The 57,671-nt window shown below is 70.4% G+C and carries 49 protein-coding genes, 2 tRNA genes and 1 other RNA gene (2 of these 52 only partly in view); 20 read left to right on the forward strand and 32 right to left on the reverse strand.

Going from position 1 to position 57,671, the window contains the following annotated elements:
* The 4 genes in view from HDC37_RS12020 to HDC37_RS12035 are tightly spaced (at most 59 nt apart) and all read right to left on the reverse strand, a layout consistent with a single transcriptional unit that may run on beyond the window.
* On the reverse strand, window positions 1-121 hold the 5' portion of the coding sequence (locus HDC37_RS12020; RefSeq protein ID WP_179560646.1) for a TadE family type IV pilus minor pilin. The gene continues 221 nt to the left of window position 1, outside the view; only the first 121 of its 342 coding nucleotides appear in the window; it begins with the start codon at window positions 119-121; its stop codon lies beyond the left edge, outside the window.
* Entirely contained in the window at window positions 118-336 is a 219-nt protein-coding gene (locus HDC37_RS12025; protein ID WP_179560647.1) for a DUF4244 domain-containing protein, read from the reverse strand. Before HDC37_RS12025 ends, HDC37_RS12020 begins: the two co-directional genes overlap by 4 nt.
* A 59-nt stretch (window positions 337-395) precedes the next feature.
* On the reverse strand, window positions 396-1,310 hold the full coding sequence (locus tag HDC37_RS12030) for a type II secretion system F family protein (protein WP_179560648.1): 915 nt from the start codon (window positions 1,308-1,310) through the stop codon (window positions 396-398).
* Window positions 1,307-2,332, reverse strand: coding sequence for a TadA family conjugal transfer-associated ATPase (locus tag HDC37_RS12035; RefSeq protein WP_179560649.1), 1,026 nt, complete (start codon window positions 2,330-2,332; stop codon window positions 1,307-1,309). Before HDC37_RS12035 ends, HDC37_RS12030 begins: the two co-directional genes overlap by 4 nt.
* A 440-nt stretch (window positions 2,333-2,772) precedes the next feature.
* On the opposite strand from HDC37_RS12035, the gene acs reads away from it, so the two are divergent.
* Complete coding sequence (gene acs / locus HDC37_RS12040; RefSeq protein ID WP_179560908.1) at window positions 2,773-4,746, forward strand: acetate--CoA ligase; 1,974 nt, start codon at window positions 2,773-2,775, stop codon at window positions 4,744-4,746.
* A gap of 181 nt (window positions 4,747-4,927) precedes the next feature.
* Here acs and HDC37_RS12045 read toward each other — a convergent pair whose 3' ends face one another.
* Both HDC37_RS12045 and HDC37_RS12050 read right to left on the reverse strand, forming a co-directional pair.
* Window positions 4,928-5,395: a RidA family protein gene (locus tag HDC37_RS12045; RefSeq protein ID WP_179560650.1), complete on the reverse strand. Its 468-nt coding sequence runs from the start codon at window positions 5,393-5,395 to the stop codon at window positions 4,928-4,930.
* Complete coding sequence (locus HDC37_RS12050) at window positions 5,392-5,610, reverse strand: hypothetical protein (protein WP_124293847.1); 219 nt, start codon at window positions 5,608-5,610, stop codon at window positions 5,392-5,394. The genes HDC37_RS12045 and HDC37_RS12050 overlap by 4 nt, the downstream gene beginning before the upstream one ends.
* A 107-nt stretch (window positions 5,611-5,717) precedes the next feature.
* Here HDC37_RS12050 and HDC37_RS12055 point away from each other — a divergent pair, with 107 nt between their 5' ends.
* From HDC37_RS12055 to HDC37_RS12075, 5 genes are all read left to right on the forward strand, one after another.
* Window positions 5,718-8,459: a transglycosylase domain-containing protein gene (locus HDC37_RS12055; protein ID WP_179560651.1), complete on the forward strand. Its 2,742-nt coding sequence runs from the start codon at window positions 5,718-5,720 to the stop codon at window positions 8,457-8,459.
* Window positions 8,459-9,391, forward strand: coding sequence for a metallophosphoesterase (locus HDC37_RS12060; RefSeq protein WP_179560652.1), 933 nt, complete (start codon window positions 8,459-8,461; stop codon window positions 9,389-9,391). The genes HDC37_RS12055 and HDC37_RS12060 overlap by 1 nt, the downstream gene beginning before the upstream one ends.
* Window positions 9,392-9,523: 132 nt before the next feature.
* Entirely contained in the window at window positions 9,524-11,353 is a 1,830-nt protein-coding gene (locus HDC37_RS12065) for a hypothetical protein (RefSeq protein WP_179560653.1), read from the forward strand.
* 16 nt (window positions 11,354-11,369) lie between these two features.
* Window positions 11,370-11,443: transfer RNA gene (locus HDC37_RS12070), tRNA-Pro, on the forward strand.
* Between the two features lie 60 nt (window positions 11,444-11,503).
* A complete protein-coding gene (locus HDC37_RS12075) occupies window positions 11,504-12,289 on the forward strand; it encodes an HAD-IIB family hydrolase (RefSeq protein WP_179560654.1) in 786 nt (261 codons plus the stop codon).
* A 7-nt stretch (window positions 12,290-12,296) separates the two neighbouring features.
* Here the strand turns inward: HDC37_RS12075 and HDC37_RS12080 are convergent, their stop codons facing one another.
* From HDC37_RS12080 to HDC37_RS12110, 7 genes are all read right to left on the reverse strand, one after another.
* Window positions 12,297-13,568 (reverse strand): alpha-hydroxy acid oxidase, encoded by a 1,272-nt coding sequence (locus tag HDC37_RS12080; protein ID WP_179560655.1) that lies wholly within the window; start codon window positions 13,566-13,568, stop codon window positions 12,297-12,299.
* Window positions 13,565-14,320 (reverse strand): FadR/GntR family transcriptional regulator, encoded by a 756-nt coding sequence (locus HDC37_RS12085; protein WP_179560656.1) that lies wholly within the window; start codon window positions 14,318-14,320, stop codon window positions 13,565-13,567. The genes HDC37_RS12080 and HDC37_RS12085 overlap by 4 nt, the downstream gene beginning before the upstream one ends.
* A 74-nt stretch (window positions 14,321-14,394) precedes the next feature.
* A complete protein-coding gene (locus tag HDC37_RS12090) occupies window positions 14,395-15,048 on the reverse strand; it encodes a thymidine kinase (protein WP_179560657.1) in 654 nt (217 codons plus the stop codon).
* 29 nt (window positions 15,049-15,077) lie between these two features.
* Window positions 15,078-17,069 carry a DUF2207 domain-containing protein gene (locus HDC37_RS12095; protein WP_179560658.1) on the reverse strand — a complete coding sequence of 664 codons (1,992 nt, stop codon included), beginning with the start codon at window positions 17,067-17,069 and terminating at the stop codon, window positions 15,078-15,080.
* A 25-nt stretch (window positions 17,070-17,094) separates the two neighbouring features.
* Window positions 17,095-18,606, reverse strand: coding sequence for a malate:quinone oxidoreductase (locus HDC37_RS12100; protein ID WP_179560659.1), 1,512 nt, complete (start codon window positions 18,604-18,606; stop codon window positions 17,095-17,097).
* Between the two features lie 100 nt (window positions 18,607-18,706).
* Window positions 18,707-19,783, reverse strand: coding sequence for an aspartate-semialdehyde dehydrogenase (locus tag HDC37_RS12105; protein WP_179560660.1), 1,077 nt, complete (start codon window positions 19,781-19,783; stop codon window positions 18,707-18,709).
* Between the two features lie 76 nt (window positions 19,784-19,859).
* Window positions 19,860-20,441, reverse strand: a complete 582-nt coding sequence (locus HDC37_RS12110) for a dihydrofolate reductase family protein (RefSeq protein WP_179560661.1) — start codon at window positions 20,439-20,441, stop codon at window positions 19,860-19,862.
* Between the two features lie 70 nt (window positions 20,442-20,511).
* On the opposite strand from HDC37_RS12110, the gene HDC37_RS12115 reads away from it, so the two are divergent.
* Window positions 20,512-21,114, forward strand: a complete 603-nt coding sequence (locus tag HDC37_RS12115; protein WP_179560662.1) for a TetR/AcrR family transcriptional regulator — start codon at window positions 20,512-20,514, stop codon at window positions 21,112-21,114.
* Here HDC37_RS12115 and HDC37_RS12120 read toward each other — a convergent pair.
* Complete coding sequence (locus tag HDC37_RS12120) at window positions 21,093-22,379, reverse strand: aspartate kinase (RefSeq protein WP_179560663.1); 1,287 nt, start codon at window positions 22,377-22,379, stop codon at window positions 21,093-21,095. The two genes, HDC37_RS12115 and HDC37_RS12120, sit on opposite strands and share 22 nt — an antisense overlap.
* A gap of 122 nt (window positions 22,380-22,501) precedes the next feature.
* Between HDC37_RS12120 and HDC37_RS12125 the strand changes: the two genes are divergently transcribed.
* Complete coding sequence (locus tag HDC37_RS12125; protein WP_179560664.1) at window positions 22,502-22,999, forward strand: hypothetical protein; 498 nt, start codon at window positions 22,502-22,504, stop codon at window positions 22,997-22,999.
* Here HDC37_RS12125 and HDC37_RS17555 read toward each other — a convergent pair whose 3' ends face one another.
* From HDC37_RS17555 to ffs, 8 genes are all read right to left on the reverse strand, one after another.
* Window positions 23,000-23,953, reverse strand: a complete 954-nt coding sequence (locus tag HDC37_RS17555; RefSeq protein ID WP_308472197.1) for a DMT family transporter — start codon at window positions 23,951-23,953, stop codon at window positions 23,000-23,002.
* The gene (recR, locus tag HDC37_RS12135; RefSeq protein ID WP_179560665.1) at window positions 23,950-24,543 is read right to left on the reverse strand and encodes a recombination mediator RecR; all 594 of its coding nucleotides are present in this window, start codon (window positions 24,541-24,543) and stop codon (window positions 23,950-23,952) included. Before recR ends, HDC37_RS17555 begins: the two co-directional genes overlap by 4 nt.
* Window positions 24,543-26,771: a DNA polymerase III subunit gamma and tau gene (locus HDC37_RS12140; RefSeq protein WP_179560666.1), complete on the reverse strand. Its 2,229-nt coding sequence runs from the start codon at window positions 26,769-26,771 to the stop codon at window positions 24,543-24,545. The genes recR and HDC37_RS12140 overlap by 1 nt, the downstream gene beginning before the upstream one ends.
* Window positions 26,772-26,838: 67 nt before the next feature.
* Window positions 26,839-29,370 carry a glycoside hydrolase family 65 protein gene (locus tag HDC37_RS12145; protein ID WP_179560667.1) on the reverse strand — a complete coding sequence of 844 codons (2,532 nt, stop codon included), beginning with the start codon at window positions 29,368-29,370 and terminating at the stop codon, window positions 26,839-26,841.
* Window positions 29,367-30,113, reverse strand: a complete 747-nt coding sequence (locus HDC37_RS12150; RefSeq protein ID WP_179560668.1) for an HAD family phosphatase — start codon at window positions 30,111-30,113, stop codon at window positions 29,367-29,369. Before HDC37_RS12150 ends, HDC37_RS12145 begins: the two co-directional genes overlap by 4 nt.
* Window positions 30,114-30,231: 118 nt before the next feature.
* The gene (locus tag HDC37_RS12155; RefSeq protein WP_179560669.1) at window positions 30,232-31,473 is read right to left on the reverse strand and encodes an acetate/propionate family kinase; all 1,242 of its coding nucleotides are present in this window, start codon (window positions 31,471-31,473) and stop codon (window positions 30,232-30,234) included.
* On the reverse strand, window positions 31,470-33,626 hold the full coding sequence (gene pta, locus HDC37_RS12160) for a phosphate acetyltransferase (protein ID WP_179560670.1): 2,157 nt from the start codon (window positions 33,624-33,626) through the stop codon (window positions 31,470-31,472). Before pta ends, HDC37_RS12155 begins: the two co-directional genes overlap by 4 nt.
* A gap of 46 nt (window positions 33,627-33,672) precedes the next feature.
* Window positions 33,673-33,769: signal recognition particle sRNA small type (ffs, locus tag HDC37_RS12165), an RNA gene on the reverse strand.
* Window positions 33,770-33,881: 112 nt separating this feature from the next.
* Here ffs and HDC37_RS12170 point away from each other — a divergent pair.
* The 3 genes from HDC37_RS12170 to HDC37_RS12180 are packed head-to-tail and all read left to right on the forward strand — an operon-like array spanning window position 33,882 to window position 38,464.
* Window positions 33,882-34,913, forward strand: a complete 1,032-nt coding sequence (locus HDC37_RS12170) for a MoxR family ATPase (RefSeq protein WP_179560671.1) — start codon at window positions 33,882-33,884, stop codon at window positions 34,911-34,913.
* Between the two features lie 4 nt (window positions 34,914-34,917).
* Window positions 34,918-36,168 (forward strand): DUF58 domain-containing protein, encoded by a 1,251-nt coding sequence (locus HDC37_RS12175; protein WP_179560672.1) that lies wholly within the window; start codon window positions 34,918-34,920, stop codon window positions 36,166-36,168.
* Window positions 36,155-38,464 carry a transglutaminaseTgpA domain-containing protein gene (locus HDC37_RS12180; protein ID WP_308472198.1) on the forward strand — a complete coding sequence of 770 codons (2,310 nt, stop codon included), beginning with the start codon at window positions 36,155-36,157 and terminating at the stop codon, window positions 38,462-38,464. Before HDC37_RS12175 ends, HDC37_RS12180 begins: the two co-directional genes overlap by 14 nt.
* Before the next feature lie 135 nt (window positions 38,465-38,599).
* Here the strand turns inward: HDC37_RS12180 and HDC37_RS12185 are convergent, their stop codons facing one another.
* The 3 genes from HDC37_RS12185 to HDC37_RS12195 form a co-directional block, all read right to left on the reverse strand.
* Window positions 38,600-40,117 carry a dicarboxylate/amino acid:cation symporter gene (locus HDC37_RS12185; RefSeq protein WP_179560673.1) on the reverse strand — a complete coding sequence of 506 codons (1,518 nt, stop codon included), beginning with the start codon at window positions 40,115-40,117 and terminating at the stop codon, window positions 38,600-38,602.
* 298 nt (window positions 40,118-40,415) lie between these two features.
* Window positions 40,416-40,504: transfer RNA gene (locus HDC37_RS12190), tRNA-Ser, on the reverse strand.
* A 42-nt stretch (window positions 40,505-40,546) separates the two neighbouring features.
* A complete protein-coding gene (locus HDC37_RS12195; RefSeq protein ID WP_179560674.1) occupies window positions 40,547-41,044 on the reverse strand; it encodes a DUF427 domain-containing protein in 498 nt (165 codons plus the stop codon).
* Window positions 41,045-41,148: 104 nt separating this feature from the next.
* Here HDC37_RS12195 and HDC37_RS12200 point away from each other — a divergent pair, with 104 nt between their 5' ends.
* The 5 genes from HDC37_RS12200 to HDC37_RS12225 all read left to right on the forward strand — a co-directional run bounded on the left by HDC37_RS12200 (window position 41,149) and on the right by HDC37_RS12225 (window position 47,739).
* Window positions 41,149-41,784 (forward strand): LON peptidase substrate-binding domain-containing protein, encoded by a 636-nt coding sequence (locus HDC37_RS12200; RefSeq protein ID WP_308472199.1) that lies wholly within the window; start codon window positions 41,149-41,151, stop codon window positions 41,782-41,784.
* A 26-nt stretch (window positions 41,785-41,810) separates the two neighbouring features.
* Window positions 41,811-42,854, forward strand: a complete 1,044-nt coding sequence (locus HDC37_RS12205) for an LLM class flavin-dependent oxidoreductase (RefSeq protein WP_179560912.1) — start codon at window positions 41,811-41,813, stop codon at window positions 42,852-42,854.
* Window positions 42,855-43,912: 1,058 nt separating this feature from the next.
* The gene (locus HDC37_RS12215) at window positions 43,913-44,113 is read left to right on the forward strand and encodes a hypothetical protein (RefSeq protein ID WP_179560675.1); all 201 of its coding nucleotides are present in this window, start codon (window positions 43,913-43,915) and stop codon (window positions 44,111-44,113) included.
* Between the two features lie 91 nt (window positions 44,114-44,204).
* On the forward strand, window positions 44,205-47,159 hold the full coding sequence (locus HDC37_RS12220; protein ID WP_179560676.1) for a LuxR family transcriptional regulator: 2,955 nt from the start codon (window positions 44,205-44,207) through the stop codon (window positions 47,157-47,159).
* Window positions 47,160-47,238: 79 nt separating this feature from the next.
* Window positions 47,239-47,739: a hypothetical protein gene (locus tag HDC37_RS12225; protein ID WP_179560677.1), complete on the forward strand. Its 501-nt coding sequence runs from the start codon at window positions 47,239-47,241 to the stop codon at window positions 47,737-47,739.
* On the opposite strand, the gene HDC37_RS12230 is transcribed toward HDC37_RS12225, so the two are convergent.
* A complete protein-coding gene (locus HDC37_RS12230) occupies window positions 47,711-48,463 on the reverse strand; it encodes an NUDIX hydrolase (RefSeq protein ID WP_374939181.1) in 753 nt (250 codons plus the stop codon). The genes HDC37_RS12225 and HDC37_RS12230 overlap by 29 nt on opposite strands.
* Before the next feature lie 200 nt (window positions 48,464-48,663).
* Here HDC37_RS12230 and HDC37_RS12235 point away from each other — a divergent pair, with 200 nt between their 5' ends.
* Window positions 48,664-49,668, forward strand: a complete 1,005-nt coding sequence (locus tag HDC37_RS12235; protein ID WP_179560678.1) for a lytic transglycosylase domain-containing protein — start codon at window positions 48,664-48,666, stop codon at window positions 49,666-49,668.
* Window positions 49,669-49,687: 19 nt separating this feature from the next.
* Here the strand turns inward: HDC37_RS12235 and HDC37_RS12240 are convergent, their stop codons facing one another.
* Both HDC37_RS12240 and HDC37_RS12245 read right to left on the reverse strand, forming a co-directional pair.
* The gene (locus HDC37_RS12240) at window positions 49,688-49,996 is read right to left on the reverse strand and encodes a hypothetical protein (protein WP_179560679.1); all 309 of its coding nucleotides are present in this window, start codon (window positions 49,994-49,996) and stop codon (window positions 49,688-49,690) included.
* Between the two features lie 83 nt (window positions 49,997-50,079).
* Entirely contained in the window at window positions 50,080-50,892 is an 813-nt protein-coding gene (locus tag HDC37_RS12245; RefSeq protein ID WP_179560680.1) for a cation-transporting ATPase, read from the reverse strand.
* A 222-nt stretch (window positions 50,893-51,114) separates the two neighbouring features.
* On the opposite strand from HDC37_RS12245, the gene HDC37_RS12250 reads away from it, so the two are divergent.
* The 3 genes from HDC37_RS12250 to HDC37_RS12260 are packed head-to-tail and all read left to right on the forward strand — an operon-like array spanning window position 51,115 to window position 53,824.
* Window positions 51,115-52,908, forward strand: coding sequence for a TIGR03767 family metallophosphoesterase (locus tag HDC37_RS12250; protein WP_179560681.1), 1,794 nt, complete (start codon window positions 51,115-51,117; stop codon window positions 52,906-52,908).
* Entirely contained in the window at window positions 52,905-53,258 is a 354-nt protein-coding gene (locus tag HDC37_RS12255; protein WP_179560682.1) for a hypothetical protein, read from the forward strand. Before HDC37_RS12250 ends, HDC37_RS12255 begins: the two co-directional genes overlap by 4 nt.
* Window positions 53,255-53,824 carry a hypothetical protein gene (locus HDC37_RS12260; RefSeq protein WP_179560683.1) on the forward strand — a complete coding sequence of 190 codons (570 nt, stop codon included), beginning with the start codon at window positions 53,255-53,257 and terminating at the stop codon, window positions 53,822-53,824. Before HDC37_RS12255 ends, HDC37_RS12260 begins: the two co-directional genes overlap by 4 nt.
* A 3-nt stretch (window positions 53,825-53,827) precedes the next feature.
* Here the strand turns inward: HDC37_RS12260 and HDC37_RS12265 are convergent, their stop codons facing one another.
* From HDC37_RS12265 to HDC37_RS12280, 4 genes are all read right to left on the reverse strand, one after another.
* Window positions 53,828-55,534: an AarF/ABC1/UbiB kinase family protein gene (locus tag HDC37_RS12265; RefSeq protein ID WP_179560684.1), complete on the reverse strand. Its 1,707-nt coding sequence runs from the start codon at window positions 55,532-55,534 to the stop codon at window positions 53,828-53,830.
* Between the two features lie 37 nt (window positions 55,535-55,571).
* The gene (locus tag HDC37_RS12270; RefSeq protein WP_179560685.1) at window positions 55,572-56,159 is read right to left on the reverse strand and encodes a PadR family transcriptional regulator; all 588 of its coding nucleotides are present in this window, start codon (window positions 56,157-56,159) and stop codon (window positions 55,572-55,574) included.
* Between the two features lie 122 nt (window positions 56,160-56,281).
* Entirely contained in the window at window positions 56,282-57,397 is a 1,116-nt protein-coding gene (locus tag HDC37_RS12275) for an NADH:flavin oxidoreductase/NADH oxidase (RefSeq protein ID WP_179560686.1), read from the reverse strand.
* A 72-nt stretch (window positions 57,398-57,469) separates the two neighbouring features.
* A protein-coding gene (locus tag HDC37_RS12280; protein ID WP_179560687.1) for a glycine cleavage system protein R crosses the window boundary here: on the reverse strand, window positions 57,470-57,671 show its 3' portion. Its footprint extends 314 nt past the window's final position; 202 of the gene's 516 nt are visible here — the last part of the coding sequence; the start codon falls outside the window, past its right edge; it ends in the stop codon at window positions 57,470-57,472.

Consider the following 57,671-nt stretch of genomic DNA (forward strand, 5'->3'; position numbering starts at 1 on the left):
GCTGCGCCGAGGCGGTCAGCGCGGCGACCGAGAAGAGGACCACGACGATGACGGCGGGGAGGGCCACCGCGAACTCGGCGGCCACCGACCCACGGTCACCGCCGAGTCCACGGATGCTCATGCGACCGTCAGGGCGCGGCGGACGAGCTCGGTGAGGATGCCCCGCACCTCGTCGCTGCGCATGATGAGGACGAGAAGTCCGGCGAAGGCCACCGCGGCCATGGTCGCGATGGCGTACTCGGCAGTGGCCGCGCCGGAGTCGTCGATGAAGAGCGTCGCCGCGCGACGACGGGTGAGGCGGAGTGAGCGCGCGGTGACAGGACGGTGGAGGGTCATGGTGGGTTCCTTCTTTCTGGGAGGGGGTGAACGGCGGGCACGATCGGATGCGGTCCGCGTCAGAGACGAAGGGCCGATGAGGACAGCACGCTGAGGAACATCGGTCCGACCCCGAGCAGCAGGAAGGCGGGGAGGGTGCAGACCCCGAGCGGAACGAGGAGCCGCGTGGCGAGCTTCGCCGCCCTCAGTCGCGCGTCGACGCGGGCCTGGTGGCGCGCGAGCGCGGCGGCAGCGCGCAGCAACTCGACAGCTGGAACCCCCGCTCGCCCGGAGAGCTCCAAAAGGGCGACGGTGGCAGGCGCCGGCGTCTCCCCGCACGCGGCGCCGACGAGGGTCGCCGCCCGTTCGATCGACACGCCTCCGCTGAGGGCGATGGCCAGCAGTTCGCCGTCGAGACCGGGAATCCCGCCCGGCGGCCTGGCCCGGCGGGCGAGAGAGGCGGTCCACCGACGAGCGATCAGCACCAGCACCCCACCGCCGATGAGGCACGCGATGCCCAGGGGGTGCGTCGTGAGGATGCCGATGGTGTCGAAGCCCAGGAGAAGACCGAGCACGACGCCGAGGAGAGGCAGCCAGCCGATGAGACGGGCGGTTCCCGTCGGTTCCGCCAGGGCCACCCTCACTTCGTCCGCCGCTTCCTGGGCGTCGCGGAGGGCTACGGCGAGGCCCCGCAGACTCGGCGCGAGCGGTGCGCCGACGACCGTGGCCACTTCCCACGCCGCCGCGACATCACGCCACGCGCCCGCCTCGGTCTGGGTCTGGCTGATCGCCGCCGCGAGGGCGGTCCCGTCACGCCGCCGGTCGCGGATACTCCGGGCAGCGGCGTCACCGGTCTCTGCGAGGTGCTCCCAGGCGCGATCAGGGGTCACGCCGGCCTGGAGGAGCACCGCGAGTTTGAGGACCGTGTCAGCGACCGGCGGTGCGGGCGGTGCCGCAGGTTTCCTGCCCGGACGCAGCGAGAGGATCGCGCTCATCCGCCGGCCACCTCGTCCAGACCGACCGGGGCGATCTCGAGGCGACCGGCCGGGGTGAGCCGCGGGCGGCCCGCGCCGGCGAGTCGCCGCGCGCCGCCTCGGCGCTCGACGTGCAGCACGACGTCGATGGCGCTCGTCACCTGGCGTGCGAGCGCGTGGTCGCCGAGCCCGGCGAGCGCGCCGAGCGCCTCGAGCCGTGTCGCGACGTCGTCGAGCCCGTTGGCGTGTACGGTTCCGGCGCCGCCGTCGTGACCGGTGTTGAGCGCAGAGAGGAGCTCACGCACCTCCGCCCCGCGGCACTCCCCCACCACGAGCCGGTCCGGACGCATCCGCAGCGCCTCTCGGACCAGTCGCGCCAGGGCGATCTCGCCGGCGCCCTCGAGATTGGCCTGGCGCGCCTCGAGACGAGCATGGTGCGGATGCGAGAGGCGCAGCTCCGCGACATCCTCGATCGTGACGATCCTCTCCGCGGCGGGAGCCGCCGACAGCAGCGCCGCCAGCAGCGTGGTCTTCCCGGCCCCGGCCGCGCCGCTGACGAGCAGGTTCGCCCGTCGGGCGACCAGCCACTCGAGCCCCTGCTGCGCCGATCGGTCGAACATCCCGGTGGCGGCGAGGTCGTCGAGCGTCGGGGTGCCGAGGCGCGGAATGCGCAGCGAGATGAGTGTCCCCTCGGGCGAGATGGGCGGAAGGACGGCATGGACGCGGATCCCCCCGTCCAGTCGCACGTCGACGCACGGCGTCGCGTCGTCGATGTGCCGACCCCCCGCGCCGATGAGGTGCACGGCCAGCTCACGGACCTCCTCTTCACCGGCACGCCAACCGCCCGCCTGCACCGGCCCCTCGCCCCGATCGACGAACAGGCCGTGGGCGCCGTTGACGAAGACATCCGAGACATCGGGGTCGTCGATGAACGGCGAGAAGGCGTCGAGCACCGCCGGCCGCCGAACGCCGACCGGTGCGGGCCGGCCCTCAGCGTCGACCCCTCCCGCGGTGCGGGGCCGGACGACGAACGGGATGGACATGCCCTCGACCGTAGGGACGGCACACCACCGGAACAGGGCGTCCGACCGCATCGGTGGACAGGACCGGCAACGACCACGCTGTGCAGGAGACATCGACCCCCGACTGCGGCGCAGCTCCCTGGCTGAGCCGTCCCGACACGCGCACAGACAAGAGGAGGCGGTATCCCATGGGGGGAATGGGATACCGCCTCCTGCGACGCCCAGACTCGGGGGGATGGGCGGGCGTCGCGAATGCCAGAATCGAAGTTCGGCCGGGGTAGATCATACGCAGTCCTCACAGGCGGGCAAAACGACGACGGTGATCTCTCATCGGAACCTCACGTTCCTCTCATCCACCCACTAACGGAGGTAGTGAGGCGACGCGGGCCGTCGGTACCCTCACGAGTGTCGTGGCCGGAAACGGCACCCGTTCGCCCGCGAAGGAGCGCGCACCGATGAGTATGACCAGCAGTCAGATCGACCACCTGTTGAACGAGAATCGACGGTTCGCGCCGTCTGCGGAGTTCGCCGCCGACGCCGTCGCGAACGCCGAGCTCTATGCCCGCGCGGCAGAGGATCGCGAGGGGTTCTGGGCCGACCAGGCCCGGGAGCTGCTGCACTGGCACACCCCTTTCACGCAGGTGCTGAACTGGTCGAACCCCCCGTTCGCCGAGTGGTTCGCCGACGGCGAGCTCAACGTCGCCTACAACTGCCTCGACCGGCACGTCGAAGCCGGGAACGGCGACCGGGTCGCCCTGCTGTGGGAGGGCGAGCCGGGCGACGAGCGGCGGGTGACCTACGCCGAGCTGACCGACGAGGTCAAGCGCCTGGCCAATGTGCTCGAAGGCCTCGGCGTGGGCCTGAACGACCGCGTCGCGATCTACATGCCGATGATCCCCGAGGCGATCGCCGCGATGCTCGCCGTCGCCCGCATCGGTGCCGCGCACTCGGTGGTCTTCGGCGGATTCTCCGCCGACAGCCTGCGCTCGCGGCTAGACGACGCCGGCGCGAAGCTCGTCATCACCGCCGACGGCGGCTACCGCAAGGGCAAAGTGTCACCGCTCAAGCCCGCGGTCGACATGGCGCTGGCCGACCGCAACGGCTCGGGTCCGCAGGAGACCGTCGAGCACGTGCTGGTCGTCCGCCGCGGCGGCAACGACGTCGACTGGGTCGACGGACGCGACCTGTGGTGGCACGACGTCGTCCCCGCGGCGTCCGCCGAGCACGAGGCATCCGCATTCCCCGCCGAGAATCCGCTGTTCATCCTCTACACCTCCGGCACCACCGGGAAGCCCAAGGGCATCCTGCACACCTCGGGCGGCTACCTCGCCCAGGCCGCGTTCACCAACCGGGTCGTGCACGACATCCATCCCGAGACCGACGTGTACTGGTGCACCGCCGACATCGGCTGGATCACCGGTCATTCCTACGTCACCTACGGCCCCCTCGCCAACGGCGCCACCCAGGTGCTGTACGAGGGCACCCCCGACACCCCCCACCCCGGACGCTGGTGGGAGCTCGTGGAGAAGTACGGCGTCACGATCCTGTACACCGCACCGACCGCCATCCGCTCGTTCATGAAGATCGGCCGCGCGGTGCCGCAGAAGTTCGACCTGTCGTCGCTGCGCCTCCTCGGTTCGGTCGGCGAGCCCATCAACCCCGAGGCGTGGGTCTGGTACCGCGAGATCATCGGCCACGGCGAGACGCCGATCGTCGACACGTGGTGGCAGACCGAGACGGGCGCGATGATGATCTCCGCCCTCCCCGGGGTGACCGAGACCAAGCCCGGTTCGGCGCAGGTGCCGCTCCCCGGCATCTCGGTCGACGTCGTCGACGACGACGGCACCCACGTCGGCAACGGCAACGGCGGGCTGCTGGTCATCACCGAACCCTGGCCGTCGATGCTCCGCGGCATCTGGGGCGACCCCGAGCGGTTCAAGGAGACCTACTGGGACAAGTTCGCCGACAAGGGCTTCTACTTCGCCGGCGACGGCGCGCGCCTGGACGACGACGGCGACGTGTGGCTCCTCGGGCGCGTCGACGACGTGATGAACGTTTCGGGGCACCGCCTGTCGACCACCGAGATCGAGTCGGCGCTCGTCGCGCACGAGGCCACCGCCGAGGCGGCGGTCGTCGGCGCCTCGGATGAGACGACGGGCCAGGCCGTGGTCGCGTTCGTGATCATCAAGCAGAGCTACCTCGACAAGCACTCCCCCGAGGGGCTCGCGCAAGCGCTGCGCGCGTGGGTGAGCGAGCAGATCGGCCCGATCGCGCGCCCGCGCGACGTGTACATCGTCGGCGAGCTGCCGAAGACCCGCTCCGGGAAGATCATGCGTCGCCTGCTGCGCGATGTCGCGGAGGGGCGCGAGGTCGGCGACACGACGACCCTCGCGGACACCGCCGTGATGAGCGTGATCTCGGCGCAGGTGCGGTAGCCCGCGCCCGGCCGCTCGCTCCGCGCCGCGACGCGTCGCGCCGCGTTTGTGCGCCGAGAGTGCGACGGGGCGCCGAGGGTGTGGGGTTCACCCGCATTCTCGGCGCGCAGATGCACTCTCGCGGAGGCGCGGAGGAGGGCGGGCGGAGCTGCGCGCGGGGGAGGGATGCCGCGGAGCGGCGTCAGACGAGGGTGAAGACGACCTCGATCTCGACCGGGGCGTCCAGCGGCAGAACCGGTACGCCGACCGCGGAGCGGGCGTGGCGACCGGCGTCGCCGAAGATCTCACCGAGAACGGTGCTCGCGCCGTTGATCACGCCCGGCTGGCCGGTGAACTCGGGCACGGAGGCGACGAAACCGGTGACCTTCAGCACGCCGGCCAGGCGGTCCACCCCGCCGGCGGCGGCAGCCGCCGCGGCGATCGCGTTCAAGGCGCTCTGGCGGGCGTAGCCCGCCGCGGCATCCGGGGTCACCAGACCCTCGCCCTCGCCGACCTTGCCGGTCTGAGGGAGCGCACCCGAGACCATCGGGAGCTGACCGGCGGTGTACACGAGGTCGCCGTGCACCTTGGCGGGGATGTAGGCCGCCACCGGCGGGACGACCGAGGGGAGCTCGATCCCGAGCTCGGCGAGGCGCTCGGAAACGCTCACTGCTCGTCTCCGAACTGGCGCGCCGCCTGCTCGGCGGCGCCGAGCGCCGCGTTGGGGGCACCGCCGCCGGTGGGGCGCTTGAAGTAGGCCACGAGGCCCCCCTCCGGGCCCTGGACGACCTGCACGAGCTCCCACCCCTGCTTCCCCCAGTTGTTGAGGATGGCGGCGGTGTTGTGGATCAGCAGCGGAGTGGTGAGGTACTCCCACGTCGTCATCGAGGCTCCTGGGGTCGGGGCGGAATCGCAGGCGGATGCTGGGAAACATCTCCGTGGGCGCACGCCGGTCGAGGGATCGCCCAGGAAGCTCCCTTACGATCAACCCTATGCCTGAGACGAAACGGACGGGTAGCGGTGTGCTCGGCGGCCTCCTCGGGGTCGTCGGGCTGAGCGCCGTCGCTGGTGTTCTCGTGACCGCCGCCGTCACCCCCGCGATCGCTGTGTCAGGGGCCGCGGCCTCCAGCGCCATCTCGATGTTCGACAACATGCCGAGCTACCTCGAGATCGACGAGCTGATGCTGCCGACGACGCTCGTCTACACGAACCCCGACACCGGGGAAGAGATCGAGTGGACGAAGTTCTACGACCAGAACCGGTCGCCGGTGACCTTCGACCAGGTCGCACCGGTCGTCTACGACGCCGTGCTGTCGTCCGAGGACCCGCGCTACTACCAGCACGGCGGCGTCGACCTCATCGGCACGACCCGCGCGCTTCTCAGCAACGCGTCGGGCGGTCAGACCCAGGGTGGCTCGTCGATCAGCCAGCAGTACGTCAAGAACGTGCTCATCCAGCGCTGCGAGCGCGACGCCGAGGAGGTCGTGGAGAACGGCGAGGTGGTGCGCACTCGCGACGAGGTGCTCCGCAACTGCTGGGAGGAGGCGACGAACGCCTCCGGTGCCGAGGGCTACGAGCGCAAGCTCCAGGAGATGCGCTACGCCATCGCCCTCGAGCAGCGCTACTCCAAGAACGACATCCTGCTCGGCTACCTCAACATCGCGAACTTCGGTGGCACCAACTACGGCATCGACGCGTCGTCGAAGTACTACTTCAACGTCCCCGCCTCGCAGCTGAGCGTCTCTCAGGCCGCGACGCTCGCCGGCATCGTGCAGAACCCGAACACCTACCGGATCGACAAGCCGGGTGGATCGATCATCAACTCCGAGGGCGTCGGCTTCAACAAGGCACCCGACGGGTCCATCGACGACGTCCAGCCCGGAACCATCCAGGCGCTCTACACCCTCCGGGATGAGGGTGTCATCAACGACGAGCAGCTGCTCGCCGCCGCGGACGGGTACAGCGCGACCAAGGGCCGGCAGTTGTACGTGCTCAGTCGCATGCTCGACGACGGCAAGATCAATCGCGACCAGTACATCCAGGCGGCGATCGAGCCGATCACGCCTGCGATCACGCAGCCGGTCACCGGCTGCCAGTCGACCGGCGGCGCCGCCTACTACTGCCAGTACGTCGTCTCCACCATCCAGAACGACCCGGCCTTCGGCGAGACCCGGGAGGCGCGCGACCGCGCGCTCCGCCAGGACGGTCTGAAGATCTACACCACTCTGGACCCGCGTGTGCAGATCGCCGCCGAACAGGCCATGGCCGATTACGCGCCGACGTCGATCGAAGGCATGGAGTTCGGGGCCACCGCCACCAGCGTCGAGGCCAAGACCGGCCGCGTCCTCGCGATCGCACAGAACACCCGTTACGTCCCCGGCGCGACGGAAGACCCCAACGAGTCGTCCATCGTCTTCGCCGGCGACTCGACCTACGGCGGCTCGGGCGGCTTCGGCGCCGGGTCGACCTTCAAGCTCTTCACCCTCATCGACTGGCTGGAGCAGGGGAAGTCGCTGCGCGAGGTCGTCAACGGCACCGATCGGAACATTCCCCGGATGACGTCCTGCGCGGGCGACTGGGTCAACCCCGGGAGCGACCGGATCCGCAACTTCGGCAATCAGCGCGGTTACAACGGCACGCCCCTGCGCTTCACCGCCGAGTCGTTGAACACCGGCTTCATCGGGATGGCTGCGGAGCTCGATCTCTGCGACATCACCAATGTCGTGGCGAAGATGGGTGTGACCAAGGGAAACGGCGACCCGATCAACGTGACTGTGCCCTCGCAGATCATCGGCGTCGATGACGTTTCGCCGATTGCGATGGCGGGCGCGTACGCGACCGTTGCCAATGGTGGAACGCTCTGCCAGCCGAAGGTCATCGACCGCGTGGTCGACAACAACGGTGTCGACCGTCCCGAGCTCGTTCCGGTCCGCAACTGCTCCCCCGTCCTCACCCCCGAGGTGGCGTCCACCGCCGCCTTCGCGCTGCAGGGTGTGATGGTCCGAGGCGGAACCGGCGCGCAGGCGAACCCCTTCGACGGAACCCCGATGATCGGCAAGACCGGAACGAACGAGCAGCGTCATTCGTGGATGATTGAGTCGTCGACGAATGTCACGACAGCCGTCATGGCCGGGAACGTCCGCGGCACCGTCGACATCGCTCGCGCCTACGCGTACGACCGGCGTGTGATGGACATCCGCTATCCGATCGCTCAGCGCATCCAGGCGACCGCGAACGCCGCGTACGGCGGAGACGACTTCCCGCCGCCCGCCGAGAACCTCATCCGCCAGGTGGTCCGCGACGTGCCGAACGTCGTCGGCCAGACGATCGACCAGGCCCGAGCGACCCTCGAGGGCGCAGGCTGGGAGGTCGCGGTGGGCGACGCGGTCGACTCCGATCAGCCGACGAACATCATCGTTGCGCAGAACCCGTCGGGCCAGGCGCCGGCCGGCTCCGTGATCACAATCAACCCCAGCAACGGGCAGGCCGTCACGGTCCCCGACGTCAGCGGGCAGAACCCCGCCGTCGCCGCGGGAGCGTTGAATGCGGCCGGATTCTCCGCGCAACTGGGGTCGTGTACGCCCGATCCGGGTTCCGGTGTGGGCCGCGTCACCGGCACGGATCCCGGCCCCGGCACAGCCACGACGCGCGGAGCGACCGTGACGATCAACTTCGCCGCTGCCGCGTGCCCCGGGCAGGGTGCGCCCGGTGACGACGAAGACGACGACGAGTAGTGCGGCGTCCTCTGACGAGGGCCGCTCTCACCGCGCTCGGCGTGGTGGGGGCGGCCGGCACCGCCTCGGCCGTCTGGGGCATCGGGATCGAGCGGTACCTTTTCACTCTCCGTGAACACCAGCTGCAGCTCCTCCCGGCAGACGCCCGCCCCCTTCGGATCCTTCACGTGTCCGACGCCCACATGGCACCGTGGCAGCGGCGCAAGCAGCGCTGGATCGCCGGCCTCGCGGCGCTCGAACCCGACCTGATCATCAATACCGGCGACAATCTCGGCCACCCCTTGGGGCTCGACGGCATCCGCGCCGCGTTCGGGCCGTTCCGCGGCATCCCCGGCGTGTATGTCCATGGCTCGAACGACCATGTCGCACCCAGCCCCCGCAATCCGTTCAAGTACTTCCTCGGCCCGTCCAAGATCAGAACCGAGCCCGAGCTCCTCGAGACCGATCTGCTTGACCGGTATCTCACCGATGAGCTGGGCTGGCACGACCTGAACAACACCGTCGCGACTCTTGACGCCGCCGGAGCTCGCATCCATGCGTTCGGTGTCAACGACGCGCATCGCGGATGGGATCGCCTGGGGTCGCTTCCGGAACCGATCGCCCATATGCGACAGGCCGAAGACTCCGCACTGACGATCGGGGTGACCCACGCGCCCTACCGCCGGGTGCTCGACGCCTTCGTCGATCTCGGGGCCGATGCGGTCTTCGCCGGTCACACCCACGGCGGACAGGTGCGTCTCCCCGGCGTCGGCGCGCTCGTGGCGAACTGCGACATCCCGCTCGACCAGGCGCGGGGGCTGAGCGTCTGGTCGCACGCCGGCCGCACCGCACCGCTCAATGTCAGCGCCGGCCTCGGCCACTCGATCTACGCGCCGGTGCGCTTCGCGTGCCGTCCGGAGGCGACGCTCATCACGGTCCTTCCCGCGCACTGAGACCTCGACGTCCTCTCCTGCACAACGGGGAGATCCGCGGACTTCTCCACCGAAGCGCCGACTGACGACTGCCGCGATGCGCACGAAGGCGACGATCGATCCGTCCGATCGTCTAGCCGGGAGTCCGTCACGATGCCCTTCACTGCCCTTCGTCCCACCGCGTCCCGCCCCTCGGTCAGAGGACTCCTCCGCCTCCTCGCCGCGAGCGTCGTACTGAGCGTGGCCGTGGTCGCGGGAATGGTCTTCTCCGCCGCTCCGGCCTTCGCCGCCGAGCGCGGCACGGGCTTCGGCACGTGGGCGCCGGTGTCGGCGTACGGATGGCACGGTTCGATGCTCGTGGACGGTGTGCACACGTACTGCATCCTGCCCGGCCTGCCGCTGCCGACCGGCCCGAGCATCGATCACGGCATCAGCGGCAGCGCCGCCGGGCTCTCCGCCGAGCAGCTCACGCGCATCAACCACCTCGTCTCCACCCACGGACAGACGGATGACCCGGTGCAGGCGGCCGCGGTCGGCTGGGCTGTGAAGGCCATCGCGAACTGGGATGAGACGCTCCGCCAGTTCGGCTACGAGGGAGACTCGCTCGCGGGGGTCGTGGATCGGGTCTTCTCGCGTCTGGCCCCCGAGCACAACGCGGCGGTCCAGCAGCGTGCGGTCGCGTTCTACGACGAGGCCATGAGGATCAGAACCGGCACCCCCGTGGGATCGCTGGTCTTCACCGTCGACCCGGTCGATCATCGAAGCGGCACGGTCAGGGTCGAGACGAGTGCCGCCGGCGCCGTCGGAACGGTGACCCTCGTGGATGCCGTGTTCGCCGACACCGGTACGGCGACGCGGGAGGGCATGACCGCCGGAACCGAGTACGCGATTACGACCGCGCCTCCCGCGCCGGGACGCGCCTACACCGTCAGCGGCACCGGCCGCTTCTCAGGCGGCGTCGCTCCGGCCGTCCGCCACGTCACCACCGCCGGCGCCCAGGACACCGCGGGGCCCGGGGGCCCGGCGACATTCGACGTGGCCGGCGCCGACACCTCGCCCCGCGTCCCCCTCTTCTCCCCCTCGATCACGACGCAGGTCGCGTCGCGTTACGTCCCGGGAGGGGCGTTCGTCGACGACGTGACCGTCACCCTCGCCGACGGCGACTGGCCCCGGTCCGCTGACGGATCGCCCCTTCCGATCGCCGCCACGGCGGAGGTGTACCGCACTGCGTGGGAGCCCGCTGAACCGCAGGCCTCCGTTCCCGGCGACGCCGAACCGGTGGGCTCCCTCACGCTCGTCACCGGCGACCAGGGCGGAGAGGTCTCGTATCGCGTGACCTCGGACTGGGAGCTCCCCGGCCCCGGCTTCTACACCGCCGTGTGGACGATCACCCGCGAGGCCCAGAACGAGGAGGTCGCCGCGCACCTGCCGGCGGAGTTCTCATGGGTGGAGTCCTTCGGCGTGAGGAGCCAGATCAGCGTGGTGCCCGATGTCTCGTCACGGGCGGAGGAGCGCGTGACGGTCGGTGACCCGATGTCGGATACCGTCATCGTCGGCGGGGTCATCCCCTCGGGCGGGATGTCCGTGTCGTCCTCCGTCTATCGCGCCGCCGACGGCGTGCCGCCCGCCGAGGCCTGCACCACGGACGCCCTCATCTGGGAGAGCGAGTCGATCACCGTGACCGAGGCAGGTGAATACACGGTGACCTCTCCCAGCGTCGCCGAGCCGGGGACCTACTACTGGCGGGAGCGGGCGGTGGATGCCGCGGGCGACGAGATGCATCTTGGACCCTGCGGCCTGGCCAACGAGACCACGATCGTCGCGGAGGCGCCTCCCGCATCCGCTCCCTCACTGGCTGCGACCGGAACGGGGATCGTGACGGTCGCCGGCCCGCTCGTCGTCGGGGTGACGGTGGTCGCCACCGGCCTGGCTCTCGGCCTCTCACGGCGCCGCCGGTTCGAACACAGCGCGGGCATCGGGTAGGCTTGGGGGGTTGCCACGGGGTGTGGCGCAGCTTGGTAGCGCGCTTCGTTCGGGACGAAGAGGCCGCAGGTTCAAATCCTGTCACCCCGACCGCAGAGAGGCCTCACCGATACCGGTGGGGCCTCTCGCACGACACCGAACAGGAGCGCCGTGAACGCCACCTCGCCCCATCCCGCCCCGAAGCTCGTCGCCTTCGATCTCGACGACACCCTCGCGCCCTCGAAGAGCGCCATCGACCCCCGCATCGGCGACCTGCTCATCGCGCTGGCCGAGCGCGTCGAGGTGGCGATTATCTCCGGCGGTCAGCTCTCGCAGTTCCGCGCCCAGGTCGTCGACCTCCTTCCCACCGCGGCGTCCGACATCCTCGCCCACGTCCACCTGCTCCCCACGTGCGGCACGCAGTACTACCGCATCGACGCCGACGGCATCCGGACGGTCTACGCGCACAGCCTCACCGACGACCAGAAGGCCCGGGCCCTCGCCGCCGTGGAGGAGGAAGCCCGGCGCCTGGGGCTGTGGGAGAGCGATCCGTGGGGCGACATCCTCGAGGACCGCGGGTCGCAGATCACCTTCTCGGCGCTCGGGCAGCGGGCCCCCCTCGATGCCAAGACGGCGTGGGACCCGACGGGCGAGAAGAAGAACGCCCTCCGCGACGCCGTCGCCGCCCGCATCCCCGACCTCGAGGTCCGTTCGGGCGGCTCGACCTCCGTCGACATCACCCACCGCGGAATCGACAAGGCCTACGGCATGCGGCAGCTCTCCGAGCAGACAGGCATCGCGCTCGACGACATGCTCTTCGTCGGCGACCGCCTCGATCCGCACGGCAACGACTATCCCGTCCTGGCGATGGGCGTGCGCTGCCAGGCCGTCGAGGGGTGGGAGGACACCGCGGAATTTCTCGACGGGCTGCTCCCCACCCTTCCCGTCCGCGCCTGAGAACCGCTCAGCGCTCGACCGCCGTCCGCATCGCCTCACCCACCGGCACGAGGCGGGTGAGCTGCGTCACGTGGGAGGGCTCGAGTTCGGCGAGCGTCGATACCCCCAAGAGGCGCATCGTGCGCTCGATCTCGTCGCGGAGGATCGCAATCGCGCGATCGACGCCGGCCCTGCCCCCGGCCATCAGACCGTAAAGATAGGCCCGGCCGATCAGCGTGAACGAAGCGCCGAGGGCCATCGAGGCGACGATGTCGGCGCCGTGCATGATGCCGGTGTCGACCATGACGGTGGCATCGCGGCCGACCTCACGCACCACGCGCGGCAGCAGATGGAACGGCACCGGCGCGCGGTCGAGCTGACGACCCCCGTGGTTGGACAGCACGATGCCGTCCACTCCGGCCTCGATGAGGCGGACGGCGTCCTCCACCGTCTGCACGCCCTTGACGACGAGCTTCCCCGGCCACAGGTCGCGGATGACACCCATGTCCTCGTAGCTGATGGTCGGGTCCATCGCGGCATCCAGCAGTTCGCCGACCGTCCCGCCCGTCGACGTCAGCGACGCGAACTCGAGTTTCGGCGTGGTGAGGAAATCGAACCACCACCACGGTCGCGGGAGGGCGTTCAGTACCGTGCCGAGCGTCAGCTGCGGAGGGATGGAGAACCCGTTCCGCTTGTCGCGGAGGCGCGCCCCCGCGACGGGCGTGTCGACGGTGAACAGCAGGGTGTCGAAGCCCGCCGCCGCAGCGCGCCGGACGAGACCGTAGGAGATCTCCCGATCGCGCATGACATACAGCTGGAACCAGTTGCGGCCCCGCGGATTCGCGGCTCTGACATCCTCGATGGAGGTCGTCCCGAGCGTCGAGAGAGTGAACGGGATCCCGGCGGCTCCGGCCGCGGAGGCGCCGGCGCGCTCTCCCGCCGTGTGCATCAGCCGGGTGAATCCGGTCGGGGCGATCCCGAACGGCAGCGCGCTGGCACCGCCGAGGACGGTGAGGGACGTGTCGACGAGCTCCGCGGGTCGGAGGATCGACGGGTGGAACTCCACATCCTCGAAGGCCCGTCGTGCACGCGCCAGCGACAGCTCGCCTTCGGCGGCGCCGTCGGTGTAGTCGAACGCCGCCTTGGGCGTGCGGCGCTGCGCGATCGCCCGGAGGTCGGCGATGGTGAGGGCCGAGGCGAGGCGCCGCCGGGTGCCGTTCAGCTCGGGACGCTTGAACCGCATGAGCTCGCGCAGGTCCGCGGGCACGGGCAGCTGCCGCGGCGTGGTGGGCTCGGTCATGGCGTGATCCTCTCGGGGGGCGGGGATGTTTCGCGGGCGAAATGGGCATCGGCGTAGTAGCCGGTGATGTGGGCGCGCACGAGATCGCGGGCGAGGCCCGGATCGCCCTTCTCGACGGCCATCACGATGCCGCGGTGCTCCTGTTGCAGTCGCGCGGCCATCGCCGGCCAGTCCGCCACGCGGGCAGCTCCCACCCGCACATACGACTCGATCGCACTGCGCAATCCCGCCATCGTGGCGGTGATGACGAGATTGCCGGATGCCTCGGCGAGGCCGAGATGGAACTGCGCGTCCAGCGTCAGGAACTCCTCCCGGGTGCGCTCGGTGGCATCCATGGCATCGAGGAGGCGCCGGACCGGCGCGGTGTCGGGCGAGGCCTCGGCCGCCAGGTCCTCGACGACCGCGCTCTCCAGCGCCACGCGGGTGCGGACGACGTCATCGAGCGGGAACCCGTGCGCGGCGACCTGCAGACGCAGGAGCGCCGACATCCCGCCCTGTGGGGTTGCGATGATGACCGCGCCCGAGCTCGGCCCCGAACCCGTCCCCGTCCGGATGAGCCCCATCACCTCGAGCACGCGCAGTGCTTCGCGCACGCTCGAACGTCCGACGCCGAGGCGGGCGGCGAGGTCGCGCTCGGGCGGAAGGTGGTCGCCGGGGGAAAGCGTATTGTCGAGCAAGTCGCGCTCGATGTGCTCGAGCACGACCTGCCACGCCCGGGGCGCGGGCTGCGGTGGACCGTCCGGTGAGGGCATGGCGACTCCGATGAACAGACCGCCACCCTACCCTGTGGTCAGACCACACGCAACCGGGCCACGCCACCGGGCGCTCACCGTCCGTCGAGGCGTCCGCCTGACTCACGCAGATAGCACTCCGCGCACATCGACTCGTAGGTCACGCGGTCGGCGGAGAGCTCGTCGATCGCGACCTGGTCACCGTCGAAGACGAATCGGCCGCCGACCAGTCGGGCGTTGAAGAGGGCCTTGCTCCCGCAACGGCAGATGGTCTTCAGCTCCTCGAGACTGTGGGCGAGTTCCATCAGCCGGGCGGATCCGGGAAATGCATCGGTGCGGAAATCGGTGCGGATGCCGTAGGCGAGGACCGGGACGCCGTCGAGCACGACGATGCGAAGGAGGTCATCGACCTGTTCGCGCGTGAGGAACTGTGCCTCGTCGATGAGGAGACAGGCCACGTCGGGGCTCGTCCCTCCCGCCTCGGGAACGAGGGCTTCATCCCCGGCGTGCCTGACGCGTTCGCGATGCTCGGCGAAGAGACTGCGGATGTCGTCGTCGGGCGCCACGAGGAAGTCGACATCCCGGGTGACCCCGAGGCGGCTGGACACCTTCGCAGCATCCTTGGTGTCGATCGCGGGTTTGGCGAGCAGAACGTGCTGTCCGCGCTCCTCGTAGTTGTAAGCGGCTTGGAGCAGCGCGGTCGACTTCCCGGAGTTCATCGCCCCGTACCGGAAATAGAGCTTCGCCACCCCGCGAGTCTAGGCCCCGGGCGATCGTCTCACCGCCCGCCGAAACCGCCGCCACCGCCCCCTCCGCCCGAGAATCCCCCACCGCTCGAGCTGCCCGATGACGACCAGCTGCGCGAGGAGGACGATCCCGACGACGACGATGAGCCCCGCGAGACGGGGGTCACCGCGAGCCTGCCGATCGATGACGACGCCCGCGAGAGCGAATCGGTGGTGACGGCATCGAAGAGGGCGAGCCTCGATCCCGCCCCGGCCATCGGCGCGTCGCCTGCCGCACGGATCACCTCGATCCACTCCCGCTGCATCCCGAACAGGACGGCATAGGGAAGCAGACGCTCGTACAGATTGATCACGTCGGCACCGGCCGCGCCCGGCGCGTCGCCGAAGGGGCGCCTGCCGGAGGTGACGAGGTCGGCGGTGCCCGGTCCCTGCGCCGCGCGCAGACGCTCCTCCTCGGCGAGGAGCAGATAGCGTCGCATGCCCTCGAGGTAGGTGCGGTGCTTTCCGCCCGCCAGGGTCAGAGTGGACCCGGGCACTGAGAAGAACGGCAGGATGATGAAGGCGGCGAAGCCGCTCGCGACCGCGAGTCCGTAGATCCATCCCCCCGTCGCATCGAGATCCCGCACGACCGAGGGCACCTCGTCGACGAAGAAGCACAGCAGGATGGCGACGACGAGACCCCCGATCTGCAGCAGGCCCCGCACCCGTCCGACCCATCCGGGGGTGGCGGCTCGATAACCGCGGTCGATGGTGGCCCGGTCGATCTGCCGCACGTACGTCGCCGCCCGCGTAGGCGGCGTGCGGGCGAACGCTCCGAGGTCGATCCGGTCGCCGACCTCGGCGTCCTTGCCGTAGAGGGCGGTCACGACGCGGCGGTCGTCATGGGCGAGACCGGAGGCGTCGCGGAGCACGACGGAGAAGTCGTCGGCGTCGGCACGCTGTCCCGACGCTGCGATCTCGACCTTGTCGCGGACGGCGAGATCCACCACGTGGGCGGCCAGGGCGCGCTCGGGCGTCCCCCACACCCCGGCCGACAGCGTGGGCGACTCGTCGCTCGGGGGCGAGTACTGCACGACGACCGGAGAGCGGTCGGGGTTCCGCCGCAGCAGCGCACGCAGCACGGCGACGAAGACGAAGCCGCCGATCCCGGCTACATATGCCGCGGCCGGGAGCGCCCACTCCCACCACGGATACGGCGGCGGCGGGGGCGGCGAGACCGCGGCGAAGGCGCCGGTGGCGAATCCCAGCGACACGGTGACGTTCTCGTCGGGGCCGAGATCGACGTCCGACGCTTCGAATGACGCTCCGACCGCGGCCGACCCCTCTGGATCGAGCCCTGTCGCCCAGAGGGCGACGGGACCCTCCCGCAGCGAGGGCGGTGTCACCGGACGGATATCGCACCGCTCGGTCGACCCGGCGGGGCCGGTGTAGCAGTAGGCGCGTCCCGGGAGCAGATCATCGGACGGGTCGCCGAGAACGTGCACGATCGCCTCCACGCTGTCGAAGGGCTGAGCGTGATCGGTACCCACGGTGTCACACGTGAACTCGTCGGCGTCGGTGTCGTCGTACCTGACGACGCCATCGGTCATCGTGTAGGAGATGACGTACGTCTGCAGGCCGCGGACGAAGTCGTCGTCACCGGTGAGCACGTAGACGAAGTCATCGTCCTCCTCGATCCACCACGGGATGGGAACCCCGTCCGCGCCCTGAACGCTCACGACGGTCGTGTCGTGCTCGATCCCCGAATCGGCCTTCGGCAGGGCGCGGACGATCCCTCGGTTCTGGTCGAAGTCCGGGAAACGCGCGACGATCGTCTCGGTGGTGAACAGCGCGCTCTGCCCGTTCGTCTCTCGCCCGAGCCAGTACTCGCCTCGGAAGGAGTCGTAGGAGAAGTCGTCGACGTCGGCGGCGACGACACCGACAGGCGCTCCGGCCGGATCCGCGGCCGCCGCCCCCGACGAGACCAGACCGCCCGCGGATGCCACCAGGACGGCTGCGACCACCACGCCCTTCGCGATCCCCACGGCGCCAGCGTAGCGATCGCGACCCTCAGGCGGTGAGGGCGAGAGCCTCCGCCGTCTCCGACAGCACCTCTTCGGCGACCTCGGGCCGCGGGTTCAGCGTGTGTCCGTAGCTCGGGATCAGCTGCTGGAGTCGCGGCTCCCACGCGTCGATCCGGTCGGGGAAGCACGTCTTCAGCAGCCCCAGCATGATCGACACCGCCGTGGACGCCCCGGGCGAAGCTCCGAGCAGCCCGGCGATCGTGCCGTCTGCCGACGTGACCACCTCGGTGCCGAACTGCAGCACGCCACCCTTCTTCGGGTCCTTCTTCATGACCTGCGCACGCTGGCCGGCCTGAAGCAGCTCCCAGTCCTCATCACGCGCGGTGGGCATGAAGTCGCGGAGGCTGTCGACCTTGCGAGCGTGGTTTTTCAGCAGCTCCCCCACGAGGTACTTGATCAGCCCGGGATTGTCGACGGCGACCTTCAGCATGGGGAGGATGTTGCCCGGCCGAACCTGCGCCACGATGTCGGTGATCTTGCCGTTCTTCAGGAACTTCGGGCTGAAAGTGGCGAACGGGCCGAACAGCAGCGAGGCCTCGCCGTCGACGACGCGAGTGTCGAGGTGCGGCACCGACATCGGCGGCGCCCCGACCGAAGCCTGGGAGTAGACCTTCGCGCGGTGTTGCGCCACGAGGGCGGGGTTGCTGGTCTTCAGCCACTGCCCGCCGATCGGGAAGACTCCGTATCCGTTGATCTCGGGGATGCGGCTGGACTGAAGGAGCTTCAGCGCCCATCCACCGGCGCCGACGAACACGAACCGCGCCCGGGTCTCGCCGGGGGTGTGGCCGATGGTGTTGCGCCAGCGCACCCGCCAGGTGCCGTCTTTCGCACGCCGGACCTTCTTCACTTCGCGGTTGGTGATGACCTCCGCGCCCTTGTCCACGAGGTCGTCGAAGAGCTGACGAGTGAGCGCGCCGAAGTCGACATCGGTCCCACTGGGCACACGGGTCGCCGCGAAAGGCTCGCCCTTCTTCCGCTTCTTCATCAGCAGCGGGGCCCACTGGTTGATCACCCGCGAGTCCTCGCTGTACTCGATGCCGGCGAAGAGCGGCTGTTGCCTGAGGACCTCATAGCGCTTGCGAAGGTAAGCGACGTCCTTCTCCCCCGTGACGAAGGTCATGTGCGGGGTGGCGTTGATGAAGGTCGACGGCTCGTCGAGCACGCCCTTCTCCACCAGGGATGACCACAGCTGGCGGCTCTGCTGGAACTGCTCGTTGATCGCGATGGCTTTGGCGGGGTCGAGCGATCCGTCCGGACCCTCGGGCATGTAGTTCAGCTCGCACAGGGCTGCGTGACCGGTCCCGGCGTTGTTCCATGCGTTGGAGCTCTCCAGCGCCACGTCGCTCAGCCGTTCGTAGACTTCGATCTTCCAGTCCGGCTGGATCTCCTTCAGCAGGGTGCCGAGAGTGGCCGACATGATGCCCCCGCCGATCAGGACGACGTCGATGACGTCGTCTGGTGCCGCCGGTGGGGTCTCGGGATCGGGGGAATCAGTCACGCCTCGATTCTACGCGCCGCGGAAAAACCTCCCGATCAGAGCGCGGGTGCGAGCACCGAAAGGATGACGGAACTTTCTCGTCGTCGAAAGACCGATCGGACTATACGTCGGCGCGCGCGAACCGCCGGGCCGCCACGAGCTCCGCGATCTGCACGGCGTTGAGGGCGGCGCCCTTGCGGAGGTTGTCGTTGCTGACGAAGAGGACGAGTCCCCGCCCCTCGGGCGCAGACTGGTCGGCGCGGATCCGCCCGACGAAGCTCGGGTCCTTCCCGGCCGCCTGCAGCGGCGTCGGCACCTCCTCGAGGCTCACCCCGGGGGCATCCGAAAGGATCTCGACCGCCCGCGCCGGTGAGATCTCGCGGGCGAACTCCGCGTGGATGCTCAGCGAGTGGCCGGTGAAGACCGGCACCCGCACACAGGTGCCGGCGACACGGAGGTCCGGAAGCTCGAGGATCTTGCGGCTCTCGTTCCGAAGCTTCTTCTCCTCGTCGGTCTCGTTCGCGCCGTCGTCGACGAGGTTGCCGGCAAGCGGGATCACGTCGAAGGCGATCGGCGCGACGTACTTCTCGGGCTCGGGGAAATCTACCGCCGAACCGTCATGGACGAGCCGCAGCGTGTCACCCTGTGCCAGCACACCCTGGACCTGGCCGAGCAGCTCCTCGGCGCCGGCCAAACCCGATCCGCTCACCGCCTGATAGGTGCTCACGACCAGGCGCTCGAGCCCCGCCTCGGCGTGGAGCGGCTTCAGCACGGGCATGGCCGCCATCGTCGTGCAGTTCGGGTTGGCGATGATGCCCTTGACGGCGTCATCGATGGCATGGGGGTTGACCTCGCTGACGACCAGGGGCACCTCGGGATCCATGCGCCAGGCGCTGGAGTTGTCGATGACGACGGCGCCCGCCTCGGCGAAGCGCGGCGCGTGCGCCCGGCTGCCCGTCGCGCCGGCGGAGAACAGGGCGATGTCGATGCCCTGCGGGTCGGCGGTGGCGACATCCTCGATGATCACCGTGTGCCCGGCGAAGTCCACCGCGGTGCCTGCCGATCGCGCGGTGGCGAAGAGGCGGATCTCACGGATGGGGAACGAGCGTTCCAGGAGGATGTCGCGCATGACGGTGCCGACCTGACCGGTGGCACCGACGACGGCGAGGGACAGACCGGAGTCGGAGATGCGGGCCATGGGTAGGGAGTCTATCGCTCCGGCCGCGGGCCCTTTCCGTGTGTGACGCCCCGGATGCGCCGCCTTGGCGTGCGCCTCACGTTTCGGAACGAAGACGCACGTACTCGTTGATGAGGACTCCGGAGCGGAAGGTTCGGCTCGTTTCGAGGGTGAACGCGGCCGGGTCGTAGCCCGCGGCGAAGAGCGGACGACCGTCACCGAAGACGACCGGATTGACCTTCAGCACCAGGCGGTCGATGTCGTCCATCAGCTGGCCGGCGAGATCGCCTCCCCCGCAGAGCCAGATGTCACCTCCACCTCGCGCTTTCAGGTCCGCCACGACGCCCCGGGGATCGTCTCGCACCACGCGTACGCCCGCTCCCACGTCGGCGTCGGTGCGGGTCCGCGAGAAGACGATCTGGTCGAGATGGGCATACGGCGAGTCTGTGACGCCGAGGCCTGCGGCGAAGGTGTTCCATCCCATGAGGACCGTGGCGAACCGCTCGCGCGGCGCCGTCGACCCGGATTGCTCGTAGAAGGCGGAGGGCAGCGTGTCCGCCCAGTCGTGCTGGATCGCCGCGAGGTGATCGCCGGTCGTGAGGAAGGCCTCGAACCCGCCGTCGGGCGCGCAGATGCGCCCGTCGAGGCTGGTCGCGACGTAGTAGACGAGTTCCGTCATGGCATCACCTTTCACAACATCTGTTGTGGTTAACTTACGACAGATGTCGTGGTCCCGCTAGGGTGGCGGTGTGGCCCGGAACGACGCACGACGCCAGACGCTCGCAGACGCAGGGCTGTCGGTCGTCGCACGCGAGGGGATGCGGGGTCTCACCCACCGGTCCGTCGACGCGCAGGCAGGCGTGCCCGTGGGCACGACCTCGAACTACTTCCGCACCAGAGCAGCGCTCATCGCGGCGCTGGTGGAACGGATCGGAGAGCGACTGGCGCCGGATCCGACGGTGCACGCGCCGTGGCTGGATCGCGCGCCGACCCCGTCGCTGTTCGCCGATTACGCGCACGACATCGTGCGCCGACTGCTGGCCGACCGCGAGGTCTCTCTCGCACTATTCACCCTTCGCGTCGAGGCAGCGCGCAACCCCGAGATCGCCGAGCCCCTGAGGGAGTGGATGCGCACGGGCTTCGCCGCCGACGTCGCGTTCAACCGGGCCGCAGGCCTCCCCGGCGGCGACTTCGAGATCGCCCTGTTCCATTTCGCCCTGGAGGGGCTGGTGCTGGACAGGCTGACAGTGTCGATCGATCCGGAGATCTCCACCGATGCCGCGGTCGAGGCGTTCGTCCGCGGGATCCTGGGTGAGGACCCGCCTCCGGGTCAGCGCCCGGTGCCGGCGTAGACGACGGCCTCGGTCTCACCGTCGAGACCGTATGCGGCGTGGACGACACGAGCGGCCTCGCCGAGGTTGTCGCCGCGCACGACGACGGAGGTGCGGATCTCGGAGGTCGAGATCATCTCGATGTTGATCCGTGCGACGCTCAGGGCCTCGAACAGGGTCGCGGCCACGCCGGAGTGCGTGCGCATTCCGGCACCGACGATCGAGAGTTTTCCGATCTGGTCATCGTGGACGAGGCTCTGGAACCCGACCTCCGTCTGCTCGCCGGCGAGGGCCTTCAGCGCCGCCGTCGCGTCGGACTTCGGCAGGGTGAAGGAGATATCGGTGAGCCCGGTCGCCGCTGCGGAGGCGTTCTGCACGATCATGTCGACATTCGCGCCCGACTTGGCCACGATCTTGAAGATGTCCGCGGCCTTGCCGGGAACGTCGGGTACACCGATGACGGTGATCTTGGCCTGGCTGAGGTCGGTGGCGACTCCGGCGACGATCGGCTCTTCCATTTTCTCTCCCTTCTCCCCGTCGGGAAGACTCTGGCCCGGCCCCACGACCCACGTCCCGACGTCCGGGCTGAACGTCGACCGTGCGTGGATCAGCACTCCGTGCCGTCGGGCGTACTCCACGGCGCGGATGTACAGCACCTTCGCACCGTTGGCGGCGAGCTCGAGCATCTCCTCGCTGGAGATGCTGCCGAGCTTCTGCGCCTTCGGCACGACCCGCGGATCGGCGGTGAAGATCCCGTCCACGTCACTGTAGATCTCGCACACGTCGGCCTGGAGCGCGGCCGCGAGGGCCACGGCAGTGGTGTCGGACCCGCCGCGCCCGAGCGTGGTGATGTCGCGGGTATCGCGGTTGAACCCCTGGAACCCGGCGACGATCACGATCGCGCCGTCATCGAGCGCCTCTCGGAGGCGCACCGGCGTGACGTCGACGATGCGCGCGGCGCCGTGCGTGGCATCCGTGATCATGCCCGCCTGGCTGCCGGTGAACGATCGCGCCTCGAAACCCATGGAATGGATGGCCATCGCCAGGAGCGCCATCGAGATCCGCTCACCGCTGGAGAGCAGCATGTCGAGCTCGCGCGGAGCCGGCATCGGGGCGACCTTGCCCGCGAGCTCGAGAAGCTCGTCGGTGGTGTCGCCCATGGCACTGACGGCCACGACGACCTCGTGTCCGGCGCGTCGGGTGTCGACGATCCGCTTGGCGACCCGCTTGATGCTCTCGGCATCGGCGACGGACGAGCCACCGTACTTCTGGACGATCAACGCCACGTGTAGAACCCCCGCGTACGTCTGGCGCCACGGCGCCCGGCGACGGCGCGCGACGGGACGGCGCACCGAAGCACCATCTTACGGACCGTCGCATTCCCCGACTTCCATGTACCCTGCCGACCATGACGGCGGAACTCGCGGCGTGGTCGGACTTCAACGTGGCGATCGTGGGTGCTGCTGCGGCCCTCGCGGGGCTGGTCATCGTCGCGGCCAGCGTCAACATCCGGGAGGTCATTCAGGCGACCACCGTCACCGCCCGACTGGGGGCCGGCATCGTCGCGCTCGTCGTCGCCCTCTCGGTCGGGGCGATCGGCTTGATACCCGACCTCGATGCCGTCGGTTACGGCGTGATCATCCTCGTGCTCACCCTCATCGCCGCCGTCTTCCAGGGGCACGCGGCACGTGTCATCGTCCGCACTCCCCCGCCGGGCGACGACGCCCCACCCACGGTGACGAAGGCCGTCATCGGATTCGTGCCGATCGCCGCGTACGCCCTGGCGGGATGCGCACTTCTCATCGGCCACCCCGCCGGGTTGTACGCCGCCGCTGGGGCCGCGCTCCTGACGATCGCCTCCGCGCTGCTGGTGTCGTGGATCGCGTTGGTCGAGGTGCTGCGCTGATCAGCCCGGGGCGACCGGTGGCGGATCGACCGCGGCGCGACGCGGCCGGAGGGTGCCGCCCGTGGCGGCGAGCCAGCATCCGAGGATGACCAGCGGGAAGCCGAGAAGCAGTCCGACCGTGAGGGGCTCGGAGAGCACGATGACCCCGAGAAGGATGGCCACCACCGGATTGACGTAGGTGAACAGCGGTGCGCGGGCGGGACCGACCTCGCGGATGAGGGCGAAGAAGGCGATGAACGCGAGTGCCGTGCAGAGCACCGCCAGGAGTCCCAGCGACCACAGGCTCCGTACGCTCGGCGGGCCCGGCTGCACGATCAGCGCCACCGGGAGGTAGCACAGCCCGACCACCAGCAGCGACACCGTGATGGTGCCGAGCGGCGGCACGTCGCGCAGCTTGTGGGCGACGATGAAGGGAGCGGTGGCGTACAGCACGGCCACCAGCAGCACCTCCCCCACGGCGATGAGACCGGCGACGACCTCCCCCTCGGAGAGGGCGGGGCCTGCGACGATCACCCCGACGCCGAGGAATCCGATGACGAGGCCGAGGACCCGGGAGGGGCTGAGGGCGGCGCGGTCGCCGCCGATGACGGCGATGATCGCCGCGAACAGGGGCACCGTGGCCACGAGGAGTCCGGTCAGGCCCGATGACAGTGTCAGCTCGGCGTGGCTGAGGAGGAAGAACGGTCCGGCCATCTCGACCGCCCCGAATGCCAGCACCCATCCGATCTTCGCGAACGCGGGGCGCAGTGCCTTCGCGCGCAGCGCGAAGGGAAGCAGCAGCAGGGCGGCGGCCAGGGTTCTGCCCGCCACCACGCCTGCCGGGGAGATGGTCTCGACAGCTTCCTTGATGAAGAGGTACGGCATGCCCCAGAGCACCGACATGACCGCGAAGAGGATCCAGCCGCGCGTGCCGAACCGACCTCCGGCCGGAGGGGCGGTGACGGGCGCGGTCACATCGAGCGCCGGCCTTCGAAGGCCCGCCCCAGGGTCACCTCGTCGGCGTACTCGAGATCGCCCCCGACCGGCAGCCCCGAGGCCAACCGGGTAACGGTGATCTGCAGCGTGTGGAGCAACCGGCTGAGGTATGTCGCCGTCGCCTCGCCCTCGAGGTTGGGGTTCGTGGCGAGGATGACCTCCTGCACGGTTCCGTCTGCCAGTCGCTGCATGAGCGACGCGATTCGCAGGTCGTCGGGTCCGATCCCCGCGATCGGGCTGATGGCGCCGCCGAGCACGTGGTAGAGCCCGCGGAACTCGCGGGTCCGTTCGATCGCCGCGACGTCTTTGGCATCCTCGACCACGCAGATGAGCGTGGCGTTGCGACGCGGGTCGCGGCAGATGGCGCAGCGCTCCTGCTCGGAGACGTTGCCGCAGATCTCGCAGAAGCGGACCCGCTCTCGCACGTCGGCGAGGAGGTGCGACAGCCGCGACACGTCGAAGTTCGGGGTCTGCAGGATGTGGAACACGATCCGCTGCGCCGACTTCGGTCCGATACCCGGAAGACGCCCGAACTCGTCGATCAGGTCCTGGACGATGCCGTCGTACATCAGCCGAACCTCGTCGGCGCCTGGTGCGGCTCCTCGCGGACGAATCGCGCACCCAGGACCTGGCGGACGACCGCCTCGCCGTACCGCTGCATGCCCCCGGAGGGCCGCGCGGGCGCCACGATGGGCGGGGCGATGACGGGAGGCACGGGGGCGTCGACGGCGCTCGGCGCCACCTCCACGTCGGAATCGTCGTCGGGCTCGGAGGAGGACACGACTTCGGAGGCCGGGAGCACCTGCCCCTCCCGCCGAGGTGCAGCAGTCGCCGCCCGGACGCGGGCGACCTCGATCGCGGCGTCTTCCGGATCGTCGTCGACGGCCAGGGCGGGCATCACGCGATCAACGGCATCGCCGCCGGTCTCGCCGGCATCGCGCGGAATCGGGGCGACCGCCCACTCCGTGACCGAGGCCACGGCGCCGGCCGTCGCCCCGCCCGGCGCGGACGCGACCGGACGATCGGCGACGCCGCGCATCTGCGCTGCCTGCGGCGTGGCGGCCTGGCCCGCTCCCCCGCCTCGCCCGGGCGGGTCGGACGGGCCGGGGTCGTCGTAGGGATCCGGCGGCGGGGGAGGCCCGTCCTCACCGCCGCTGTCTCGCTGGCCTTCGTCACGGGGCTCACCGGGACCGGCGTCATGGCGGGCGAGGTACTTGACACGTATACCCAGGACCCCCTGGATCGCGGTACGGAGGTCTTCGCTGGGTCCCGCACCGGCGGTCCTCTGCTTGAACTTCACCAGGTCGGCCTGGCTCTGGAACGACAGGGTGAGCACGTCGTCCTTCAGGTCGGCGACGCGCGCGGCCGTGGCGACCAGCCACGACGAACGGCTCAGGTCTTCGAGCCGAGCCAGCACCTCGGGCCAGGCATTGCGCATGAGCTCGAGGGTGACGGGACCGGCCGGCGGGGTGGCGACCGGTTGGACGGGTGTGGGTGCGGCCGGTGCAGAGGCCGAGGCCCCGACGTTCGGCGAGGACTCCGCGCCGGGTGACGGCACCGATGCCACCGACGGGCTCGACGCCGCCGATGTCGCCGCAGGGCTCGGCGCCGCCGCCGGGGCGGAGTCGGGCGCAGGCGGCGCCGGGGCGGCCGCGACGTGCGCGGCGGGCGACGCACCGACACCCGCCGCCGTCGTCCCCGTGTGCGTCAGCACGCGGGCGATCATCAGCTCGAGCTGCAGGCGCGGTGAGGTCGCACCGGTCATGTCGTCCAGAGCGCCGATGACGATGTCGGCGGTGCGCGAGAGCCGCTCGACCCCGAAGGCGTCGGCCTGCCGCATCATCTGGGCCAGATCCTCCTCGGACGTGCCGCGCAAGACCGCTGCCGCCCCCTGACCGGCGGCACCGACGATGATGAGGTCTCGCAGCCGCTCGAGCAGGTCGTCGACGAAACGACGCGGGTCCTGCCCGGTCTGCACCACCCGATCGACCGCCGCGAACGCCGCGGCGGCATCGGCGGCGGCGAAGGCGTCGACGACCTCGTTCAGCAGCTCACCGTGGGTGTACCCGAGCAGGGCGACGGCGCGCTCGTACCGCACGACCGGGCCGTCCGACCCGGCGATCAGCTGATCGAGGAGCGAGAGGGTGTCGCGGGGCGACCCCCCTCCGGCACGCACGACGAGCGGCAGGACGCCCGTCTCGACCGTCACACCCTCGCTCTCGCAGAGCGTGTGGACGTACTCCAGCATCGCGGCGGGGGGCACGAGTCGGAACGGGTAGTGATGCGTCCGCGACCGGATCGTGCCGATGACCTTCTCGGGCTCGGTGGTGGCGAAGATGAACTTCACATGCTCGGGCGGTTCTTCGACGAGCTTCAGCAGCGCGTTGAAACCCTGCGGGGTGACCATGTGCGCCTCGTCGAGGATGAAGATCTTGAATCGATCGCGCGCGGGTGCGAAGACCGCCCGTTCCCGCAGATCGCGGGCATCGTCCACGCCGTTGTGGGAGGCCGCGTCGATTTCGACCACATCGAGCGAGCCGCCACCGCCCCGCCCCAGCTCCACGCAGCTCTCGCACGTGCCGCAGGGGGTGTCGGTGGGACCCGCGGCGCAGTTCAGGCAGCGGGCGAGGATGCGCGCCGACGTCGTCTTCCCACAGCCGCGGGGACCGGAGAACAGGTAGGCGTGACCGACCCGATCGCTGCGCAGCGCCGTCATGAGCGGCTCGGTGACCTGCGACTGCCCGATCATCTCGCCGAACGCCTCGGGACGGTAGCGGCGATACAGGGCGGTGGTCACCCGAACAGCCTACGGCGTGCCCCCGACATCCGTTCTGCCGGTTCCTCCCGCCCCGCAGCGAACCGGATCACCGGTCCGCCACGGGCTCCCGCTCCCCGCTCGCGGCGGGAATCGGGGAGGTGATGATCGGGATGGAAGCGGTCACCGTCGGCACCGACGCCGACAGCGTCGTGCCGTCCTCGAGCTCGACATCGGCGAACTGCGTCAGCGACGGGCGACCGGGGATCACCGGTCCCTGATCCTCCAGCGCGACGGTGACCCCCTCGCCGGGCGAGACCACGTAGGGAGTCCCGCGCACACTGAAGATGAGCGGCGCCTCGCCCTCGATCCGCACCCGCATCTCGGTGGCGCGGATCGACACGTGGACCGGGGTGTCGCGCCAGCGGAGCGGGAAGGACAGCTCCTCCCATCCGGCGGGCAGACGCGGGTCGAACGAGAGTTCGCCGGCGTGATCGCGCATGCCGCCGAAACCGCTCACGAGCGCGGTCCACACCCCGCCCGCCGAGGCGACGTGCACCCCGTCCGCGGCGTTGTGGTGCAGGTCGGCGAGATCGACGAAGATCGCCTGCCGGAAGTAGTCCAGCGCCAGCTCCTGATAGCCCACCTCGGCGGCGAGGATCGTCTGCACCACGGCCGACAGCGTGGAGTCGCCCGTCGTCAGCGGGTCGTAGTACTCGAAGTCGGCGAGCTTGTCCTCGTCGGAGAAGTGCTCCCCCTGCAGGAACAGGGCGAGGACCACGTCGGCCTGTTTGAGCACCTGGTAGCGGTAGATGACCAGCGGGTGGAAGTGCAGCAGGAGCGGACGCTTGTCGGACGGCGTCGCCTCGAGATCCCACACCTCGCGCTCGAGGAAGATCTCGTCCTGCGGATGGATGCCGAGAGCGGTGCTGAAGGGGATGTGCATGGCCTCGGCCGCGCGCTCCCAGTGCTCCGGCTCGGCCGGATCCAGCGCCAGCCGCTCGGCGGCCGCGCGGTATGCGCCGGGGTCGCTGTCGGCCATGTCGCGCAACGTGCGGGCGGCGAAACGCAGGTTGAAGCGCGCCATGACGTTGGTGAAGAGGTTGTCGTTGACGACGGTGGTGTACTCGTCCGGCCCCGTCACACCGTGGATGTGGAACGACTCGATCGCATCTCCGCTGGATGTGCGCCAGAAGCCCAGCGTGGTCCACAAGCGGGCGGTCTCGACGGCGATGTCCACGCCCTCGCGGTACAGGAAGTCGGTGTCGCCGGTGGCCCGCACGTACTTCGCCAGCGCGAAGCAGACGTCGGCGTTGATGTGGTACTGCGCGGTGCCGGCGGCGTAGTAGGCCGAGGCCTCCTCGCCGTTGATGGTGCGCCACGGGAAGAGGGCGCCGGCCTCGTTCAGCTGGTAGGCGCGCCGCCGCGCGGCGGGCAGCATGAGGTAGCGCATCCGCAGCGCGTTGCGGGCCCACAGTGGGGTCGTATAGGCCAGGAACGGCAGGACGTACACCTCGGTGTCCCAGAAGTAGTGACCGCTGTAGCCCGAACCCGTGACGCCCTTCGCGGGGACACCGTGCTGATCGGCCCGCGCTGCCGCCTGCGCCAGCTCGTAGAGGCACCAGCGGGTCGCCTGCTGGATCTCGGGCTGGCCCTTGATGCGGATGTCGCTGCGCGCCCAGAACGCATCGAGCCACGCCCGCTGCCGCTCGAACTGGTGTGTCACGCCCTCGGCCAGGGCGCGGTCGATGGTGCGGCGGCAGCGGTCGACCAGCTCCCGCGCGGGCACGCCGCGCGAGGTGTGGTAGCTGACGAGCTTGGTCACCCGGATGGGGACCCCTGCCCGCGCCTGCACGCGGAAGACGTTCTTGGCGATGTCGGGCTCGACGATGCCCCGGGCCGAGTAGTGGTTCTCGGTCTCCACGATATGGTCGGCGACGACGGCGAGCGTCATCCCCGAGTCGGCGACCTGATACGCCAGCGCCGAGCGGTCGCGATCCTGCCAGTACTCCTTGGGCTGGAGCACCCTCTCGTGCATCCTGTCGCTGCGCCGGGGGTCGAACCCCGCCCGCTTCGCCGGCGCGGGAGACCCGCCGTAGACGTCTTCGCCGTCCTGCCGGTTGATCAGCTGGCAGTTGATGGTCACCGGCGCGTCGGCGTTCAGCACGGTGACGTCGAGGCGAAGGATCACCAGGTGCTTCTCCTCGAACGACACCATGCGCTCGTCTTCGATCAGCACCTCTTTGCCGGAGGGCGTCACCCACAGCACACGGCGGCGCAGCACGCCGCTTTCCATGTCGAGCTCCCGGTGGTACTCGCGCACGTCCGCCACGTCGAGCGAGAGCGGCTCGTCGTCGACGTAGACCCGCATGATCTTGGCGTCGGGAGCGTTGACGATGATCTGGCCGACCTCGGCGAAGCCGTAGGCCTGCTCGGCGTGGTGGATGGGGAAGGTCTCGTGGAACCCGTTGATGAACGTGCCGTGCTCGTGGGCGTGGCGGCCCTCGGGCGTGTTCCCCCGAAGCCCGACGTAGCCGTTGCCGACCGCGAACAGCGTCTCGGTGACGCCCTGATCCTCCAGCGAGAACCGCTTCTCGATCAGCCGCCAGGGATCGACGGGGAACCGGTCGCGGTCCATCATGCCGGGATCTCCTTCTCGACGAACTCGGCGAGGTCGCTCACCACGACGTGTGCGCCGGCGTCGCGCAGCGTGTCGACGCCGGCTCCGCGGTCAACGCCGACCACGAGCCCGTAACCGGCCGCGACCGCCGACTGCACGCCGCTGAGAGCGTCTTCGACGGCGGCGCTGCGCGCGGGGTCGACGCCCAGCATCCGTGCCGCCTCGGCGAAGACGTCTGGCGCGGGCTTGGAGGCCAGATGGTCGCGCTCGGCGATGACCCCGTCCATCACGACCGAGAATCGGTCGCGGATGCCCGCGACGGCGAGCACCTCCTCGGCGTTCTTCGAGCTCGACACCACCGCGATCGGCACCTTCGCGGCGATGAGGACGTCCAGAAGGGCGACCGATCCCGGATAGGGGGCGATGCCGTCGCTCCGCAGCACCCGCGCGAAGACGTCGTTCTTGCGATTGCCGATTCCGCAGACCGTGTCGGCAGTGGACGCGTCGGAGGGGTCTCCCCACGCAACCTCGACGTCTCTGCTGCGCAGCAGGCTCGCGACGCCGTCGTACCTCTTCTTGCCGTCGAGGTGGGCGAAGTAGTCGGCGTCGCTGTAGGGCGGAGTGATGTCCCACGCGGCGAAGAGCTCCTCGAACATCGTCCGCCACGCGTGCATGTGCGCCTCGGCGGTCGGGGTGAGGACGCCGTCGAGATCGAACAGCACACCGTCGTAGGTCGTGAGGTCGGGAAGGGAAGGGGCGGTCACGGTTTCTCCATACGCGAGCGAGGCTCCTGCCGGGGGGTGCGGAACGGAGCAGCGAGAGGGACGGATAAAGCGTAGTGGCCTGCGATCGAGCCCGGTGAACGCGGGGGCTCCGCACGTCTCACGGGGTCTCGGTGCGTCCTGCCACGCTCAGGGTCTGCCGAGCGATCTCGAGTTCTTCGTTCGTGGGCACGACGAGGACGGTGACCGGCGAATCGTCGGTGGAGATGACCCGGATGCCCCGCTCACGCGCCTCGTTTCGCGCAGGATCGACCCGGACGCCGGCGAACCCGAGGGTCGCCAGCGCCGCGGCGCGCACACGGGGGACGTTCTCGCCGACGCCCGCGGTGAAGGAGATGACGTCGACCCCGCCGAGCTGCGCGAGGTACGCCCCCGCGTAGGCCCGCAGCCGGTGCACATAGACCTCGAACGCGAGGGTCGCCGCGGCGTCGCCGCGGTCGATGCCCGCCTGGATGTCCCGCATGTCCGACACCCCGGCAAGACCCTGCAGTCCGCTCCGCTTGTTCAGCAGCGCGTCGAGGTCGTCGATGGAGAGCCCGGCACGCCGGGAGAGCTGGAACAGCACCGCCGGATCAAGGTCGCCCGAGCGGGTGCCCATCACCAGCCCCTCCAGAGGCGTGAGGCCCATCGACGTCTCGACGGATCGACCGTCTTCGATCGCCGCGACCGACGCCCCGTTCCCGAGGTGGAAGACGATCTGCCGGAGCTCGGCGATCGGTCGGCCGAGGAAAGCGGCGGCCGCCTCGCTGACGAACTTGTGGCTGGTGCCGTGGAAGCCGTAGCGCCGGATGCGATGGGCGGCGGCGAGCTCGGCGTCGATCGCGTAGGTGTAGGCCGCGGGCGGCAGCGTCTGGTGGAACGCGGTATCGAAGACCGCGACGTGGGGGACGAGGGGGAAGGCCTTCTCTGCCGCGACGATGCCGGCGAGGTTCGCCGGGTTGTGCAGCGGTGCGAGGACCGACAGCTCGTCGATGTTGATCTCCACCAGCGGGGTCACCAGGGTGGGCTCGAAGAACCGTGCGCCGCCGTGGACGACCCGGTGCCCGACCGCGACCGGGGCGGTGTCCGTCAGCGACGGACCGTTGTCGGCGAAGGCCTCCAGCATGACCGCGAAGCCGGCCGTGTGGTCGGGGATGGGGAGCTCGCGCTCGTAGGTCGCGTCGACCATCGTCGTCGCGGGGCCCGTCGTCGATGACTGATGCACGGTGTGGATCGCGCGACCCTGTCCTGCCTGCCCGATGCGTTCCACCAGGCCCGAGGCCAGCAGGGTCTCCCCCGTCATGTCGATGAGCTGGTACTTGAACGACGAGGATCCGCTGTTGACCACGAGGACCGGGGTCACTTCCCGCCCTCTCCCTGCGCCTGGATCGCGGTGATCGCGATGGTGTTGACGATGTCGTCGACGAGGGCACCCCGCGAGAGGTCGTTGATGGGCTTGTTCAGCCCCTGCAGCACGGGGCCGATCGCGACCGCGCCGGCCGAGCGCTGCACCGCCTTGTAGGTGTTGTTGCCGGTGTTCAAGTCGGGGAAGACGAACACCGTCGCCCGCCCTGCGACAGCCGAGCCGGGGGCCTTGGCGGCGGCGACCGCGGCGTCGGCGGCGGCGTCGTACTGGATCGGCCCCTCGACGGGCAGCTCGGGTGCGCGCTCGCGCACGAGCGCCGTGGCCGCCCGGACCTTCTCGACGTCCGCGCCGGAGCCCGACTCCCCCGTCGAGTACGACAGCATCGCCACGCGAGGCTCGATGCCGAACTGCTCGGCGGTCGCCGCTGACGAGATGGCGATGTCGGCCAGCTGCTCCGAGGTCGGGTCGGGGATGACGGCGCAGTCGCCGTACACCAGCACGCGGTCGGCCAGTGCCATCAGGAAGACGCTGGAGACGACCGAGACACCGGGCTTGGTCTTGATGATCTCGAACGCAGGGCGGATGGTGTGGGCTGTCGTGTGCGCCGCCCCCGAGACCATGCCGTCGGCAAGGCCCAGGTGCACCATGAGCGTCCCGAAGTACGACACATCCGTCACGGTGTCGGCCGCCTGGGCGTAGGTGACCCCCTTGTGGGCGCGCAACCGCTCGTACTCGCGCGCGAAGCGGTCGACGTGCACAGCGTCGAAGGGCGAGATGACCTCCGCGCCGTGGATGTCGATTCCGAGCTCGATCGCGCGGTTTCGCACTTCGATCTCCTCGCCGAGGATCGTCAGGTCGGCGACGCCGCGGGCCAGCACGGTCGCCGCGGCGCGGAGGATGCGGTCGTCGTCACCCTCGGGCAGGACGATCCGTCGACGCTCGGCACGAGCGCGCTCGAGCAGGCGGTACTCGAACATCAGCGGAGTGACGACGGTGGGCCGGGCGAGCCCCAGCGCGGTGACCAGGGTCTCGGTGTCCACATGCCTTTCGAACATCGACAGGGCGGTGTCGTACCGGCGCTGCGAGTCGGCGGCCAGCCGCCCGCGCGTCCCCATGATCCTGACCGCGGTGTCGTAGGTGCCGAGGTCGGTGGCGATGATCGGCAGCGACGAGTCGAGGCCGTCGATGAGCGTGTCGACCGGCTCGGGAAGAGGGAAGGGACCGTTGAGGATGACCGCCGCGATGCTCGGGAAGGTGCCCGACGAATTCGCCAGCAGCGTGGCGAGCAGCACCTCCGTGCGATCGGCCGGGATCACCACGATCGCCGATTCGGTGAGGCGCGGCAGCACGTTCACCATCGACATGCCGGCGATGACCACCCCGAGCACCTCGCGGGTGAACAGGTCGGCATCGCCCTTGACGAGGCGACCGTCGACGGCGCGGGCGACATCGCGGACGGACGGAGCGACCAGCAGGCGGTCTTCAGGAAGCGCCCAGACGGGCACCTGTCGCGTGCCGCCCGCGGCGGGACCACCGGTCTTCCGCGCTGCGGAGACGACGGCGGAGATGGCGGCGACGACCTCGTCGAGGCGATCGGGGTCGGCCCGGTTGGCGACCACGGCGAACAGCTCGGCACGCTCGTGGGCCAGTTCGGAGAGCGCGAGGGAGGTGATCTGCCCCATCTCGGCGGGTGTCCGCGCGATGGTGGTGCCCAGCTGCTCACCCTGGCCGTGCTGGGCGCGACCGCCGAGCACCAGGAGCACCGGAGCGCCGAGATTGACCGCGATGCGGGCGTTGTAGGTCAGCTCGGCGGGGCTGCCGACATCGGTGTAGTCGCTGCCGAGCACCACCACGGCGTCGCAGGCCGCGGCGACGGCGTGGTAGCGCTCCACGATGGTGGCCAGCGCCTGCTCGGGGTCGCGGCGCACGTCGTCGTAGGTGACGCCGATGCAGTCCTCGTAGGGCAGGTCGACGCCGTCGTGGTCGAGGAGCATCTCGAGGACGTAGTCGGGCTCGATCGTGGAGCGGGCGATCGTGCGGAAGACCCCGACGCGGGAGGCCGCGTGGCTCAGGGCGTCGAGGACGCCGAGCGCGATCGTCGACTTGCCCGAGTGACCTTCGGCCGAGGTGATGTAGATGCTCTGCGCCACCCCACCAGCCTATGGGCGGGGCCCCCGCCGAGCGCGTTCCGGGGAAAAGTAAGACTCTCCGCGAACCCGGCAGAGCCTGGTTACCCTTGCTACGTTTCCGTCCTGGGGGAGTTGGCCTGGATGCCGCCTCGCGGAGAGCTGGCCCCAGTCTACCCCGCGACAGGTCGGAGGATTCCCAGGCCCTCTCCTCCCGACGGCGGTTACGATCGCATAACGAGCGCCGACGCTCGACCGCGCGCCGTCCGAGAGGGCCACATGGATCATCCCGTCACGACCGAGCAGGTCGCGCCCGCCCGCCCCGCCCTGCCCGACCGACCGGCGTCGGCCGAGGAGTTCGCCCGGCTGACCGAGTCCATCGTGGCCTCGGTGGAGCGGGTCATCGACGGCAAGCCCGACGCGGTGCGCAGTGCGCTGGTGTGCCTCCTCGCTGAAGGCCACCTTCTCATCGAAGACGTTCCGGGCGTCGGGAAGACCATGCTCGCCAGAGCTCTCGCCGCGAGTGTGGATGCCACGGTGCGTCGCATCCAGTTCACCCCCGACCTGCTTCCGGGCGACGTCACCGGGGTGAGCGTGTTCAATCCCGTTGCGCGCGAGTTCGAGTTCAAGCACGGCGCGGTGTTCGCCAACATCGTCATCGCCGACGAGATCAACCGCTCCTCCCCGAAGACCCAGTCCGCGCTGCTGGAGGCCATGGAGGAGGGACAGGTAACCGTCGACGGCTCGACCCACCTCCTCCCCGACCCGTTCCTCGTCGTGGCGACGCAGAACCCGCTCGAGATGGAAGGCACTTACGCCCTGCCCGAAGCCCAGCGCGACCGCTTCATGATGCGCATCTCGATGGGCTACCCCGATGCCCGCTCCGAGGCGCTCATGCTGCGTCAGCGCGAGACGGTCAACCCGCTCGAGGCGATCCGGCCCGTCGCCTCCGCACCCCAGATCGCCGGCCTCATCGCCTGGGCACGCGCCGTGCACGTCGCGCCGGCCATCGAGGACTACGCCGTCGCGCTCGCCGCGGCCACCCGCACCCACGCCGACCTGCGTCTGGGGGCGAGCCCCCGCGCCACGCTGCAGCTGGTGCGGGCCGCCAAGGTGTGGGCCTCCCTCGACGGCCGCGCATTCGTCATCCCCGACGACATCACCGCTCTCCTCATCCCCGTTTTCGCGCACCGGCTCATCCCGACCCGGTCCGCCGGCGGTGCCCGGGCGAAGTCGATGACCGACGTCATCTCATCGGTGCTCGAACAGATCGCCGCAAGCGTGCGGGTGCCGATCGCCGCACGGCAGTGATCCGATGCTCCGACGACTCTGGCCCCTGACGCTGCGCGGAACCGGTGCGGCGCTTCTTGCGCTGGTCTGCTTCATCGTCGCGAACGAGGTCGGGATCCCCGAGCTGATGTACTTCGGGATGCTGCTGGTCGCCGTCCTCGTCGCCGCCGTGGCCTCTCTCTACCTCACCCGCCACGCCGATTCGGTCACCCGCTCCCTGGCCCCCGACACCGTCGGGGTCGGCCGCGCGTCGCTCGTGCGTGTGCGCGTCGGCGTTCGCACCGCGCTGCCCACCCCGCCCGGAACCTGGACCGACACGCTGCCGGCGGGGCTGGAGGGCACGGCGGCGGGTGTCTTCCCCGCCCTCGGTTCGGGTTTGAAAGGCTCGGATCGGACGGTGAACCTCGCCTATACCGTGACCGGGGTGCGCCGCGGCATCCATCATCTGGGTCCCCTGCGGGTCCACTCCGCCGACCCCTTCGCCCTCGCACGCCGCAGCACCCTGTACGGCCAGCGCACCCGTGTCACCGTCGCGCCCGCCGTGATCGACCTGCCGCCCCTCACGGGGCTGGCCGGGGAAGCCGGGGGCACGCTGCAGACGCAGAACAACCAGCCCGGGCAGGGCGCCGACAACCTCATCGCCCGCCCGTACGCGCCCGGCGACTCGATGCGCCGCATCCACTGGCGGGCGACGGCCCATCGCGACGAGCTCATGGTGCGTCAGGAGGAGCAGGAAGCCACCCCGGAGGCGACCGTGATCCTCGACCGGGGAGTCTTGCGATGGTCGACCGAAGCCCTCCACGAGCCGGGTGCCGACGACGCCTTCGAGACAGCGGTGTCGGCGTGCGTCTCGGTGGTGTCGCGCCTGGTGCGCGACGGGTATGGCGTGAGCGTGCTCGACAGCGATGGCACCGCCCTCACCGAGCGCATCGACGGCGGCGACACCGCCGCGGTCGAAGACCTGGTCTCCCAGTTCGCGACCGTCACCGCGCGACGCGACGACCACCTTCCCCGTCTCGCGCGCCAGTTCGCGGGGGTCATGACGGGGCCCGTGATCGTCCTGACCGGGCGGCTCGACCCCGCCGACGTCGACGCGCTCGCGCCGATCGTCCACCACTCGACCTTCGCGGTGCTGCTGGCCGCCTCACCGCGCAGCGGTGCGCTGGACCGCGCGGGCGACATCGGCTGGCATGCGGTCCACCTCGATCCCGACGGCGATCTGGTGCAGGAGTGGGCCGCAGCCGGCGAGCGGGGGGTGAGCCGTGCCCTCCGTTGAGCCGTCATCGCGCCGGAGTGCGGACCTCCTCCTGACAGCCGGGGTCCTCGCCGCTCTGATCGCGGCCCTCCTCCCCCTCATGCGGGTGGTGCGCCCCACGGGATGGCTGCTCGGGACCCTGGTGATCGTGGCCATGGTGCTCGCCACCGGTTACATCGCGCGACGCTTCCGGTTGCCCGCGCTGGCGGTGTCACTGATCGAGATCGTCGTGTGGGTGGCGTTCGTCACCGTGGTGTTCCTCCGCGACAGCGCCTTCCTGTTGGTCATACCGACGGTGGAGACCTTCCGGGAACTCCCCGACATCCTCGCCGCCGCCGGGGAGGAGATCGCCCTCGGGGTCGCGCCCCTCGCACCGAGCGCCCCGCTGGCGATGCTCATCGTCGGGGCGACGGGGCTCCTGGCCGTGGTCATCGACCATGTGGTCCTGACGGCACGCATGCCGCTGCTGGCGGGGGTCGGACTGATCGCGATCTCCCTCATCCCCGCGATCGCCGTGCCGGCCGAGATCGACGTGGTCGCCTTCGTGCTGCTGGCCGCCGCGATGCTCTTCCTCATGCGCATCGATACCCGTACGCGCGAGGAGGCGGGGAGCGCGGAAGCGACCCGCGCGACCGGTGTCTCGGCGACCGGATCGACGGGGACCGGGGTGTCGGCGACCGCGATCGGCATCGGGGCCATCGCCGTGGTCGTGGCGCTCGTGGCCACCCCCCTCCTCCCCCAGCCGACGATCCGGCCGGGGTCGGGGGATCTCGGCCCCGGTCCCGGCATCGACGCCACTCTGCAACTCGGCGACGACCTGCGTCGACCGCGCGAGGTCGAGGTGCTGCAGATGCGCAGTGACGCGCCCACGCCCCCGTACCTCCGGGCGACGACCCTCACCGAGTTCACCGGCGCCGTGTGGGAGCCCGACAGCGGGCGCTCCTATCCGCTCGACAGCGCCGAGGCGCTGGCCGCCCTCCCCGTCGATCCCGAGATCCAGGTCGCGGAGTACTCGACGACCGTGGAGATCCGCAACCTCAACTCCTCGTGGCTCCCCGTGTCCTACCCCGCGACGGCCATCGACGGACTCGACGGGGTGTGGGGGGCATTCCCCTACAACCGCACCGTCGAGGCCCGGCAGGGCGGGACACAGGGGCAGGACTACGAAGTGATCTCTCGCGTCCCTCGTCCGACGCTCGAGCAGATCCGCGCGCGCTCGGCCGGCGGCGAGGGCGTCCGCGCCGACACCCTCGGGCTGCCCGCCGACCTGCCTGCCATCGTCGGCGAGCTCGCCGCCGAGGTGACCGCCGGGGCGGCGTCCGATTACGACGCCCTCCTGGCCCTGCAGAGCTGGTTCCGCGGAACGGACTTCCGCTACTCGCTCGAGGCGCCCGTCGAGGAGGGCTTCGACGGCAGCGGCGCCGAAGCGGTCGCCCGGTTCCTCGAGGTGCGCGAGGGCTACTGCGTGCACTACGCCTCGGCGTTCGCCCTCATGGCACGGACCCTCGACATGCCGAGCCGCATCGTCGTGGGCTACCTCCCGGGCACCTCCACCGGCGATGCCGTGGACTTCCAGACGGTGTACTCGGTGATGTCGGGTCAGCTGCACTCGTGGCCGGAGGTCTACTTCGAGGGCGTCGGGTGGATCCCCTTCGAACCGACCAACGGCCTCGGTCAGCCGACCCGCTTCTCCCCGGAGGCCTCGGCCCCCGGTGAGACCGCCGACGGCGCCGACGCCGCCCCCGAAGCATCCGCCCCCGCCGACGTGCCCGACGCTGTCGACCCCGACACCGGCGAGCCGCTGACCCCGGATGCCGGCACTGCGGCTCCCGACGAGGGCGTCGACGCTCTTCCGGCGGTGACCGTGATCCTCGCCGTGCTGGTGGTGCTCGCGATCCCGCTCCTCGTCCGGGATGTGCGACGCCGGCAGCAGCTGTCGGCCGCCCGGGCCGGTGATGCCGCCGCGGCGTGGGCGGTCGTGCAGGACACCGCGATCGACCTCGGTATCCCGTCGCCGATCAGCGAGAGTCCGCGGGCGCTGGGCGCGCGGCTCATCGCCGAAGCCGGGGCCCCCGCGGAGGCGATGGGTGTCCTCATCCGGGCGATCGAGCGTGCCAGCTACGCGCCCGGCGGACGCCACGGATTCGGTCAGGGCGAGGCGACCGCGGCGGCCGCGCAGGAGGTGCGGGCGGATCTGCTTGCTGCAGCACAGCCCGCGAGACGCCTTCTCGCGCTGGTCGTGCCGCGCTCGCTCATCATCCGCCCCGGGTCGCTCTACGCCGGCGCCGGCCGCGGCGCCTCCCGCCCGGCCGGCTGACCCGCCGGCTCCCTCCCCGCCCGCCGCCCCGCCCTTCCCGCGAGGGTGCATCTGGGCGCCCAGGGTGAGGGGTACATCCGCATCCTCGGCGCTCCGATGCACTCTCGTCGGTGGGCGGCGGAGGGCGGGCGGTGCTCAGCGGGGGGAACGCTCCAGCTGCTGCTCGGCCGCGTCCGCCGACGGGCCCTCGAACGCGTCCGCGGTGGGTCGCTCCGCAGCATCCGCCCGGGGGTCTTCCGCGCCGGCGGCGTCAGAGGCACCGTCGTCGGCCGAGTCGTCGTCGAACGGGACATCGCCACGGGGCGCGTCGTACAGCCCGGCGTCGAGGATGCCCTCGCGCGCGGCGACGATCGTCGGCACGAGTGCCTGACCGGCGACGTTCACTGCGGTGCGCCCCATGTCGAGGATCGGGTCGATCGCCAGGAGCAGCCCGACACCTTCCAGCGGCAGGCCGAGCGTCGACAGCGTCAGGGTGAGCATCACCGTCGCTCCGGTCGTTCCCGCGGTGGCGGCCGAGCCGACGACCGAGACCAGCGCGATGAGCACGTACTGCCAGATCGACAGGTCGATGCCGAAGAACTGGGCCACGAAGATCGCCGCGATCGCCGGGTAGATCGCCGCGCAGCCGTCCATCTTCGTCGTCGCCCCGAACGGCACGGCGAACGAGGCGTACTCGCGGGGAACCCCGAGGTTGCGCTCGGTGACCCGCTGCGTCAGCGGCAGCGTGCCGATCGACGACCGGCTGACGAAGGCCAGCTGGACGGCAGGCCAGACGCCGGAGAAGTACTGCCGGATCGACAGGCCGTGGGTGCGCAGGAGCGTCGGGTAGACGACGAAGAGCACGAGCGCGAGCCCTGCGTAGACGGCGAGCGCGAACCACGCCAGGGTGGTCAGCTTCTCCCAGCCGTACTCGACGACCGCCGAGGCGATGAGGCCGAGGGTGCCGAGCGGAGCGATGCGGATGATCCACCACAGCACACGCTGGATCACCTTCAGCGTCGACTCGGTGAAGGCCAGGAACGGCTCGGCGCGGCGACCGAGCTTGAGGGCGGCGATCCCGACCGCCGCCGCGACGACGATGACCTGGAGCACATTGAACCCGACGGATGACACGGCGGCGCCCGTCTCGGCATCCACCGATGTCGACACGGTGAGGCCGAGGAAGTTCTGCGGAACGAGGCCGACAAGGAAGTTCCACCAGGTGCCGACGGTCGAGGGCTCGGCGGCGGTGAGCGCCGTCTGATCGACGCGGGCGCCCGGCTGGATGGTGACGCCGAGGACGATGCCGATCGACACCGCGATGAGAGCGGTGATGGCGAACCACAGCAGGGTCTGCCCGGCCAGGCGGGCGGCGTTCGTCACGCGCCGCAGCTGCGCGATGCTCGCGACGATCGCGAAGAAGATGAGCGGGATGACCGCGGTCTTCAGCAGGGTGACGTAGGAATCGCCGATCGTGTTCAGGGTCGCCGCGAGCGCGTTGGGGGTGCCGTCGGCCAGGGGGCCGATCTGCCGGGCGACCAGGCCGAGACCGACCCCGAGCACGAGGGCGACGGTGATCTGGAACCCGAACGAGGTCAGGATGCGGCGGGTGCGGGTCTTCTCCGGCGGGGTGGGCCGGGAGGGCGCGCGGGAAGCGCTCGTGGCGGAACTCATGTCTCTCCTGTCGGGGGCGTCGGTCGTCCCGGGGAACGGCCTGGTCGAGGCTACGGCGAGCTTGGGGGGCCCGTCGCCGTGTGACCCCGGATGACAACGACCCGATCCCCCGCGTTCATTCCCGCCGTCTCCCCACTTTCCGCTCCGCCGGGGACCCCGTCCGAACGCGAGAGTGCATCTGCGCGCCGAGGGCGCGGGTGATCACCGCATTCTCGGCGCCCCGATGCGCTCTCGCGGGGAGGAGGGGCGGGGGCAAGGGGAAAGGCCCCTCATCCCGGGGGGATGAGGGGCCTCGACGCGGAAGCGACAGGATTTGAACCTGCGAGGCGAGTTACCCCGCCTACATGGATTCCAGCCATGCTCCTTAGGCCGCTCGGACACGCTTCCGTCGCCGACTTTATCACGCAGCCCGGGAGCGCCTCGGCGCGGTCACCAGCCCATCGACCCCGCAACGCCTTTGAACGGCCCGGCGACGCGCGAGGTGATCCACCCGCCGTAGAAGCGTCCGGGCTGGGGGGTGACGGCCTCGCCGTCGACCGTGCAGCGGTCCATCACCTGCGCATACACCGCGACGCGATCGGCCAGCAGCTCGTACCCGGCGCTCGGTCGCGGGTAGTTCCACGCGGCAGCCGCACGATGCTCCCCGCCGCCGTGGACGTCGAGGTAGCGCGCTGCGCCTTTGAACTCGCAGAAGGACGACCCGACGCCGTCGGTGAGCGCTCCCTCGACGAACGCCGTGATCGGCAGATAGTACACCGGCGGATGGCTCGTCTCCAGAACGCGGACGACGTCGCCGGTGTCGATGATCAGCTCGCCACCGAGGGTGATCGTGACGCGGGCGTCGACCTTCTCGATCCGCGGCGGCCGCGGGTAGTCCCACACCGATTCCTGTCCCGGGGCCACGGGGTCTGGCGATGGATGACGCATGATCTCAGGCTACGCCCGACCGCCTCCGGCGGCTCCGGATGCGAGAGAGCGGCGAACCGGTGGGAAATCGCCCTTCCGGGTTCATCCGCTGGTTGACTGAGGGGGTGACGCAGGTGGCGATGTTCCCCCTCGGCAGTGTGCTCTTCCCGCACGCGCCGCTGGCGCTGCGGATCTTCGAGCCGCGCTACCTCACCATGCTCGGCCGCCTCCTCGACGAGGAGGACCCGCAGTTCGGAGTGGTGCTCATCGAGCGCGGGCCCGAGGCGGGCGGCGGGGATCAGCGCAGTTCGCTCGGCACCATGGCGCGACTCGCGCAGGTCCAGGTCGGCAAGGACGACATCTTCGTCCTGGCCGTGGGCGATCAGCGCGTCCGGGTGGACACCTGGCTGGACGACGACCCCCATCCTGTCGCCGAGGTCACCGCTGTGGACGCCCTGAGCTGGGACGACGCGCTCACACCGCTGCGGACCGAAGCGGAGAGCATCGTGCGGCGCGTGCTCGGGAAGGCCGACTCCGCGGGCCTGGCCTCGTACGACCCGAACATCGAGCTGTCGGAAGATCCCATCGAGTCGGCGTGGCAGCTCGCCGCGATCGCACCCCTCGGCGAGCTCGATCGGTTCACGCTGCTGCAGTCCACCACCATGGGCGGACTCCTGCGGCAGATCATCGATATGACCCTCGACATCGAACCCGTCCTCGGCGGCGGCGACGCGGCATCCGATCCATTCTCGGGAATGTGAATCGGCCCGCGCGGGTTGTGCTCGGCATGAAGAGTTTCGGCACCCTCTCCTTCGGTCACTACGGCCCGCTCGGCGGAGGCCGCCAGCTCACCGCCGGGGACTCGATGCTCCAGGCCATCGACCTCGTCCAGGGCATGGACGATCTCGGCGTGAACGGCATCTCCTTCCGCGTGCACCACTTCGCCCGGCAGCAGTCCTCTCCGATGCCGCTGCTCGCGGCGATCGCGGCGAGGACCCGTCACATCGAGATGGGTACCGGGGTCATCGACATGCGGTACGAGAATCCCCTCTACCTCGCCGAAGAGGCGGCCTCGGTCGACCTCATCAGCGGCGGAAGACTGGCGCTCGGCGTCAGCCGCGGGTCACCCGAGACGGTCGTGCGCGGGTACGAGGCGTTCGGGTACACGGGCGCGCAGGATCCGCGAGGGGCGGACCTCGCACGCGAACACTTCGCGACCTTCCTGCACGCGATCGAGGGCCACGGCATCGCCGAGCGCGACTCCTCGAGCCCGTTCGGCGGCGGCACGGGGCTGCAGCGGATCGAGCCCTACTCCCCCGGACTCCGCTCCCGCATCTGGTGGGGCGCGGGCAACCGCGAGACGGCCGAGTGGGCGGGGCGCATGGGCGTGAACCTCATGTCGTCCACGCTCCTGACCGAAGACCGGGGTCTGCCGTTCGACGTCTTTCAGGCCGAACAGATCGACGCCTTCCGCGCCGCGTGGCGCGAAGCCGGCCACCCCGGGGAACCGCGGGTGTCGGTCAGCCGCTCGATCTTCCCGATCACCACGGCCGAGGACGAGATGCACTTCGGTGGCCGGCAGGACGGCGACGGTGTGGGCTACATCGACGGCTTCCGCTCGACCTTCGGCAAGACCTACGCGGCCGCCCCGGATGTGCTCGTGGAGCAGCTGCGGGAGGACGCCGCGGTCACGAGCGCCGACACGCTGATGCTGACGATCCCGAGCCAGCTCGGCGTCGCATTCAACCTGCGACTCGTGGAGTCGTTCGCGAGGTTCGTGGCGCCCGAGCTCGGGTGGGTGCCGTCCACGCAGAGCCTCGTGGCGAGCTGACCCCCGGGGTCGACTCCTGCGCCAGCCCTGAGACGCGCACCCCGAGCCACTCGGCGAGGTCCACGATCTCGGCGTGCACCATATCGGTCTCCTCGGAGTCGAATTCCGCGAACACGTGGACCGCGTTGACACGCAGCAGCTCGCTGTCGCGATCGACCTCGGCGTCCACCATCCCGACGAAACGGTCTCCCATCAGCACTGGGTGGGCGAAGAAGCGCCGCCACACCGGCCTTCCCCACGCGCGTCCACCCCGACCTCTCCCGCGCGATTCCCGCAGCCTTGAGCCCGCGGGTCTGCAACTCGTGCGCGGCGGTCCCGTCGTCGACCTCGGGCGGGTCGGCCGGGTACACGCGGTCGGCGAGATCCCACGCCCGGGTGTGGCCTTCGCGTCGGGTCACCGCCACCTCGCCGCGCCGCGCCAGAAGGTCGAGCATCAACGGAACTTGCTTCGACCCCGACCGTCCGTCCGGGCGCTGGGCCACGGCAGCGGTATCGGGGATGTCGCGAGAGGTCAGCGGTCCCTCCGCGCGAAGACGGGAGAGGGCGTCCGCGCGAAAGGCGGCATTCACCTCGAGCCAGTGTCGACTGCTCTCCCGCTCCGGATGGCGACGCATCGCGGGACGGAAGAGGGGCAGCATGCGCATCGGGTGGAACGCGCCCCGTAACTCGAACAGCAGCCGGTCGACCTCCACCGCCTTCTTCAGCTGTCCGCTCTCGTACGACCAACTGATCCACCACCACAGGACGGTGTGCTCGCACGGCGCGATCGCCGAGGTGGGGTCGATCTTGATGTACCCGAGCTGCTCGGCCACCTCCACGACGTCCCCGGGTCGATCGGCGTCCAGCAGCTGCGCGCGCACGACGATGCGCCGGGCCTGGTCTCGGGTGAGTCGGTGCGTCACGCGTCGAGTATCCCCTGGTGCCCCGGCCCGCTGTCGAGGAGGCGGCGTCTTAGCCGGCCGGATCGGACCGCGTGCAGGAATAGGGCGATCGCCCGATACACCGTGCTCACCTCAGGGAGGAGAGTCGACGCGGAGTCGATGACAGGAGAATGTTCGATGGATGCGATGACATACGCCGCGAGCCGGCTGGCCGCGCAGCGCGCGGAAAACCTGGCGTCCGACCTGCGTCTGCGACACGCGCAGGCCCGGCGGCTCGAGGCGAGGAGGGCGGATGCCGCGGCGGGCGGCGTCCGCGAAGCGAATCGGAGGCCCGCGGCCACCGCCGACTGCTTCGGACTGGCAGGACCCGCGACATGAGGGCATTCCGCCTCGGCTGCGCAACGCGGGCGGCGTCGCGGGCGCCCCGCAGCCCCTCGAATCTGTCGGAGGCCGGTGTCACCATATGACCATGCCCGCGCCCGCTTCGAGCCCTCGCATGGTCGGTCGTGCCGCGGAATGGGAGATTCTCCGGGAGGCACTCGAGGCCTCCCGCCACGGCACACCGCGTTCCGTCGTCGTGCGCGGCGAGGCGGGCATCGGGAAGACCCGCCTCGTGCAGGAGCTCCTGAACGAGGCTCTGGCGGCGACAGACCCGCAGCTGCCGACGGTGGTCGCCGTCGGTCAATGCGTCGACCTCGGCCCCATCGGAGCGCCGTTCGGACCGGTGCGCCGCGTGCTGCGTGATCTGCACGCCGCGATCGGCACCGAGCCGCTGCGCGAGGCGGCCGGATCACCCGCGGCCGCGGCCACCCTCGCGGCGTTCGTGCCGGGCATCGAGACCGAGATGTCGGCACCGCCCGTGCCGACCAGCCACTTCGCCGAGGCGATAGAAGCGGTTCTCGAGGACCTCTCGATGTCGCGGCACCTCGTCATCGTGATCGAGGACCTCCAGTGGGCGGACGCGGCGACGCTCACCCTCCTGAAGACACTCGCCGGTACGCTGCGGGGCCGCCACCTCACGATCGTGGCGACCTACAGATCGGACGACATCGACCGATTCCACCCTCTGCGTCCCGTCCTCGCCGAACTGGATCGGACGCGAGCGATCGTCCGCATCGAGTTGCGGCCCCTGACGGCGGACGAGGTGGCCGAGCAGGTGGCGTCGCTCGCCGCGGACCTGGACGACACGGCACTGACCGCTCTGGTCGAACGCAGCGGCGGGATCCCGTTCCTCGTCGAGGAACTCGTCGACCTCGGCGGCGCGGAGCTGCCCGATACGCTCCGCGAGCTCGTCCTCGCGCGCTATACACGGCTCAGTGACACCGCGCAGGAGATCGCGCGGGTCATGTCCGCCGGCGGCATGCACACCGAGCACGCCGTCCTCGCCGCGGTGGCGGGCCGAGACGACAGCGTCGTCGACCAGGCCATCCGGGAGGCGATCGCGTCCCACCTCATCCTCGCCGAGGGCGACGGATACACCTTCCGGCACGCGCTGACCCAGGAGGCGGTCCACGACGAGATGCTCCCCAGCGAGCGCGTGCGCATCCACCGGCGGTACGCCGAACACCTCGCGACCCACCGCGCCGAGGCTCCCGAGGCGCTGTCGGCGATCGCCGAACACTGGCTGATCGCCCGTGAGCTGACACCCGCATTCGACGCCACCGTTCGCGCACTGCAGCACTCTCGCGCCACCTTCGCCCCGGCGACCTCGGTCAAGCTCGCGGAAAGGCTCACGGAGCTGTGGTCCCAGGTCCCGGATGCGGCAACGCGATCGGGGACGACCCTGGCCGAGCTTCATCTCGATGCCGCTCAGGCGTGGCACGACCTCGGCGATCCGGAGCGCGCGCTCCGGGCCGCCCAGGAGGGTCTCGCGGCGGATCCGCAGGATCCGCTCGTGCACGCCGCGCTCATCCGCCAGAAGATCGTGCAGGAGTTCAACACCGATCGGAATCCCGATCACGAGGAGCTCCTCGGCGCCATCGCCCTACTCGAGGGGATCGACACCGACGCGTCCCGCGTCCTGCAGTCGCGCATTCTGTCCAATCTCGCTCTGAGCTACCCGGACGGGCGAGCGGAGGCGTACCTGCGCAGGGCCGTGACCCTGGCGGAGGGAGCCGGCGACGACGTGGCGCTGGCCATCGCCCTGGTCAACGAGTCCTGGCGACAGTCCGACACCATGGGTGACGAGGTCGCCGCTCTCGCCCCGCTCGAGCAGGCTCTCGGGCTGCAGGTCAATCCCGCCGTGCGGGCATACGTCGGTGCTGCGTACGTGGACCTGCTCGCTCGCCTGGGACGATACGACGAGGCGACGGCGGTGGGAGAAGCCCACTTCGCCGACGCGGTGCGCGGCGGGATCGAACGGGGATCGGGCGGATCGGTGGCCGTGCAGATCGCGCACGCTCACTTCTGTGCGGGGAGGCCCGAGGAAGCGAAGCGGTACGCCCAGCGCGCACGGCGGCTACTGGACCGTCCGTCCCGCGCGGCGGTGATCCGTGTGCTGGCCACCCATCACGCCTGGAACGATCAGCCCGTCGAACGCGACGCTCTGCTGCTCGAGGAACGCGCCACCATGGACGCCTCCCGGCACGCCCACCCCGAGAAGCACGATTGGTGGGAGCCCGAGACGGTCGACGCCGTGCTGATGTCCTCCTCCGGGATGCGGGTGGCCGTGAGCGCCGAGAGCGCCGCGGCGTGGGAGCAGCGGATCGCACGACTCCGGGCCGTCGTGGGAGAGGGCAAGGCGGCTGCCGCCCGGCGGTTCACGGCCATCACGGCGGCGATGATGATCCGCGCCCTGTCGGCGACCGACGTCGGCGAGCGCGCCGCCGAGGATCTCTCCCTTCTTCGCGACGGCCTCGCAGCGGCGTCGCAGCAGTGGCCGAGAACGGGTCTCACTCCGAAGATCCTCGACTTCATCGACGCCCTGTCTGCCGACACCGACGGTCAGAGCGCCGTGGAGCGCGCCCGCCGCTGGCGCGGCATCGTCGACGCCGCGGGAGAGGGCGTTCTGCCCGTGCGCCACCAGCTCGTCGCCCGGCTGAGCCTCGCCGCCGCTCTCATCGACGCCGGGGAGCGCACAGCGGCCGAGGCCGAGCTCGATCGGATCATCTCGCAGGGACCTCCGGCGGGTCTTGCCCGCGTGGCGTTCTGGGCTCACGATCTGGTCGAACGCGCGGGCATCCATCCGGCCGCCGGCGCCACCCCCCTCGCTCCCGTGACCCTGGGCCTGACCCCCCGCGAACGGCAGGTCCTTGCCCTTGTCGCGCAGGGCCTGACCAACGCGCAGATCGGTGCCCGGCTCTACATCAGCCCGAAGACCGCATCGGTGCACGTCTCGGCCATCCTGGCGAAGGTCGGCGCGTCCAACCGTGCCGAGGCGGCCGCGCTCTTCAGCTCGGGTGCGGGCGCCGCCGGGGCACCCTGAAGGTCACCCCGTCGACCCGTTCCTCTCGCTCTACCGATGGGCGTCGTAGGCTGGCCGCGGGACGAAGGGGGATGCCGCGATGGGAGCGCTTCACGAACGGACGCCGGCACGCGTCATCCGGGTGGTGGGCGCCGTCGGAGCCGCGCTCGCGGTGAGCGCCGCGCTGTCGGGATGCGGGATCGTCGAGCGGATCGTCGCGGACGGGGAGACACCCACCCCCACCCCGACCGCGCCCGTGACACCCACCCCGACCGGCCCGGACCCGGTCCTGGCATGGGAGTGCGGTCAGATCAGCGCCCTGAGCGGCGTGGCGATCCGCACGAACTTCGAATACCAGACCGGGCGGCTCGACGAGGTCGAGTACGTCTCACGCCTGGCCGCGCTTCAGGACGCGTGGGTCTACATGCCCACCTACGACACCGCCATCACCCCGTTCATCTACGACGTGCAGGTGCAGGCGGCCGCCGATCCGTCCGGCGCCAATCAGGGCTACATCGACGCCATCAACGCCGCGACGGCGGCCTGCCAGGAGGCCGGCTCGCTGGCGGTGATCACCCCGCTGCCGGAGATGGGCGGCTAGCCTCCTCGGGCAGCACGAGAGGGAGCTCCCGCGACGCGTCCCAGGGACGGGTCCACCCGACACTGTCGAACAATCCGTCCAGCAGCATCCCGGTGAAGCCCCAGACCAGGTGCTCGCGTGCGCCGTCGCGCACGAGGAAGCCGGGTCCGCGCCACTCGCGACCGTCTCGACGGATCACCGTGACGCCACGATTGGCGGGATCGAGCAGGTCGGCGACCGGTGCCCGGAACACGTCCGCGGACTCTGCCTCATCGACCACGCGCACCGGGGACGGGCGACGCCACCAGCCGATGACCGGGGTCACGAGATGACGGGAGTACTCCAGCGGAATCGGCCCGAGGGTGCCGAGCACCTCCACCCCGTCGGGATCGAGTCCGGTCTCCTCCTGCGCCTCCCGCAGCGCCGCGGCGACGGGGCCGTCGTCACCGTCGTCCACGCGTCCGCCGGGGAAGGCGACCTGTCCCGGATGTGAGCGCAGCGTCAGCGCCCGGGCAAGGAGGAGGACGTCGAGGTCGCGGGAGACCGCACCCATCGCGGTGCCCTCGGCACTGGGCTCGGCGTCGAGCACGCCGAAGAGGATGAGCACCGCGGCATCCCTGGCATCGGTGACGTCGGGGAGGTTCGCCACCCGGTCGCCGAGACCCCCGCGGGGATCATCCGCCGCGGCGCGGACGAGTTCGCGGAGCGCCTGTCGCGCGGCATCCGCCGCCGGAGCTGGGGTCACCCTGACAGCGTACGCGGCGCCCCGATATTCGCTCCGCTGCCCGGCGATCAGGGCTTTTCCGCCGTCGTGGGAAGAACATCTCGTTCAGGTAACGCACGGGAAGCGTCCAGACTCAGGCACCAGACTCGGGGACTTGTGCCCCGCCCGGGCGCGTGCCGCGTCACCCGAAGACGCATCCCCCGACACGAAACCGGTACTTCATGCGCTCCACCACGACGACCACTTCCGCCCGCCGCACCCGTCGCGCCGCTGACCGCCGCTCACGCCGCCGGCCCGCCCTCGTCGTCGCCGGCCTGAGCTTCTCGGTCCTCGCCGCGGTCGGCATCACCGCGACCGCACCAACGGCGGCAGCATCGTCGACCACCGCCTTCGGGCCGGTCACGCTCGCCTCGTACACCACCGTGTCCACGTCGCCGCTCGCCGCGCGCTCCGCGACGGAGGCGACCGTGAGTGAGACCGCCGACGCAGAGGCGACCGACGCCGCCGGTGAGGCTCTGGCGGCCGCCGACACGATCGAGGCCGACATCCAGGCCGCCGCGCTCGACATCGGCGAAGCCGATCCGACGGTCGACACCGCAGAGCTCGAAGCGGCACTCGCCCGCCTGCAGTCCGCTGACATCCTCCCCGCGGCCTTCCTGCCCGACCTCGCCGACGACGTCGCCGACGCGGTGGCGGGGGTCGACCAGCGGGTCACCCAGCTGCGCGGCAGCCTCGACGGAGCGCTGGCGAAAAAGGCCGAGGAAGAGGCCGCCGAGAAGGCCCGCCTCGAGGCGGAGGCCGCGGCGGCAGCGGCAGCGGCAGCGGAGGCTGCAGCTCAGACCCGTGCCACCTCGAGCGGCACCGGCGGCGGCGGTGGTGGCGGCTTCGTCCCCACCGGCGGCAGCACCGGTGGCGACAACAGCCCTGGCGGCGCGCAGGCCACGGCGCGCGCGATGCTCGGCAACTACGGCTGGGGCGATGACCAGTTCTCGTGCCTGGTGTCGCTGTGGAACAAGGAGTCGGGCTGGAACTACCAGGCCTACAACCGCTCGAGCGGTGCCTTCGGCATCCCCCAGGCCCTCCCCGGCAACAAGATGGCCTCGGCCGGCGCCGACTGGCAGACCAACGCCGCGACGCAGATCTCGTGGGGTCTTGGCTACATCTCCGGCCGCTACGGCACCCCGTGCGGCGCGTGGAACCACTCGCAGTCGGTCGGCTGGTACTGACCCTCACGCGCGGCAGAACTCACCCGGCTGGCGGATCACCGAAAGGTTCGATCCGCCAGCCGACGCGTTCCAGGGCCGATGCCAGGCGGGCAGCATCCTCGCGCGCGGCGGAGGGCTCGAGCGAGCAGACGTCGACCGCGAACGGCGGGGGTTCGGCGAAGCGCGGCAGATCGACCATCGCCCACGATTTCGCACTGACCCACACCCGCGGGTCGGCCGAACCGGCGTCCTGAACCTCACCGTCGGAGACCAGCGCGATGACGGCGAGCGCGTCGGGTTTCGCGATGGGGAGATTCACCACGAGCGAGACCACGTGCACGACTTCCATGCTCCCAGACCCGCACGCGGTGAAGGCCGAAACCGGCGCGCTGTCCGATGATCCGGATGCCCCGGCGCGGCCAGGTCGCCGCGTCACCGGCCGAAGAAGTCGCCGAGCGCGCCGAACTGGTCGCCGATGCTCGAGACCTGATTCCCGAGACCTGACACGACGTCCCCGACCCCGCCGACGAGACCCTCCGCACCATCGGCGAAGCCCGAGAGATCGGCGCCCTCCGCAATGCCCGAAAGGTCGACGCCGTCGGCGAGGGCGTCGAAATCGACCCCGAATCCCGCGGCCTGCTCGAGGAGCGGCGCCGCCACCGAGCTGACCACCGCAGCTCCCGCCACGGCGCCGAGCACGCCGATGGCAAGACCTCCGGCCCCGACCATCGCCGCACCGCCGCCGACGCGTCCGAGGAGCCCACGCATCCGGCCGGGCCGCTGGGCCTCCGCCCGACCCGCGGCGCGGGCGAGATCCTCCGGCGCCGCCGATCGCGGGCGTTCCGTGGGCGGGAACTCGGTTCGCATGCGCGATTCGATCTGCTGACGCTGCTGCGGAGTGAGCCGGGCGAAGGCCTCGCGATGGATCTGCTCGACCTGGTGCGGATCAGCGGTCTGCATCAGGTAGTCGTAGCGGGCGATCGCCGCCCGATCGGTCTCGTTGGGGCGGCCCGAAGGCGCACCGCCCGCCGGTGGGGGCGTGGTGGAAGGACGACCCCGCGGCGCGGACGGCGCGGGGGGTGTGGCGGACCCCGCACCCGCCGACGGAGGCCCGTCGCCGGACAGGGCACCGGCGGCGCTGCGGACTATCCCCCGCCAATCCGAGGACGACGAACTCGGGGCGGAGCCGCCCTGGTTGTCCAGCGCCTTGGCGGCCATGCCGATCAGCTTGGAGAGCTTGCTCATGACGATCCCTTCTGAACGTCAAGGTCTCCTCCACCCTCGCGGGCCGGTGGGCCGGAACACCACGGGGCGTTCGTACTGACGGGTCCACCGCAATCGGGAGTACTCCCCTTGCCTCGCCCACGTTAGCGACGCGGCCTATGGATCCGCTCGAAAAACAGGCGCGGACCATCGACGTTCCTGGCATGATGGCGTCACCCGTTCCGCCCTGAACGAAAGGGCACGATGCGCTCGCTCACGCGTCGACAGTTCCTCGCGCGCACCGCCGCGCTCGCCGCCGCGCTGTCCCTCGACCCCGACCATCTCGGCCGCGCTCTGGCCGCCCGGACAGCGACGGCGACGACCGGCACCGCCGACATCCCCTCCACGCTCCTGCAGACGATCCTCTACGGACCAGCGGTGCAGGGCAGCTACCGTCGCCTCGTCGCCGGGCCGGGCGAGCCCTACCTTCCCCGCGTCGACGTGCTCGGACGCGATCCCGACCCATCCCGGACGTCGCGACGACGGTCTCTGCTCTACGTCGGGCACCTCTCCGACCTCCACGTCATCGATGCCCAGTCCCCGGGCCGCATCGAGCCGATGATCGTCCAGGATCATTCGGCGTGGGGCTCGGCTTTCCACCCACACGATCCGCTGAGCCCGCACACCGTCGCGGCGATGGTGGGCGCGTTCCACGACGCGCGATTCAGTCCGCTGACCGGAGCTCCCATGGGCGCTGCGGTCGTCACAGGCGACAGCGCCGATATGCACTCGCACCTCGAGCTGCGCTGGTACATCGATCTGATGGACGGGGTGGCCATCGACCCCGCCACAGCGGGACCGACCTACCAGGGCGTGCAGGCGTGGCCCGAGGCGACCTGGGCATATCGCCCCCGGGATCCGACCGGCGGGTCTTTCGGCGAATACGGATTCCCCACGCTCCCCGACATGCTCGAGCGAGCGATCGCCGAGGAGATCCGTCCGACCGGCCTTCCCGCGCCCTGGTACGCGGTGTACGGCAACCACGACACACTCCTGCTCGGGACGTTCGAGCTCAGCCCGTCCCTGCATGCGCTCGCGGTCGGCGGGCAGAAGTCCTACACGCTGGAAGCGACGGCATCGTCGTTCCTGCGCGGCTGGGCTGCAAGCGGCAGCGCGGTGCAGCAGGGATGGGACGCTCTCAATCTCGCGTGGGGACGGTCGGGTTTCCGCGCTGTCCCAGCCAACCCGGAGCGCCGCATCTACGAGACACGCGAGTTCATGGCGGAGCACTTCCGGACCCAGCCCGACCCCGGGCCGATCGGCCACGGGTTTACCCGACGGAACCTCGAGACCGGTGAGACATGGTGGCGGGCAGAACTGAGTCCGCATGTCCGCGCACTCGGCCTCGACACCTGCAATGCCGTCGCGGGGCCTGACGGTGCCCTTCCCGACGCGCAGTTCCGGTGGCTCCGCACCGAGCTCGAGCGCGCCCAGCGCGAGCAGAAGCTCGTCCTCATCCTCAGCCACCACAACAGCCTGACCATGGAGAACACCGCCCAGCGACCCGGCGAGACCGAGATCCTGCGTCACGGGCCCGAGGTCGTCGACCTCATCCTGCAGTTCCCCGTCGCCATCGCGTGGCTGAACGGACACACGCATCTGAATCAGATCCTCGCCCACCGATCGGGCGACCGCGGGTTCTGGGAGATCACGACCGCCTCGTGCATCGATTTCCCCCAGCAGCAGCAGGTCGTCGAGATCGTCGACAACCGCGACGGCACGCTGTCGCTGTTCACCACGGTGCTCGACCACGCCTCGCCTGTCTCACCCGGCGCGCCCGGCCGCACCGGTGATCTCGCCGCGCGGGCCCGCGAACTGGCCGCCAACGACTGGGCCGAAACCCCGATCATGCGCCGAGGATCTCCGCTGGATCGCAACACCGAACTCCTCCTCCCCTCCCCCTTCGATCTGGAGACCATCACCGACGCCTCTTTGCAGGCCCAGCGGATGACGGAGCGGGCGCGCATCATCGCCCACGAACAGCGGAGTGCCTCATGATCCGTCGCTCGGCCTCGGCGATCCTGCTGGCCCCGGCGGTCGTCCTCGCCGTCGCCGGCTGCTCTCAGATCGCTGCGATCGCACCCGTCGGCGGCGACCGCCTGGCGGAGGTCCGTTACGCCGTGAACGACGTCCTCATCGAGGAGGGGATCGACATCCTCGTCGCGCCGGTCTGCACGGTGGGAGCAGACGAGGTCACGGTCACGTGCGAGGGGTCCACCGGTGACGAGCGCACGATCGACGCCACCTCCGAGGTGGAGTCATCCGACCAGATCGTCGTCCGCGTGGGCGACGAGGTCGTCTACGAAGGCTCCCTCAGCGCCGTGCTCGAGAGGGGATCGAGCGGATGACGCGAACCCGCGCCCTTCCTCTCCTCGTCGTCACCGCGGCGATCTTCGTCGGTGCCCTTCTGCAGGCCGCCACCGCCGTTCCGGGCCTCGGGCGCGCGGCTCCCGTGTTCTTCGGGCTGGCCGCCGGCGCCTCGCTCCTCTTCCTGTGGGGGCAGCTCACGTCCCTCACCTGGGCGATCCTGGCTGTGCGCAGGGGCGCGGCATCCGTCCGCCTCATACCCATTGCGGCGTGGTCGGGGATCATCGTGCTCGTCGTCGGGGTGCTGCTCGTGATCTTTCCGCCCGGTGCCGTGCTCGCGGGGGTCGCGGCGCTGTTCGTCCTCCCCGGTGCGAGTGACGGGATGGGGCGCGCCATCCCCGGCGCGGGACGCGCGATGCGTCGTCACCCCTGGCGGTCGGTTCTCCTCGCTGCAGGCGCGATCATCGCCCTCGTCGCTCTCGCTGTCACGGCGGTCGCCGCGGGTCTGTTCCTCACCGGATTCCTCGGTGGAACGGTCATGTGGGTCGCATTCGGCACGGCGGCGGCGGTCCTTCTCACCGCGGCGGCGCGCCTTCACGAGAAGTGACGGTCAGACGGGCCCACGCGAGCCGAGAACGCCTGCCAGGAGCGCATGCAGCAGCGGCGGTACTGCGGCGACGAGGAGGATCGTTCCGAACACCGGGTCGTCGGGGCGGAGCAGGATGCCTCCGATGAGGAGGGCGCCGAACAGCACCGCCGACAGGATGCGCCGGCCGAGGCGCTCCAGACGCGCGAGGCGACGATCGACGCGCGGCGCGTCGACGGCGAGCCGACCCTCCTCCATACGGGTGGCGAGCTTGTCGATCCGGCGCGGGAGCCGCGCGATGAGCCCCGCGGTGTCGACGGCCTGCCGTGTGACGGCCTGCACCACATTGCCGCGTTCCTCGCGCAGCAGGGTGGCGGCGTAGGGCTCGACAGCCTCCCAGATGTTGAAGGCGGGATCGAGGGCGCTCGACACCCCCGAGGTCAGCGACATGGCCCGGATGACCAGGAGGAAGTTCTCGGGCAGCTGGAAGGGAAGCGCCCGGACGAGGTCTCCGAACTCGATCGCGAAGTCGCGGAATTCGCGGGGATCGACCTCGGCGAGCTCGGCGAACCCCATGCCGCCGAACCGCGCGAACAGCTGCGTCATGGCCCGTTCGAGCTCGGCGGTGTCGGCCGAGGGAAGCAGAACCCCCACCTCGCGGATGCTGTCGACCAGACCCACGCCGTCGCGTGCCGCAACGGCGATGACGAGGCGCCGAAGCCCGGCGCGCAGCGAATCGGGGACCTGACCCATCATCCCGAAGTCGATGAAGGTGAGGGTCCACGCCGGCGTCGCCTCCGCCGCCGCGCCGGCCTGAACCGCCGAGGGAGTCACGAAGATGTTCCCCGGATGCGGATCGGCGTGGAAGTACCCGTTTCCGAAGAGCTGCTGGAACATCACCGAGGCGAAAGCCAACGCGACCTCGGTCGGGTCGATCCCCGCGGCGACGAGTGCGTCGCGGTCGTTGATCTTGATCGCCGTGACATCCTGCAGCGTCAGCACGCGCCGCGTCGATCGTTCCCACACCACCGCGGGCGTCGCCACGCGAGGGTCGTCGGCGAAGTCGCGCGCGAATCGCTCGCCGTTCACGCCCTCCTGCAGATAGTCGATCTCCTGCAGCGACGTCTCGGCGAACTCCTCCACGAGCGCCGGCATGTCCACGCGCCGCGATACCAGAGACACCCTGCTCAGCCACACACCGACTTTGCGCAGGGCCCGCAGGTCGACGTCGACGATCTGATCGATTCCGGGGCGCTGCACCTTGACGACGACCTCGGAGAATCCGGCGAGCTCGGCGTCGGGCGCCGACAACCGCGCGCGGTGCGCCTGCCCGAGCGAGGCCGCGGCGACGGGCTGCGGGTCGACGAACGAGAAAGCCTGTGCCAGCGGCACCCCCAGCTCGCTCTCGGCCAGCGCGCGGATGCGGTCGAAGGCGACGGGGGGCACTTCGTCCTGCAGACCCTCCAGTTCCTTCGTGATCTCGGGCGGCAGGATGTCGAGCCGAGACGAGAGGAACTGCCCCACCTTGATCATCAGACCGCCCAGGTCCACGGCGAGTGCATGGAAGCGCCGCGCGATGCGTCGCATCCGACGCGCGCGCCCGCGCGCCACGAAAGCGGTCAGTCCGAATCTCGGAAGGAACAGCTCCCACCACCACGTCTGCAGCATGACGCGCAGCGCGAAGCGGGTGATGCGGCGGTAGCGGGCACGCATCCGTCGGGCGTCGGTCATCGATTCTCCTGGACGCCGACGCACGAGTGGCGTCGAATCAGCTCTGGGCGAGGATGGAGTAGAGCCTACGGCGCGCCTCGTCGAGGACGGCGACAGCCTCTTCCACCTGGGCCGACGAGCCGGAGCGGGCCACCTGCGCGGCGGCCTGTGCCAGGTCGAGACCGGCCTTGGGAAGAGCGGTCATCCGCGGCGACTCGCGGTGCGACGATCCGCTGGACTCCCACGGCGCACCGCGTTCGGCGGCGGCCTCCGCCTCGGCGATCCCGCCCTCGGTCAGGCTGTAGGTCTTGCGCCCGTCAGCTTCCTTAGCCTCGATCAGGCCCTCGTCGGCGAGGAGCTGGAGCGTGGGGTAGACCGAACCGGCGCTGGGCTTCCAGCTGCCGCCGCTGCGCTCCTCGATGAGCTGGATGATCTGGTAGCCGTGCATGGGGCGCTCCAGGAGAAGGGTGAGAACGGCGGTGCGCACATCGCCTCGGTTCATCCGCGGCGCGGACGTACCGCTTCCCATACCCTTCTCGAAGGCGGAGCGCAACTGGTCCATGGCGTCCGCGATGTTCGACATCGGCCATCCCGACGCGGACCCGCCGCGTCCCGAGAATGCATCGCCGAAGAATGAGTTGCTCATGATGACCTCCTCCGCTCCGTCGCGGTCGCGACGTCGAGCGATACCTAACGATATGTCGTTACGCATCGTTGAGGGCGGGTGTGGAGCGAATTCGCAGGTGAGCGGAGACGTCTTCGCAGGGCTCAGACCGGCGCCCGCGCATCGCGCCTCGCCAGGACCTCGGCCCGCTCGTACTGGGGGGCGAGCGACCACTCCTCCCCCAGATGGCGTGCGGCCGTCACCGGCCACACGGGGTCGAGGAGGAATTCCCGGGCGAGCGCGATCAGGTCGGCGTCTCCGGCATCCAGGATCTCCTCCGCCTGCTCGGGGTCGCGGATGAGCCCCACGGCCGCGGTGAGCATCCCCGCCTCCTGCCGGATCCGGCGGGAGAACGGCACCTGGTAGCCCGGTCCGACCGGGATGCGCGCGTCGGCGACGTTGCCGCCCGTCGAGACGTGCACGATGTCTACGCCGCGCCGGCGGAGCCGGGCCGCGAGCCGCACGCTGTCGTCGGCGGTCCAGCCCGCCGGTTCCACCCAGTCGGTGGCCGAGATCCGGACGAAGATCGGCGTCTGCTCGCCGATCTCCTGCCGCACCGCGTCCGTCACCTGCTCCACGAGTCGCACGCGGTTCTCGAAGGAGCCGCCGTAGTCGTCGGTGCGGGTGTTCGACACGGGCGAGAGGAACTCGTGCAGCAGATATCCGTGGGCGGCGTGGATCTCGATGACGTCATACCCGGCCTCGCGTGCTCGTCGCGCCGCGGCGGCGAACTGCTTGATGACCTCCTCGATCCCGGCGCGGTCCAGCGCCCTCGGCACCTGCTTGTCGGGAGCGAAGGCCACCGCGCTCGGAGCGACCGGCTGCCAGTCGGCGGCAGGCTCGACGCTTCCGAACGGGCCGTCGAACGGACGCGGTGAGCTCGCCTTCCGTCCGGCGTGGGCGAGTTGGATGCCGGCAGCCACGCCGTTGTCGCGGAAGAACCGGGTGAGTCGGCGGTGTGCGGCCACCTGCCGGTCGTTCCAGATGCCCAGGTCGTAGGCCGAGATGCGTCCCTCCGCACTGACAGCCGTCGCTTCGACGATGATGAGGCCCGGACGCCCGAGTGCCCGGGAGCCGTAGTGCTGAACGTGCCAGTCGTTGGGCGCGCCGACATCGGGTCCGTCGGGCTCGGCGGAGTACTGGCACATGGGCGCCATCACGATCCGGTTGGACAGGGTGACGCCCCGCAGGGCGAGCGGGCGGAACAGGGGCGATGTCACGGGGGTACCTCCGTAGGTCGCAACGCCGCGGGCGCGGCCGGGAATTCCCGCCGCCGTGCAGACGAGGTGCGCTCAGTCGCGCGCGGTGACGTCGACCTGCAGCTCGGCCGCGATCCGCTCGAGGTCGGCGATGACCGCAGCGACCTCGACCGTCGGCGGGACGACGGCCGAGACGGTCGCCTCGAACAGGCGGCCGCCGGCCATCGCCGCATCGCGGGTCTCGGTCCGCATCCGGTCGATGCTCACACCATGGACGCCGAGAGTGGCGGAGATC

The organism is Microbacterium sp. AK009 (assembly GCF_013410955.1).
Classification (GTDB): domain Bacteria; phylum Actinomycetota; class Actinomycetes; order Actinomycetales; family Microbacteriaceae; genus Microbacterium.

Excerpts from the sequence above, each read along its gene's own strand:
- HDC37_RS12245 (WP_179560680.1), bottom strand. The coding sequence starts at position 50,892 with ATGAGCAAGCTCTCCAAGCTGATCGGCATGGCCGCCAAGGCGCTGGAC.
- HDC37_RS12170 (WP_179560671.1), top strand. The coding sequence starts at position 33,882 with ATGGATCATCCCGTCACGACCGAGCAGGTCGCGCCCGCCCGCCCCGCC.
- HDC37_RS12265 (WP_179560684.1), bottom strand. The coding sequence starts at position 55,534 with ATGACCGACGCCCGACGGATGCGTGCCCGCTACCGCCGCATCACCCGC.
- HDC37_RS12250 (WP_179560681.1), top strand. The coding sequence starts at position 51,115 with ATGCGCTCGCTCACGCGTCGACAGTTCCTCGCGCGCACCGCCGCGCTC.
- HDC37_RS12220 (WP_179560676.1), top strand. The coding sequence starts at position 44,205 with ATGCCCGCGCCCGCTTCGAGCCCTCGCATGGTCGGTCGTGCCGCGGAA.
- HDC37_RS12195 (WP_179560674.1), bottom strand. The coding sequence starts at position 41,044 with ATGCGTCATCCATCGCCAGACCCCGTGGCCCCGGGACAGGAATCGGTG.
- HDC37_RS12110 (WP_179560661.1), bottom strand. The coding sequence starts at position 20,441 with ATGACGGAACTCGTCTACTACGTCGCGACCAGCCTCGACGGGCGCATC.
- HDC37_RS12215 (WP_179560675.1), top strand. The coding sequence starts at position 43,913 with ATGGATGCGATGACATACGCCGCGAGCCGGCTGGCCGCGCAGCGCGCG.
- acs (WP_179560908.1), top strand. The coding sequence starts at position 2,773 with ATGACCAGCAGTCAGATCGACCACCTGTTGAACGAGAATCGACGGTTC.
- recR (WP_179560665.1), bottom strand. The coding sequence starts at position 24,543 with ATGTACGACGGCATCGTCCAGGACCTGATCGACGAGTTCGGGCGTCTT.
- HDC37_RS12260 (WP_179560683.1), top strand. The coding sequence starts at position 53,255 with ATGACGCGAACCCGCGCCCTTCCTCTCCTCGTCGTCACCGCGGCGATC.
- HDC37_RS12025 (WP_179560647.1), bottom strand. The coding sequence starts at position 336 with ATGACCCTCCACCGTCCTGTCACCGCGCGCTCACTCCGCCTCACCCGT.
- HDC37_RS12050 (WP_124293847.1), bottom strand. The coding sequence starts at position 5,610 with ATGACGACGTGGGAGTACCTCACCACTCCGCTGCTGATCCACAACACC.
- HDC37_RS12035 (WP_179560649.1), bottom strand. The coding sequence starts at position 2,332 with ATGTCCATCCCGTTCGTCGTCCGGCCCCGCACCGCGGGAGGGGTCGAC.
- HDC37_RS12225 (WP_179560677.1), top strand. The coding sequence starts at position 47,239 with ATGGGAGCGCTTCACGAACGGACGCCGGCACGCGTCATCCGGGTGGTG.
- HDC37_RS12185 (WP_179560673.1), bottom strand. The coding sequence starts at position 40,117 with ATGAGTTCCGCCACGAGCGCTTCCCGCGCGCCCTCCCGGCCCACCCCG.
- HDC37_RS12205 (WP_179560912.1), top strand. The coding sequence starts at position 41,811 with ATGAAGAGTTTCGGCACCCTCTCCTTCGGTCACTACGGCCCGCTCGGC.
- HDC37_RS12145 (WP_179560667.1), bottom strand. The coding sequence starts at position 29,370 with ATGATGGACCGCGACCGGTTCCCCGTCGATCCCTGGCGGCTGATCGAG.
- HDC37_RS12065 (WP_179560653.1), top strand. The coding sequence starts at position 9,524 with ATGCCCTTCACTGCCCTTCGTCCCACCGCGTCCCGCCCCTCGGTCAGA.
- HDC37_RS12085 (WP_179560656.1), bottom strand. The coding sequence starts at position 14,320 with ATGCCCTCACCGGACGGTCCACCGCAGCCCGCGCCCCGGGCGTGGCAG.
- HDC37_RS12030 (WP_179560648.1), bottom strand. The coding sequence starts at position 1,310 with ATGAGCGCGATCCTCTCGCTGCGTCCGGGCAGGAAACCTGCGGCACCG.
- HDC37_RS12125 (WP_179560664.1), top strand. The coding sequence starts at position 22,502 with ATGACGGCGGAACTCGCGGCGTGGTCGGACTTCAACGTGGCGATCGTG.
- HDC37_RS12175 (WP_179560672.1), top strand. The coding sequence starts at position 34,918 with ATGCTCCGACGACTCTGGCCCCTGACGCTGCGCGGAACCGGTGCGGCG.
- HDC37_RS12080 (WP_179560655.1), bottom strand. The coding sequence starts at position 13,568 with ATGACCGAGCCCACCACGCCGCGGCAGCTGCCCGTGCCCGCGGACCTG.
- HDC37_RS12255 (WP_179560682.1), top strand. The coding sequence starts at position 52,905 with ATGATCCGTCGCTCGGCCTCGGCGATCCTGCTGGCCCCGGCGGTCGTC.
- HDC37_RS12240 (WP_179560679.1), bottom strand. The coding sequence starts at position 49,996 with ATGGAAGTCGTGCACGTGGTCTCGCTCGTGGTGAATCTCCCCATCGCG.
- HDC37_RS12235 (WP_179560678.1), top strand. The coding sequence starts at position 48,664 with ATGCGCTCCACCACGACGACCACTTCCGCCCGCCGCACCCGTCGCGCC.
- HDC37_RS12105 (WP_179560660.1), bottom strand. The coding sequence starts at position 19,783 with ATGGCCCGCATCTCCGACTCCGGTCTGTCCCTCGCCGTCGTCGGTGCC.
- HDC37_RS12270 (WP_179560685.1), bottom strand. The coding sequence starts at position 56,159 with ATGAGCAACTCATTCTTCGGCGATGCATTCTCGGGACGCGGCGGGTCC.
- HDC37_RS12055 (WP_179560651.1), top strand. The coding sequence starts at position 5,718 with ATGCCTGAGACGAAACGGACGGGTAGCGGTGTGCTCGGCGGCCTCCTC.